This window comes from Bradyrhizobium sp. 62 (assembly GCF_023073035.1).
In the GTDB taxonomy this organism is placed as follows: domain Bacteria; phylum Pseudomonadota; class Alphaproteobacteria; order Rhizobiales; family Xanthobacteraceae; genus Bradyrhizobium.
This window is the reverse complement of the sequence record NZ_JADPIT010000002.1, coordinates 286,526-331,637: the sequence shown is the minus strand read 5'-3', so window position 1 is coordinate 331,637 and position 45,112 is coordinate 286,526. Positions and strand designations below refer to the sequence as shown.

The following is a 45,112-nucleotide window of genomic DNA, read 5'->3' as shown; positions in this document are numbered from 1 at the left end:
CGCCTTCGCTCTTCGAGCTACGGCGGACGAGTCGCCTTGCCCAGCCTACGAAACCTCCGTCGCGTCTTACTCCGCCGCCTCCGCGTAATCGCTCACCGGCGGGCACGAGCACACCAGATTGCGGTCGCCATAGACGTTGTCGACGCGCCCCACCGGGCTCCAGTATTTGTCGGTGCGCGAGGTGCCTGCGGGGAAGCAGCCCTCGGCGCGGGTGTAGGCGCGCTTCCAATCGTCGTCCGCGATGTCATGCACGGTGTGTGGGGCATGACGCAGCGGCGACGCCTCGATCTTGAAGCGGCCGGCCTCGACCTCGGCGATTTCCTTCCGGATCGCGATCATGGCATCGCAGAAGCGATCCAGCTCCGCCTTGGATTCCGACTCGGTCGGCTCGATCATCAGCGTGCCCGGCACCGGAAAACTCATGGTGGGCGCATGGAAGCCGTAATCGATCAGGCGCTTTGCGATGTCGTCGACGGTGACGCCGGACGTCGTCTTCAGCGCGCGGGGATCGACGATGCACTCATGCGCGACGCGGCCCTTTTCGTTCTTGTAGAGCACCGGGAAGTGCGCATCGAGCCTTGCTGCGACGTAGTTGGCGTTGAGGATCGCGATCTCGGTGGCGCGCTTGAGGCCTTCGCCGCCCATCATCAGAATGTAGATGTAGGAGATGGTGAGGATCGAAGCCGAGCCGAACGGCGCGGCCGAGACCGGCCCCACGGGCGCTTTCCCATCCGTCGCGGGATGACCGGGCAGGAACGGCTTAAGGTGCGCCTTGACGCCGATCGGGCCCATGCCCGGGCCGCCGCCGCCATGCGGGATGCAGAAGGTCTTGTGCAGGTTGAGATGGCTGACATCGGCGCCGTAGTCGCCGGGCCGGGATAAGCCGACCTGCGCGTTGAGGTTGGCGCCGTCGAGATAAACCTGACCGCCATGGCCATGCACGATCTCGCAGATCTCGCGGATATGCTCCTCGAACACGCCATGGGTCGAGGGATAGGTGATCATGACCGCGGCGAGGTCGTTCGAATGCTTCTCCGCCTTGGCGCGGAGATCGTTGACGTCGACGTCGCCGTTCTTCTCGCAGGCGACCACCACCACGTCCATGCCGACCATCGCGGCCGAGGCCGGGTTGGTGCCGTGGGCGGAGGAGGGGATCAGGCAGATCTTGCGATGCGTCTCGCCACGCGCCGCGTGATAGCCGCGGATGGCCAGAAGCCCGGCATATTCGCCTTGCGCGCCCGAGTTCGGCTGCAGCGAGATCGCGTCATAGCCGGTGATGTCGCACAGCCACTTCTCCAGGCGCGCGAACAGCGCGTGATAGCCGCGTGCCTGCTCGCGCGGGGCGAACGGATGCAGCGAGCCGAACTCGGGCCAGGTCAGCGGCATCATCTCGGTGGTCGCGTTCAGCTTCATGGTGCACGAGCCGAGCGGGATCATCGCGCGGTCGAGCGCGAGGTCGCGATCGCTGAGCTTGCGCATGTAGCGCAGCATCTCGGTTTCCGAGCGATGCGCGTGGAAGACGGGGTGGGTGAGGAAAGAGGTCGCGCGCTTGAGCGCCTCCGGCAGCGCCTCGCGCGTGGTGGCGTCAATCTCGGCATAGGCAAGCTGGCCGCCGAAGGCGCGCCAGACCGCTTCGACCGTTGCGGGCGTGGTGGTCTCGTCGAGCGCGATCCGCAATGCGGTTTCGCCGACGCCAAGGTTGATCTTGTCGGCAGCGGCGCGCGCGACGATCTCGGCGCGTTTGCCACCTGCATCCACGCTGAGCGTGTCGAAGAAATTGTCGGACTGAAGCGTAAAGCCGAGCTTGCGCAGGCCGGCCGCCAGCACGGCGGCGCGGCGATGCACGTTGCGCGCGATCTGCGCCAGCCCCTCGGGGCCGTGGTAGACCGCATACATCGAGGCGATCACGGCGAGCAGCACCTGCGCGGTGCAGATGTTGGAGGTCGCCTTCTCGCGGCGGATGTGCTGCTCGCGGGTCTGCAGCGCGAGGCGATAGGCCGGCATCCCGCGCGAGTCCACGGAGAGGCCGACGATGCGGCCGGGCAGCGAACGCTTCAGCGCGTCGCGCACCGCCATGTAGGCCGCGTGCGGCCCGCCATAACCCATCGGCACGCCAAAACGTTGCGCCGAGCCGATGGCGATGTCCGCGCCGAGCTCGCCGGGCGAGGCGAGCAGTGTCAGTGCCAGCAGATCGGCGGCGATGATCGCGAGTGCGCCCTTGGCCTTCAGGCTGGCGATCGCGGGCCTGAGGTCGCGCACAGCGCCTGAACTGCCCGGATATTGCAGCAGCGCGCCAAGCACGTCCGTCTTGTCGAGATCGGTGAGGGGATCGCCGACGACCAGGGTCCAGCCCAGGGGCTCCGCGCGGGTGCGCATCACCGCGAGCGTCTGCGGATGCACGTCCTTGTCGACGAAGAAGGCCTTTGCTTCGACCCGTGAGTGCCGCTCCGCGAGCGCCATCGCTTCGGCGGCAGCGGTGGCCTCGTCGAGCAGCGAGGCGTTGGCGACGTCGAGCCCGGTGAGGTCGCAGATCATGGTCTGGAAGTTGAGCAGCGCCTCGAGCCGGCCCTGGCTGATTTCGGGCTGGTAGGGCGTGTACGCCGTGTACCAGGCCGGGTTCTCCAAAATGTTGCGCTGGATCACCGCGGGCAGGATCGTGCCGGAATAGCCTTGGCCGATCAGCGAGGTGAAGACCTGGTTCTGGGCGGCGAGTTCGGCCATATGCGCGATCGCTTCGGTCTCGCTCAAGGGCTTGCCGAGATCGAGTGGGGCAGTCTGCCGGATCGAGGCCGGCAGCGTCTGCGCCATCAGCGTATCGACGCTGTTCGCGCCGACGGCCTCGAGCATCGCGGTGACGTCGCGCGCGGAGGGGCCGATGTGGCGGCGGACGAAGCTGGTGGTGTCGCCGTTGGATTTGCGGTGCGCGGTCATCATGGGTCCTCGCTTCAGATGTTCTTGTCGTCGTCATGCTCCGCGAAGGCGGAGCATCCAGTAAACGCAGCCGCTTCGGCTAGGGCCGATGGGCCGCGGCGTACTGGATCGTCCGCCCCAGTGCGCAGTGCGCACAAGGCGGACGATGACACCGAATATGAGGTCGGAGTTCGCATCATCTCACGCCGTGTGGGCCTTGTACGCCGCTTCGTCCATCAGACCGCCGAGCTCGCTCTTGTCGGCAATCCTGATCTTGAAGAACCAGGCCGCGCCTTGCGCATCCGAGTTCACCAGCGCGGGCTCGGCGGCGAGCGCAGCATTGGTCTCGAGCACTTCGCCCGTCACAGGCGCGTAGACGTCCGATGCGGCCTTCACGGATTCGACGACGGCGGCGGGTTCGGCCTTCTTCAGCGTGCGGCCGAGCTTGGGCAATTCGACGAACACGACGTCGCCGAGCTGCGACTGCGCGTAGTCGGTGATCCCGACGGTGGCGACATCGCCGTCGATCGCGAGCCATTCGTGGTCGGAGGTGTACAGCGTCGTGGTCATTTTCTCAGTCCTCAGCGTTTGTAGGTGTTTTTCACGAAGGGCATGGCGGCGATTTGCACGGCCAGGCGTTGGCCGCGCACTTCGGCGAAGAGTTTTGTGTCGATCGCGCTCGATGCCGTGGGCACATAGCCCATCGCGACCGGCGCATTCAGGCTCGGGCCGAAACCGCCCGAGGTGACCTTTCCGATCGGCTCGCCGGAGGTCGCGTCCGCAAACAGCAGCGCGCCCTCGCGCACCGGCGCGCGGCCCTCGGTGCGCAGGCCGACGCGGCGGCGGGATGCGCCGTGATCGAAGTGAGCGAGGATCTTCGCAGCGCCAGGAAAGCCGCCGGCGCGCGCGCCGCCGGTGCGGCGGCTCTTCTGCACCGACCATTCCAGCGCGGCCTCGACCGGCGTGGTCGCGGTATCGATGTCGTGGCCGTAGAGGCAGAGCCCGGCTTCGAGCCGCAGGCTGTCGCGGGCGCCGAGCCCGATCGGCATGACGTCGGGATTGTCGAGCAGCGCTTTGGCCAGCCGTTCGGCATCGCCGGCAGGAACCGAAATCTCGAACCCGTCCTCGCCGGTATAGCCGGAGCGCGAGACGAAGCAGTCGAGGCCGGCGACCTTGTGCGGGCCGGAATCCATGAATTTCATGTCGGGCGCCTCTGCACATAATTTCGCCAGCGCCGATTCCGCCTTCGGCCCCTGCAGCGCAATCAGCGCGCGGTCGGCCAGCTGCTCGATGACGCAGTCGTCCGAGAGATTCGCGCGCAGATGCGCCTCGTCCTCGGCCTTGCAGGCGGCATTGACCACCAGGAAGAGGTGATCGCCGAAATTGGCGACCATCAGATCATCCAGAATCCCGCCCTCGGCATTGGTGAATTGGGCGTAGCGCTGCCGGCCAGGCGCGATCGCCATGATATCCTGCGGCACCAGCCGTTCCAGCGCGCGGGCGGCGTCCTCGACCTTGCCCGATTTCGGCCGGAGCGCGATCTGGCCCATGTGGGAGACGTCGAACAGGCCGGCTGCGTTGCGGGTATGAAGGTGCTCCTTCAGGACTCCGGCCGGATATTGCACCGGCATGTCATAGCCCGCGAACGGCACCATCTTGCCGCCGAGCGAGACATGAAGATCGTAAAGGGGGGTACGTTTCAGGGAGTCTTTGTCGTCACGCGCAAGCATCGGGGGGCCCTCGGCGGTTCCCCGGGAACGATTTCCCGTGGACACCAGTCGAAGCCCCATCTGTCGCTGTGCCTGAGAGTATTATCCCGTCGGCGGACGCTGTCCGGACCTAAACCCGTCGGCGCCTCTTTCCAGATGCTGTCAAAGCCACGCGGTCCTTTTGCCTGAGAGTTTCCGGGGCGGTTGCTCCTTCGGCGCCGGCTACCAGTGCCGGTCTCTCCCGACGTGGCCGTACGATACAGATGGGTAAAGACCACAGGCCGGCCAAGCCTGTCAACGCGGCATCGGCGGCTTTCCAACGGATTACGCGACTGCGGCAACGCCTTGATCTGGCTGCACAGTTTCTGGACAGCGAAGCTGGCCTTGTCTAAAAGCGCTTTGACCCGCAGATATCAGCCCAAACTCGCGGTTTGGATGGCTGGAAGGCGGGTGCAAGCACACCCGATTGGATGAACATGAGCGGCGTCAACGAGATCAGGTCGACCTTTCTGAACTTCTTTGCCGAGAACGGCCACGAGATTGTGTCGTCCTCGCCATTGGTGCCGCGCAACGATCCGACGTTGATGTTCACCAATGCCGGCATGGTGCAGTTCAAGAACGTCTTCACCGGCGTCGAGAAGCGGCCCTATCAGCGCGCCACCACGTCGCAGAAATGCGTGCGCGCCGGCGGCAAGCACAACGACCTCGACAATGTCGGCTACACCGCGCGCCATCTCACCTTCTTCGAGATGCTCGGCAACTTCTCGTTCGGCGACTATTTCAAGGAGCGTGCGATCGAGCTGGCCTGGACGCTCATCACGAAGGAGTTCGGGCTCAAGAAGGACAAGCTGCTCGTCACGGTCTACCACACCGACGACGAGGCGGCCGGACTGTGGAAGAAGATCGCGGGCTTCTCCGAGGATCGCATCATCCGCATCCCGACCTCGGACAATTTCTGGGCGATGGGCGACACCGGCCCGTGCGGCCCGTGCTCGGAGATCTTCATCGATCGCGGCGAGCACATCTGGGGCGGGCCTCCCGGCTCCCCGGAGGAGGACGGCGATCGCTTCCTCGAATTCTGGAACCTGGTGTTCATGCAGTACGAGCAGGTGACGAAGGAGGAGCGCGTGGCGCTGCCGCGTCCTTCGATCGACACCGGCATGGGGCTGGAGCGCATGGCCTGCATCATGCAGGGCGTCGACAGCGTGTTTGAGACCGACCTGTTCCGTCATTTGATCGACGCGACGGCGTCTGCTCTCGGAAGCGGACCGGACGAGAAGACCGTGGCCTCGTTCCGCGTCATCGCCGACCATCTGCGTTCGTCGGCCTTCCTCGTCGCCGACGGCGTGCTGCCCTCGAACGAGGGCCGCGGCTATGTGTTGCGCCGGATCATGCGCCGCGCGATGCGCCATGCGCAGCTGCTCGGTGCGCAAGAGCCGCTGATGCATCGCCTGGTCTGGGCGCTGGTGCGCGAGATGGGCCAGGCCTATCCCGATCTGATGCGCGCGGAAAATTTGATCGAGGAAACGCTGCGGCTGGAAGAGACCCGCTTCCGCAAGACGCTGACGCGCGGCCTCGCCATCCTCGACGAGAAGAGCGCTTCCTTAAAGAAGGGCGATATGTTCGACGGCGACGTCGCCTTCACGCTGTACGACACCTATGGCTTCCCGCTCGATTTGACGCAGGACGCGCTGAAGTCGCGCGGCATCAGCGTCGACCAGGCTTCGTTCACCGATGCGATGGAGCGTCAGAAGGCCAAGGCGCGCGAATCCTGGAAGGGGTCTGGCGAAGCTGCTTCCGAGGCGATCTGGTTCCCGCTGCGTGAGAAGCTGGGCGCAACCGAATTCCTGGGTTACGAGACCGAGAGCGCTGAAGGCGTGGTGACCGCGCTGGTCAAGGACGGCAAGGAAGCCACGAGCCTCAAGGCCGGCGACACCGGCGCGATCGTGCTGAACCAGACGCCGTTCTACGCGGAGTCCGGCGGCCAGGTCGGCGACACCGGCGTATTGACCGGCGAGGGCGGCATCAAATTCCGCGTCACCGACACGCAGAAGAAGCTCGGCGATTTCTTCGTTCACGTCGGCACGGTCGAGAGCGGCGAGCTGAAGCTCGGCACCGCGCTGCAGCTCGAAGTCGATCACGGCAGGCGCTTTTCGATCCGCGCGCATCACTCGGCCACGCATCTCATCCACGAGGCGCTGCGCCAGGTGCTCGGCGACCACATCGCCCAGCGCGGCTCGATGGTCGCGCCGGATCGGCTGCGTTTCGACTTCGTGCATCCGAAGCCGATCACGGCGGAAGAGCTCGCGCGCGTCGAGGACATTGCGAACGAGGTGGTGCTGGAGAATGACGAGGTCTCGACCCGCGTCATGGGCGTGGACGAGGCCCGCGAGGCCGGCGCACGCGCGCTGTTCGGCGAAAAATATGGCGACGAGGTTCGCGTCGTCTCGATGGGCCGGACCGCGCGCGAGCGCGGCGCCAACGCACTCGGCTGGTCGGTCGAACTGTGCGGCGGCACGCATGTGAAGCGCACCGGCGACATCGGGCTGATCACGCTGACGGGTGAGAGCGCGGTCGCCTCCGGCGTGCGCCGCATCGAGGCGCTGACCGGCAACTACGCGCGAAAACACGCCAACGACACCATGGCGCTGGCGAAGACCGCGGCCCACGAGCTGCGCACCTCGATCGACGACGTCCCGGCGCGCATTGCCGCGCTGATGGAGGAGCGCAAGAAACTCGAGCGCGAACTCTCCGACGCCCGCAAGAAGCTGGCGATGGGCGGCGGTGCAGCTTCGAGCAACGGCGCGGCCTCAGGCGTGCGCGAAGTCGGCGACGTCAAGCTGATGGCGCGCGCGGTCGAGGGCATCGAGATGAAGGATCTCAAGAGCCTTGCCGACGACGGCAAGAAGCAGATCGGCTCCGGCGTCGTCGCCATCGTCGGCGTCACCGAGGACGGCAAGGCCGGCGTCGTGGTTGGCGTCACCGCGGACCTCACCTCGCGCTTCAATGCGGTCAATCTGGTGAAGGTCGCCTCCGAGGCGCTTGGCGGCAAGGGCGGTGGCGGCCGGCCCGACATGGCCCAGGCCGGCGGCCCCGATGGCGCCAATGCGGCCGCGGCGCTCACGGCGATCGAAAAAGCCATGATCGAACAAAAATCGGCCGGCGCGTAGGCAGGTGCGCCCCGTTCCGCGAGGACGTGGCTCAGCCGATCCCGATCTGAGGGATCGCCTCTACGAATTGCTGGAGCACGATCCGCTGGCCTACTCGGTCGGGTCGCGCTTCATCCAGTTGATCATCGGCGTCATCGTGCTCGACGTGGTCGCGATGATCCTTGCCTCGGTGCCGGAGCTGGACGCGGAATTCGGCGCGCTGTTTTCGGCGATCACCATCCTGTCCGTGATCGTGTTTGCGCTGGAATATGCCGCGCGGCTGTGGACGGTGGCGGGCCATACCCAGCGCGCGGCGTCCGCGTTGTCGGATCGGCTCAGTTATGTCTTCTCCGCACTCGGCATCATCGATCTGCTCGCGTTCCTGCCGGCCGCGATCGTGCTCGCCACGGGCCGGCATGCGACGCTGGCAGCCCTCGGCGTGCTGCCGTTCTTCAAGCTGGTGCGCTACTCGCCGGCGATGCGTTCGCTGCTCGCGGCCGTGCACGCGGAGCGACGGGCGCTGATCGGCTGCATCGTCATCCTGATCGGCGCGGTTCTGACGTTTGCCTCGCTGCTCTACGCCATCGAGCGCGACGTGCAGCCGGACAAGCTCGGCACCATTCCGCAGGCGATGTGGTGGGCGATCGTGACGCTCGGCACGGTCGGCTACGGCGACGTCGTGCCGGTGACGGCGCTCGGAAAGTTCATCTCCGTCTTCACCATCATCAGCGGATTTGCCATGATCGCGCTGCCGGTCGCGATCATCTCGACGGCCTTTGCGGAAGAGGTGAAGCGGCGCGACTTCGTGGTCACCTGGGGCATGCTGGCGCGGGTGCCGCTGTTTTCGCATCTCAGCGCATCCGAGATCGCCGACATCATGCGGCTGCTGCGGGCGCGCACGATCGAGCAGGGCGAGATATTGGTGCGGCGGGGCGATGCGGCTTCGTCGATGTATTTCATCACCGCCGGCGAGGTCGAGATCGCGCTGCCGAACCAGCAGGTGCGGCTCGCGGATGGCACTTTCTTCGGCGAGATCGCGCTGCTGCATAAGACAAAACGCAGCGGCACGGTGACGGCGACGCGCAAGACCCGGCTGCTCGTGCTCGACGCCCAGGACTTTCACGCCCTGATCGAACGCATGCCGACGCTCGCCGCGCATGTCCACAAGACGGCAAAGGCGCGGCTGGAGGGGAGCGGCGACCTTGCGGTGGCGGAGCTGGCGCAGGCGGAGCGCGAAGGCACCGACCGCTGAGGGCTCAGCCCTTCTTTAGAAAGACGTAGTCGGCCGAATAGGGCGCGCTCTTGAAATCGCCGGCCTTGTCGCAAGAACCCTCGAGCTTGCCGCCATGGGTGTTGATGCGCTGAACCGTCGTAACCGGCGTGAGGACGCCACTGCCCCGGTGGGTCGTCACTTCCAGCTTCAGCCAGGGAATGTCGGCCGCGGTGGTACCCGGGGCATTGCCGGCGGCCTTGGCGGCCACGGCGCTGCCGTCGGCATGCTCCCAGTTCGGTCCGGCATAGTGACGGCCGATCGTCTTGCCCTCAGACAGCAGGGTGGCGATCGGTTCGCGAAAACCCCAGGCGAGCTTGCCGTCGGTGCCGGCCTTGCACTCATAGACCTGCGCGCCCTCGGCGTGGACGCTGAGCACGACGCTCTCGCCGGGCGCCGCGATGGCGTCGGGGAGTGGGTCGGCGGCCAGAGCCGGTCCAGCGAGCAGCAACAGGCAGGGGACGGCAAGCTTGATCGACATGGTCGCATCTCCACGCAAAGGTCCAAATAAGCGAACGGGCCGCGCTTGCGACGCGGCCCGTGATGATGTCCGGCCCAGTCGGGCGAAATTGCGGACGGCTTACGCCGCCAGCGCCTTCCCGAGGTTCTCGGCGACCTTGTCGAGGAAGCCGGTGGTCGAGAGCCAGCGCTGGTCGGCGCCGACCAGGAGCGCGAGGTCCTTGGTCATGTAGCCTTCCTCGACGGTGTCGACGCAGACCTTCTCCAGGGTGTTGGCGAACTTGGCGAGCTCGGCATTGTTGTCGAGCTTGGCGCGGTGCGACAGGCCGCGGGTCCAGGCGAAGATCGACGCGATCGAGTTGGTCGAGGTCTCCTTGCCCTTCTGGTGCTCGCGATAGTGGCGGGTCACCGTGCCGTGGGCGGCTTCGGCTTCCACCGTCTTGCCGTCGGGGGTGAGGAGGACCGAGGTCATCAGGCCGAGCGAGCCGTAGCCCTGTGCCACGGTGTCCGACTGCACGTCGCCGTCGTAGTTCTTGCAGGCCCAGACATAACCGCCGGACCATTTCAGCGCGGAGGCGACCATGTCGTCGATCAGGCGGTGCTCGTAGGTCAGGCCCTTGGCGTCGAATTCCTTTTTGAACTCGCGCTCGTAGATGTCCTGGAAGATGTCCTTGAACCGACCGTCATAGATCTTCATGATCGTATTCTTGGTCGAGAGATAGACCGGGTAGTTGCGCAGCAGGCCGTAATTCAACGACGCGCGGGCGAAGTCGATGATGGAGTCGTCGAGATTGTACATCTGCATGGCGACGCCGGCGCCCGGGGTCTTGAACACTTCCTTCTCGATCACCGTGCCGTCCTCGCCGACGAACTTCATCGTCAGCGTGCCCTTGCCGGGGAACTTGATGTCGGTGGCGCGATACTGGTCGCCATAGGCGTGGCGGCCGATGATGATCGGCTTGGTCCAGCCGGGAACCAGGCGCGGCACGTTCTTGCAGATGATCGGCTCGCGGAAGATCACGCCGCCGAGGATGTTGCGGATGGTGCCGTTCGGCGACTTCCACATCTGCTTGAGGTTGAACTCCTTCACCCGCGCCTCGTCCGGAGTGATGGTGGCGCACTTGACGCCGACGCCGACCTTCTTGATGGCCTCGGCGGCGTCGATCGTCACCTGATCGTTGGTCTCGTCACGGTACTCCATGCCCAGGTCGAAATAGAGCAGCTCGACATCGAGGAACGGGTTGATCAGCTTGTCCTTGATGTACTGCCAGATGATCCGGGTCATCTCGTCGCCATCGAGTTCGACGACGGGGTTGGACACCTTGATTTTTGCCATGATCGGGGAAGCCTCTTCGGAACGGCGCTTGTGGCGCGCCACGGGAATATCCGCCGCCTCTTAGCACCTGATAGCAGCGGGCGAAAGCCAAGGGATTATGCACTTTTAGCTCATCCAGCCTCCGCAGATGGGGGGCGGGAGCAGCCCTGCCGCGGGGACCGGGCTGAGGTTTCAGGCGAGATTCAAAAGTCGAATCCAACCCATTATTTCCCTTGAGAATTTCGTCAGGACAGGCAAACGACAGGCGGACGGGCAGCCGGCCCAAGACTGGGTCAAATCCGGGTCGAGACCAGGTCAGGACCGGCCTTGAATCAATTCATGAAGAGCGCCTCTCCAAGGCCTTGAGAACCAGTGTGAAAGCGAAGCGAGATGTCGGGGACTGACAAGAGCAAGGCGGGCCTTTCCCTCGACGGTCCCATTGTCATCCTGGTCGAGCCGCAGCTTGGCGAAAACATCGGCATGGCCGCGCGCGCCATGGGCAACTTCGCGCTGAGCCGATTGCGCATCGTCAATCCTCGCGACGGCTGGCCCAACATCGCCGCCCAGCGCGCCGCGGCCGGGGCCGACTATATTCTGGACAATGTCGAATTGTTCGACACGGTCGGTGAGGCCGTCGCCGATCTCGACCTGCTGTTCGCCACCACCGCGCGCCCCCACGACCAGGCCAAGCCGGTGGTGGGGCCGGAAGCCGCAGCTAGCGAGATTTCCGGGCACGTCGCGGCGGGCGGCAAGGCCGGTATCCTGTTCGGCCGGGAGCGCTGGGGGCTGACTAACGAGGAGGTCGGGCTCGCCAACCGCATCATCACCTTCCCGGTCAATCCGGGCTTTGCCTCGCTCAACCTTGCCCAGGCCGTGCTGCTGGTCGGCTACGAATGGTTCAAGCGGGCGACCTCCGGCGAGCTGCCGCACGCGATGCCGGAGCGCTCCGAACGCGCCTCGCAACACCAGATGCAGGCCTTCTTCGACAATTTGATCCGCGAACTCGACCGGGTCGAATTTCTGCGCCCGGCCGAGAAGCGCGACACCATGCTGGTGAACCTGCGCAACATCTTCACCCGGATGGAGCCGACCAAGCAGGACATGCACACCCTGCACGGGGTGGTGATGGCGATCGCCGAAGGACGCAAGGGCCCGGCCAAGGGCGGTGTGCTCGACGGCGAGCAGGCAACGCGGCTGCGTGCGCTTTTGGCCGAGCACGGTCAGGGCGGCGGCGTTCCCGACAGCGGCTCCACCGTGCGCGGCCTCGCCCGCCTGCTCCGCCGCAACCCGACCGATGCCGAACGCCTGCTCTGGCAGGCCCTCACCCGCGACCGCCGCTTCGCAGGCGGGTTCAAGCGCCAGACCCCTGTGGGGCGGCACATCCCGGACTTCGTCTCGTTCCCGCATCGGATCGCGATCGAGCTGGTGAACACGGGTGAGAACGAGACGATCGTCGCGGATCGCGCGTCGCGGCGGGCGTGGCTCGAGGCAAGGGACTATCGGGTGATCGAGATGCGGGCGGCGGATGTCGAGCGGGATATCGAGGCGGAGCTGGTGCGGTTGCAGGGGATGATCGAGAAGGGCGTGTAGATTTTCGTCGGGAAGCAGAGCGAATTGTCGCTCTCGCTCACCTTGGCCGATCAGCGCCGGTTCAGCGCTGAAAGACAACCTTGCCGCCGACCAGGGTCAGGTCCGCCTTGATGTCCTTGATCTGCTCCTCGGGCACGGCCGCGTAGTCAGCGGAGAGCACCACGATGTCCGCCAGCTTTCCGGGCTCAATGGTCCCTTTGCGGGCTTCATCGAAGTTGTAGCGCGAAGCCGCGCTGCTGTAGAGCCGTAGGGCCTGCTCGCGCGTAATAGCTTCTGCCGAGCCGTAGATGTTTCCGTTGGGATCCTTCCTTGTCACCATGATGTACATGTTGAGGAAGGGGTTGATCGGGTTGACCGGAAAATCCGTCCCGGCGCCGAGGCTGTTGAGTCCCATTTTTTCGATCAACGTCCTGGTCGGCACGGCGCGGTCAGCGGTCGCTTTCCCGAGAAATCGTTCGACGGTCGCTCCCTTATCCCACATGAAAACATTCTGAAAATCGATGCGGACTCCTAGTCTTTGCGCACGCTCCATCTGTTCTGGCCGGATCAGGCTGGCGTGGATGAGGACGAAGCGACGGTCGCGGATCGATTTTTCTTTATCCGCTGCCTCGAAGGCATCGAGCACCTGGTCAACACCCAGGTCGCCCACGACGTGGACTCCGACACGCCAGTCATAACGGTTGCAGACGGAGATGAGTTGCTTCAGCCGCTCAGGTGTCTGCTGCGTGATGCCGTGATAGTTGTCGTGTGAATCGGGGTACACGTCACGCATGAGCGCCGTCTTCAGCGTCATGCCGCCGTCGTAAAAGATCTTGATGCCGGCGAACTTGAGCCAATCGTCACCGAACCCTGATGAGGCGCCATTGCCTGACATGATCGCTTCCCATGCGGTCAGATCGGCGGGGGGCTCCGGTCGAAACATCACGCCGGTGCGCAAAGTGGCTTTCCCCGCTGCGACAAGCTTCTGCAGCGTTCGGACATCACGTGGCTCTGTTGCGCCTTCGATCACACTGGTGATGCCGAAGCTGTTCAGCACACCTTCGGCAATGGTGAATTGCCGCATTTCGTCGTCTTCTGTCCAAGGTGGTACGGCCTTCTCGACTCGATCGATCGCCGTCTCCACGAGCACGCCGGTCAATTCACCGGCTGCGTCGCGTTCAAACTTTCCACCACTCGGGTCCGCGGTGGTCTTGTCGACACCGACCACTTGTAGAGCCATGGTGTTCGCCATCGAGAAATGCCCGACGGTGCGAAGATAGACCGGGTTGTTCGGAGCAACACTATCGATCTCCTGCCTCGTGAGATAGCGCTTCTCGGCCAATTGTGAGGGCGGATGCCACGCGCCACCTACAATCCACTCACCCGGCTTCTTCTTGGTGGCGAATGATTTGATGGCCTCGAGCGCGTCCGCGACGGTCTTGGCTCGGCCCAGGCTTACGACATAGTCGCCCAGACCAGCGGCCTTGAAGTGAGCGTGTGTATCGATCAATCCGGGGATGACGGTCTTGCCGGACACGTCGAGCACGCGGGTCCGGGCGCCTGCAAGCGCCTTGATCGAAGCACTGGTTCCGGTCGCGATGATCTTTCCATCCGCGACGGCGACTGCCTCCGTGACGGTCGATCGGTCGTCTAAGGTCAGAACCTTGCCATTAACGAGGACGAGGTCAGGCGCATTAAGCTCCGGCTGCTGTGCCTCGGCATTTGCGACGCCAGCGACGAACATGCCCGTAGCAAGTATTGCAAATGCCTTTAACTTGCGGACCATCGCGTACCCTCTTGGATCTTTTTTGCTTGGCGACAGCTGCAAGAGTATCTTTGATTAAACGTGGGTTCAACGCTTCTCGACGGTTGGCAGCGTCGCACGGATGGCAAAGTGGAGTGCTCCCGTGGTTAGCTGGAAAGCTGGCCGTCCCGGTACCGGGCGCCCATGTCCCCTCTACGAACGACGCCCGAGCTGCACCTCGCGCTCCACCGCAATCCATGTCGTGCGCGCCACCGCCAGCAACTTCCCGGCTCCACCATGCACAGCAGCCTCGGCCGTGCGCTTGCGGCCATCGCGGCCCGTCGGCCAGGCCGTGATGATGCAGGGCTCGCCGGGGTGCGGGCGGGCCTCGATCCGCGCCGACATCCGCCCCAGCAGCAACGGTGCCTTGTCGAAGCTGCCGGTCTGCTGATCGCAATTGCAGGCAAAGCCGGTGGGGCAGTCGAGCGCCGACCAGAGGAATTCCGGCGCGACGAGGCCGTCGTCGGCGGCAAGATTCTTATCCGGTGTCCAGCTCGCTGCCAGAACGGCGTTGTGACCACGGAGCGAGCCGGCAAAAATGCGCAGGCCGTCTCCCTTGGCCCTTGCGGGGCCGCACACGAAACATGTCGGCAGCGGATGCTCGTGCGGCTTCACCGGCGTCAACAATTCGGCCGCGCAGGCCTCCTCGAAGCTGGCTGTTTCCACGCGCGCAAGCTCGACGCTTGCCGGCCGCCCGGTCGCGACGATCTTGTCGCCATCGCGAAGCTGCCATGCGCCGTCGTCCGTTGCGACCGCATCGAGTGGCGTGTCCAGCGGCGGCGGTGCGCGCAGCGTGATCTCCGCGGCGCCGGGAATGTGGCGGGCCAACCGGCCGCAGACATAGCCGCCGTTGCCGGAGTTCGGAGGACCGCAAAAGCGTTTGTCGATGATGATCTGTGTCATCGGTTTTGTTCTCTCTTCCCCGTGCACTTTACCTGATCTTGAGGACAATTCGCCCCTGAACCGTTCGGTTGGCCACGGCACGCATGGCTTCGCCGGCCTCCTCCAAAGGGAGGATGCGATCGATGTGCGGGCGGATTTTTCCGCCGGCCAGCAATTGCATCAGCGTGGCGTTCATGCGCGCCGCTTCGAGCGAGAATTTCTCCGCCCAGGCGCCGACGAAGACCCCGAGGATGGAATAGTTCTTCAGCAGCGGAAGGTTCATTGGGAGCTGGGGAATCTCGCCGCTGGTGAAGCCGATCGGCATCAGCCTTCCGCCCCACTTCATCGACCGGGCCATCTGCTGGAATATCGCGCCGCCGACATTGTCGAAGCCGATATCGATCCCTTCGCCGCCGGTGATCGCCTTGATCCGGTCGCGCAGATCCTCGCTACGATAATTGACGATGTCGCTGGCTCCATAATTGCGAACCAGGGCGGCCTTGTCATCGGAGCCGATACCGGCGACGACGCGCAAGCCCAAATGGCGGCCGAGATCGACGGCGGCAAGGCCAACTCCGCCGGCAGCGCCGGTGACGAACAGCGTTTCGCCGCGCTGCGCCCTGGCCCGCTCGACCAGCGCATAATAGGCCGTGCCGTAATTGTGCAGGACCGTCGCCGCTGCCTCGAACGCGACGCCTTCCGGCAGAAGCACGCACTTCGAGTCCTTCGCTATCATCCGTTCGGCGTAGCCGCCGGTCCAAGCGCTGCATGCCACGCGGTCGCCGGGAGCGAATGCCGTGACCTCGCCGCCGACCGCGATGACGACACCGGATGCTTCCGTGCCGGGCACGAAGGGCGTCGGCGGCCGCATCTGGTAGAGTCCCGAGACCATCAACTGGTCCATGAAACTGACGGAGGCCGCATGGACGTCGATCAGGATCTCGTCGCCGGAGGGCTTCGGCTCGTCGATTTCACTGAGGCGCAAATCGGCGGGGCCAGTGAATGAGCTGCATAGAATTGCTCTCATCGTGTCGCTCCAACGGATTGTCTGCATTCGGCAGATTTGCGTAATGGCGTCGCATATCCCGCGACAAGCTTGACGAAATCTGCCTGTCGCGCTGCACCGGTCTTTTCAAACAGGCGCCGGACATGCGTCTTGATCGTCGTATTGGCGACGCCGAGCGCCGCCGCCACTTCGGGAACGCCGCCGAGTTCGACGATCGCGAGCATCACACGCAACTCGGTCGGCGTCAGTTTGAATGCCTTGCCAATCACTTCGGAACGAGGCGGTATCGTGAGCGCCGCCCTGCGGACGAACAACGCTGCGACGGCGCTGTAGGCGACGCCCCCAAGTCGGCGCGCGCCGGAAGTCAACGGCAGAGCATGGGCTACGTGGCGCTTCCCATCCCGCCCGATCATCGGCACCGCGATCCCGTCGGCGCCGAGGAACGCGTTTTCCTGCCCGGCGGCTGCGAAAAAATGCTGCAGGGTGCGGTTGACCGTCGGATCGCAAGCCGCGAGGTGCCCGCGGATTTCGTGCAGGATGTCGCGCGCTTCGATCATGTCCCGCCCGGCAGTATTGGCGTGAATGAGACGCGCCTCCGCGTCAACGAGACAAAGACCGACGTCGAGCCCATCCAGCGTATCGGCAAACGTGGCGGCCTCCGCCGACATCCGGGGGACAGGTGACATTGCGCTCATCGGGGTGCTCCAGCAGGCCGAGGCGGCTGGCGATCTTCCGTCCGACGACCGAAAAGACGCGGCAGCAGCATGGGAACGCGCCGGCGATAATCCTGGTAGGTCGCGCCGAACTCGGCGATCAGGTCGCGCTCCTCGAACTGAAGCGCGGCCAGGATGTAGGCGGTGTTTGCGAGCGCAAACAGAAGGTGGCCGACGGTCATCTCGGGCGTGGCCCAGAACGCGAGCAGAAAGCCGAGCATGATGGGATGGCGCACGATCTTGTAGAGCAGCGGTGTTCTGAACGATTGACCTGGTATCTCGCTCCCGCGGAACGCGACGAAGGCCTGGCGCAGGCCGAACAGATCGAAATGATCGATCATGTGGGTCGAGGCGAACGCGACAAGCCAGCCGAGCCAATGCACGCCGATCAGCAACCAGGCCGCTATTCCGCTCGCTTGCCAGACCGGCGTCGGGATCGGGCGCCACTGCCAGAACAGCAACAGCAGGATCAGGCTGGAGAGCAGCACATAGGTGCTGCGCTGGCAGGCGGGGGGAAGGAATTTGGCCGACCATCGCTTGAAGACCGGGCGCGCCATGACGCTGTGCTGGATCGCAAACAGGCCCATCAGCAGCAGGTTGACGACGATGGCCACGCTCAGGTCCGTCGGGCTGCCGACGCCGATCGGCATGTCGATCGACTTATCAATCGACTTGGGCACGACATAATTGCCGACGAAACCGAGCGCATAGAGAAATGAGACCGTGAAGATCACGTAGCTCACGATGGCGTAGAGCAGGATCAGGAGGCGCGAGATCATGTTTTTTCCTATTGTGCCTGATGGAGCCGTGCCGCATGCAGGAGCCTGAATTGCTCGCCCGCGAGCAGGCTCGATCTGCCCCGACTGCTATTGCTGGACCGTCCCCTGTGCGTCCCCCGGGGGCGCCGCAAGGGGAGGGAGGACTTTCATGACGGTTTTCTCGCTGGGGACGTTCGGGTTCCCTGAGGTCCACGCCGACGGCCGCCCGATCAAATTGGCCTTGCGCAAGGGCCTCGCGCTGCTGGTCTATCTCGCGGAGGCCAAGGGCGCCGTGGCCCGCGAAATCGTGGCGACGCTGCTGTGGCCTGAAACTGACCGCGAGACCGGGCTTGCGCGATTGCGGCGGCTGCTTCACCGCATCGAGCTGACGCTCGGTCAGCAGGTGTTCGAGACCGACCGGACCACCTGCGATGGTCTCCGGCAGTCGCGCTGCAGGTCGATGCACATCTGTTCGAGAGCGCCTGCGATCGCGGTGACTTTGACGAGGCCTGTCAGACTTATCGGGGAGATTTCCTCGCAGGCTTCTCGCCGGAGGATTGTCCGGAATTCGACGACTGGGCGTTCTTCCGCCGCGAGGCGCTGCGGGGACGGCTGATGCACGCGCTGGAGCGCCTGGTGCAGGACAAGACCGCCCCCGGCGACTACTTTTCCGCGGCCACGCATGCGACCCGTCTGGTCGAGCTCGATCCTTTGAGCGAGGTCTACGGCCGGCATCTGATCCGCAGTCTGCTGCTGGCGGGTGACCGCAGTGCGGCAGAGCGGCACCACGCGGCACTGAGGCAGCGGCTGCGTGACGAGCTTGGTGTTACGCCCGAAGCCGAGACCGAGGCGTTGATGAGTCCTGCGGCGGCAGCCGACGTTCCAGCGACGCGCTACGTCAAGGGCGCTGGTGTGCATCTGGCGTATCAGACCTACGGCAGCGGCCCGCTCGACATCCTGGTCATGCCCGGCTTCGTGTCGCATGTGGAGCGCGCTTGGGAGCACCCCGCGAGCCGGGCGTTTCTGGCCTCGCTGATGAAGCTTGGGCGCCTGATCGTGTTCGATCGTCGCGGCATCGGGTTGTCCGACCGGGTTGGATCGGCCCCCGGTATCGACGTCACCGCGGAGGATATCGGCACGGTGCTCCGCGCGACCGGCTCGCGCCGCGTCGTGCTGTTCGGCGCATCCGAGTGTGGACCAGCCTGCATCAAATTTGCGGTCGATGAACCGTATCTCGTGGCCGGACTCATCCTGTTCGGTGCATTGGCCAAGGGCTGCTGGTCGCAGGATTATCCGCACGCGCTGCGCGCCAGCCAGTACGACGCCTGGAGCAAGCACCTCATCGCGCAATGGGGAGGTCCGGTGGGGATTGAAACCTTTGCGCCCAGCCTTGCGAGCGATCCCCAGGCACGCGCCTGGTGGGCCGGGCTATTGCGCGCGGCCTCCAGTCCTGGCGGCATCTCGGCGGTGCTCGAGGCGTTTCGCGACGCCGACGTGCGGCAGCTTTTGCCGCAGATTGCCATGCCGACACTGGTGCTGCATCGTCGTGACGACAAGGCCGTACGGATCGCGGCCGGCCGCGATGTGGCGAGCCGGATCAAAGGTGCGCAATTCGTCGAGCTCGACGGCCATGATCACTGGTTCTTTGCAGGCGATCAGCAGCCGGTGCTCGATGCGATCAAGCGGTTCATCGATGCGCTACCGAGGGAGCGGCTGCGAGTGCTGTAGCCCGGATGAGCGAGCGGACATCCGGGGACGATCGTCCCGCATGTCGCAGCGCTCATGAGGCCACGGGATGGGAGCGATCACACCGCCTCGAGCTGATCCGCCGCGCGCTTCTTCTTTGCCTTGGGCTGGCTGAGCAGGGAACCTGCCGTCAGCGCCGCCGTATCGGCCACGCCCGGATCGCGCGACACCATCGCCGCGACGATGGCGCCGTCGATCAACAGCCCGAGCTGATGTGCGAGCACGAGGGGCTCGTTCGAACCGAGCTCGCCAGCGAGCTTCTCGATGTGGCCGAGCACGATCTTCTTGTGCTTCATCGCGATGTTGCGGAACTGCTTGGCGTCCTTGTCGTGCTCGCCGACCGCATTGATGAAGGGGCAGCCGTAGAAGCGCTCCTCCGCGAACCAGCTCTTCAGGGCCGGGAAGATGCGCGTGAGCTTGGCCTGCGCGTCGCCGCCGCCTTCTTCCATGGCGCCGATGAACCATTCGCGCCACTGCTTGCCTTCGCTCTCCAGCACCGCGTTGACGAGATTGGTCTTGGAGCCGAATAATTTATAGAGCGTGGTCTTCGCGGTGCCGGCTTCCGCGATGATCGCGTCGATGCCGGTGGCGTTGATGCCGTTCTTGCAGAACAGATGCGTCGCCGCGCTGAGCAGGCGTCCGCGCGCGGACTCGTCGTCACTGGCGCCGCCGTGCGGCGAATGAGACTTCTTCTTTGACGTCTTGTTCAGTGAGGGCTTGGCCATGAGTCCAAACTTACCCGCAGCCGCGCCGCATCAGCAAGCCGCATCTGTCCGCGCTGAAAAGATTCGCACGGGAAAGCCCGTCTGCATCGCCTTTGAGCAAACGGCGGCTGATCAATTCGCAGGCAGCGTTCGCTAAGCGGCTCCAATACTTCGCCTTTTGATTTTGGTCGGCTCTGGCACGCTCCATGCAAGGAAACAGACCGTTCGGTATCCTACCGATTTCCACTTCTGCCAGGGAGAAGATGATGACTGCCGTCGTTCAAAAGACAGTGCTGACGGGTTGCCTCGCGCCCATCGACAAGAATGGCCTCGAGCAACTGATCGCCAACGGCAAGGCCAATCCGAAGGTCATCAAGACCTTGAAGTGCAAGACGGTCGCGGAAGGAAAATTCCGCCACGCCAACTACATCCGCAATTTGCAGCCCTACATCGTCGACGAGCCGCCCGGTCTGCTCGGCGACGACACTGCGCCCAATCCGTCCGAAGCTTCGCTCGCCGCGCTGGGCTCCTGCCTCGCCGTCGGCCTGCACGCCAACGCCGTGCATCGCGGCTGGATCGTCAACAAGCTCGAGCTCGAGCTCGAGGGCGATCTCAACATTACCGCCGTCTGGGGCACCGGCGATGTCTCGGACAAGCCCGTTGGATTTACGGACGTGCGCGTCAAGGTCGACATGGAATGTGAGGGGATCTCGCCGGACGAAATCAATGCGCTGGTCGCCCATGTGAAGCAATGGTCGCCAGTCGCCAACACCTTCACCCGCCCGGTCAATCTCGAGGTCGGCATCTGAGCTGACGGCAACAGGACAAGGTGCGGGAGACGATCATGGGTTCACTGGCTTTATCACGGGCCGAAGTTTTGGATCAGCCCGCACCGTCCATTGCAGGCGAGGTGGCGCGGATCGCGCGGGAGCAGCTCGCGCCGCTCGCCGCCGGCATCGATGCCGGCACCATTTATCCGGCCGATGTGCTGCACAAGCTCGGCGAGGTCGGTGCCTGGGGCAGTCACGTGCCGCACGAAGGGCCTGCCGATCTGCGCTGTGCCATTCAGGCGATGGCTGAGATCGGTGAGGTCTGCGGCAGCACTGCTTTCATGGCGTGGTGCCAGAACACACTGGTCTGGTACGCGGCCAACTCGACCAACATGAAGCTGGCAAAGCGCTTCGGCGATGCGTTCTCGACCGGTCGCGTGCTCGGCGGCACCGGACTCTCCAATCCGATGAAGAGCTTTTTCGGCATCGAAAAGCTCAAGCTGAAGGGGCGCAAGGTCGAAGGCGGCTACATCGTGCGCGGCGCGCTGCCCTGGGTGTCCAATCTCGGACCGGATCATTATTTCGGCACCATCTTCGAACGCGAGGACGAGCCGGGCATCGCAAGTGGCGAGCCCGGCCAAGTGATGTTTTTGGCGGACTGCTCCGATCCCGCGATCACACTGACGCCATGCAAGCCGTTCCTCGCCATGGACGGCACCGGCACCTATGGCGTGCAGTTCCGGGACGCCTTCGTGCCTGACGAGCTGATCCTGGCCGATCCCGCCGCACCTTTCGTGAAGAAGATCCGCGCCGGCTTCATCCTGCTGCAGGCCGGCATGGCGCTCGGGCTCATCAAGGACTGCATCAACATCATGGACGAGGTCGACAATCCCCTCGGCCACATCAACCGCTATCTGCCGCAACAGCCGGTGCACTTCCGCGATCTCGCCGCCGAGCTCGAGGCCGAGACCATGGCGCTGGCGCGTGATCCCTACAACGAGGAGGAGACCTACTGGCGCAAGGTGATCGCGCTCAGGCTGCGCGCCGGTGAAGCCAGCGTCGCGGCGGCGCACGCGGCGATGCTGCATTGTGGTGCGCGCGGCTACCTCAAGAGCCACCGCGCGCAGCGCCGCCTGCGCGAGGCCTATTTCGTCGCGATCGTCACGCCTGCCACCAAGCAGCTGCGCAAGATGCTCGCCGATTCCTGAATTTTACGAGCCCACCCACCATCGAACCTCAACGGAGAGGCTGCCAATGACGGACGTTCTGATCTCTGCCAGCGAACTTGCCGATCTCTTGAAAACCGAGCCCTGTGTCGTGATCGACACCCGCAACCCCGACGCCTATGGCGCCGGGCACCTTCCCAACGCCGTGAACGTGCATGAGATCTTCACGTTTCTTGCGACCTCGACGCCGGAAGGCATGAGCGAGCTGAAGACCAAGTTCGCCGATGCCTTCGGCGGCGCGGGTCTGTCCGGCAAGGAGACGGCCGTGATCTACGAGCAGTCGATGAACTCAGGCTTCGGCCAGTCCTGCCGCGGCTACTACCTGCTCACCATGCTCGGCTATCCCAAGATCAAGGTGCTGCATGGCGGCTTCGATGCCTGGGCTGCCGCAGGTCTTCCGGTGACGAAAGATGTGCCGGCGCCGATGAAGGTGTCGTTCGGAATCGTGCCTGAAGCGGGCGAGATTCTGATCGACGCCAAGACCATGCTGGCGGCCGTCGGCAAGCCGGGCGTCGCCATTCTCGACGTACGCGACGTCGACGAATGGATCGGCGACAGCTCGTCGCCCTACGGGAAGGATTTCTGCCCGCGCAAGGGTCGCATCCCCGGTGCGGTGTGGCTGGAATGGTATCGCATGATGAAACCGACCGCCGAGGGATCGCGCTTCAAGTCCAAGGACGAGATCCTGGCGGAATGCGCCACGGTCGGCATCTCGCCGTCGACGCCGGTCTATCTCTACTGCTTCAAGGGCGCGCGCGCCTCGAACACGTTCCTGGCGCTCAAGAACGCCGGCGTGAAGGACGTGCGGATGTATTTCGGCTCCTGGAACGAATGGTCGCGCGATCCGTCACTGCCGATCGAGCAGGGACTGCCGATCGCATCGGAGGTCACGACCAAGGCGGCGTGATCGCCACTAACCGAGGGCTCGCGGACGGGGCGTAATCCCCAGCGCCTTGATCCGCGAGGCCAGCGTGGTCGGCTTGATATCCAGCATCTCGGCCGCGCCACCGGGGCCGAACACTTTTCCGGCGCAGCCCTCGAGCGCGGCCAGGATGTTGGCGCGCTCGTGGTCGCGCATTTCGGATGACGTCATCACAGCGGGCCGTGCGTCGGTCCTCTGCCGCGCGGCGCCGGCTGGGGCCTGCGCGCCGGAGGGGTCGGGCAGATCGATCCGCAAACGGCCGTTCTGCGACAGGATCGCGGCGCGCTCGATCACGTTCTGTAGTTCGCGGACATTGCCCGGCCAGTCATAGCGCGTCAGCCGCCGCGCATCGCCTTCCGACAAGCGCAGATTCGATTTCAGCGCCTTGCTCTCGCGGGTCAGAAAATGCTGGGCGAGCAGCGCAATGTCCTCGCGCCGTTCGCGCAGGGGCACCGTCTCGATCGGAAACACGTTGAGCCGGAAATAGAGGTCCTCGCGAAAACGCCCGCGCTGAACCTCCTGCTTGAGGTCGCGATTGGTCGCGGCGATGACGCGGACGTCGACCGCGCGCGTGCGCTCCTGGCCGACGCGCTCGAAATTGCCCTCCTGCAACACGCGCAGCAGCTTGCCTTGCAATTCGAGCGGGATCTCGCCGACCTCGTCGAGGAACAGCGTGCCGCCATCGGCGAGTTCGAACCGGCCGATGCGGTCGCGCGTCGCGCCGGTGAAGGCGCCGCGGACATGGCCGAAGAATTCGCTCTCGAACAATTCGCGCGGGATCGCGGCGCAGTTGACGCGGATCAGCGGCCGGTCGCTGCGGGTGGAATCCTCGTGGATGGCGCGCGCGATCAGCTCCTTGCCGGTGCCAGATTCCCCGGTGATCATCACCGCGGCGCTGGTCGGCGCCACCAACTTGACCTGGCGCAGCGTTGTCTGGATCGCCTCGCTTCCACCGATGATGCCGCGCGGATTGGTCTCGATGCGGATTTCTTCCTGGAGGTACGCGTTTTCGAGCTCGAGACGTTCGCGCAGGCGATCGACCTCGGCGAGCGCAGCGTGCAGCTTCTCGTCCGCTTCGCGCCGCTGGCTGACGTCGCGAAACACCACGACGGCACCGACCACCACGCCGCTCCGTGATCGCGGCGTGGAGGTGTATTCGACCCAGGCCGGCGAGCCGTCCTTGCGCCAGAACACCTCGCCGTCGACCTGGTGCACGGCGCCGTCGCGGAACGCCGCATAGATCGGGCAGTCATGGTTGTGATAGTGCCGCCCGTCATGGTGGGTGTGGTGCATGATGGGATGGATTTCCTTGCCGACCAGCTCCTCGGCAGTCCAGCCCAGCATCCGCTCGGCGGCGGGGTTCACGAAGGTGGTCTTTCCTTCCGCGTTGACGCCGTAAATGCCTTCGCCGGCGGCCCGCAGGATCAGCTGGTTCTCGCGCTCGATGTCCTGGAACACGCGCTCGACCCGCTGCCAGGTCGAGATGCCGCTGCGCATGTGGTCTTCGGCGGCGGCGTCGACATTGCGGCGGCGGCGCGCGTCGAGATCGGTTAGGGTGAGCTGGACCAGCGTGCGCCCGTCATGGGGCAGGACGCAGCCGGCATATTCGAGCCGGAGATTTTGCCCGGTGGCATGGCGTGGGTTGAGCGCCGTAGTCCAGTAGGCGCCCTTGTGCAGCACGGCCTGGGTGAACACGGTCAGCGCCGGAAGCTCGCCGGCATGCAGCGTGCTCGCCCTGGTCTGGCGCAGCAGCGCGCGGTCGTAGCCGAGCAGGGTGCAAGCAGCGGGATTGGCATCGACGATCTGGTCGCCGAAGGGATCGACCAGCAGCGTCGCTTCGACCGAGGATTCGAAGGCCGCGACGCGCGGATCGATGGTCGGGGCCACATCATCGTGGGCGAGTAGTGGCGTCGTTGCCATTACGAAATCTCGTTATTAAGCTACGAAATATCGTTTATCACGATTTTTCGTAACGACCAAGTGCGAGCGAAAGTGCCGCGTCATCAAGGCACTGGCCAGCCTGAAGGTGATGGCATGCTCCTTGCGTAATTCTCCTCGCAACGACGCGCAGGAGGTCCGATGTCCACTTTCGACAATCCGTTTGATCCCGATCGCAACCTGCGAGCCGGCTGTGCCTGCGGTCAGCATCAATCCGCGGCGGAGCATGAGCAGGCCACCGCGTTGCGCTGTGATCCCGTCGAGAGCGAGGAGAAGCGCTACGAGGGCGTCGTCGCCTCTGCCGTGATGCGCGCGATGTTTCCGCAGGATGTGGCGCGGCGCGCGTTTTTGAAATCGGTCGGTGCCTCCACCGCGCTGGCCGCTCTGTCGCAGTTCTTCCCGCTTCAGACCGCTACCGAAGTCTTTGCGCAGGCCGGCGCGCCGGAAAAGAAGGATCTCAAGGTCGGCTTCATCCCGATCACCTGCGCCACGCCGATCATCATGGCGGCGCCGCTGGGCTTCTATGCCAAGCACGGCCTCAACGTCGACGTAGTCAAGACCGCCGGCTGGGCCGTGATCCGCGACAAGACCATCAACAAGGAATACGACGCCGCGCACATGCTGGCGCCGATGCCGCTCGCGATTTCGCTTGGCTTAGGTGCCAACGCCATTCCGTTCGCCGTGCCCGCGATCGAGAACATCAACGGGCAGGGCATCGTGCTGGCGAGCAAGCACAAGGACAAGCGCGACCCGAAGGTCTGGAAGGGCATGAAATTCGCCATCCCCTTCGACTATTCCATGCACAATTATCTGCTGCGCTACTATCTCGCCGAACACGGGATCGACCCCGAAACCGACGTGCAGCTGCGTTCGGTGCCGCCGCCGGAAATGGTGGCAAACCTGCGCGCCGACAACATCGACGGTTTCCTCGCGCCCGACAACATCTGCCAGCGCGCGATCTATGACGGCGTCGGCTTCATGCATCTTTTGTCCAAGGAAATCTGGGACGGCCATCCCTGCTGCAGCTTCGCCGCCAGCCGCGAGTTCATCACCACGGCACCGAACAGCTTTGCCGCGCTGACGCGCGCGATCGTCGATGCCACGGCCTATGCGTCGAAGGCGGAGAATCGCAAGCAGATCGCCGAGGCGATCGCGCCGGCGAACTACATCAACGCGCCGGTCACGGTGCTGGAACAGGTCTTGACCGGCACCTATGCCGATGGCCTCGGCGGCGTGAAGACGGATGAAAAGCGCGTCGATTTCGACCCGTTCCCCTGGCAGTCCTTTGCGGTGTGGATGCTGACGCAGATGAAGCGCTGGGGCCAGATCAAGGGCGATGTCGACTACAAGGCGGTCGCCGAGCAGGTGTATCTCGCCACCGACACCAGGAAGCTGATGACCGAGATGGGCCTGGCGCCGCCGGCCAGCAGCTACAAATCGTTCGCGGTGATGGGCAAGACTTTCGATCCGGCCAAGCCCGAGGATTATTTGGCGGGCTTCAAGATCAGGAAGGCGTCGTGAGCGGCCGCGATGTGCCTCCGCTGTCGTCCCGGCCTAGTGCGCGCTGCGCACGGGGGCCGGGACCCATAACCTCAGGGGGGAGTTTGGCGAAGACACGCTGTTCGGTACCACGACCTTTCGGCTCCGATAGATCACGGGGTATGGGTCCCGGCCTTCGCCGGGACGACGTGTGGAGAGGTTTCGCGCGATGACCACCAGCTCCCTCCGTCTCCGCGCCGGCCTCGTCTCGATCGTGCTGCTCGTCGCGTTCCTCGGTGTCTGGCATCTCGCCGTGCGCTCGGCGGCACCGGTGGCCACGATGAGCCCGGAATACGCCAAGCTGATGGGCCTGACTGCGACGCAGGGCAAATCCGCCATGCCGGGGCCGGTCGATGTCGGCGCAAAACTCTGGGAGCATGTGAGGAGGCCGTTCTACGACAACGGGCCGAACGACAAGGGGCTCGGCATCCAGCTCGGCTACTCGATCGCGCGCGTCGGCACCGGCTATCTGCTCGCCGTGCTGGTCGCCATCCCGCTCGGCTTCCTGATCGGGATGTCGCCGCTGCTCAGCCAGGCGCTCGATCCCTTCATCCAGCTGCTGAAGCCGATCTCGCCGCTGGCGTGGATGCCGCTCGCGCTCTACACCATCAAGGATTCCTCGATCTCCGCGATCTTCGTCATCTTCATCTGCTCGATCTGGCCGATGCTGCTCAATACCGTGTTCGGGGTCGCGAGCGTACGCAAGGAATGGATCAACGTCGCGCGAACGCTCGAGGTCGGAACGATCAGGCGCGCCTTCACCGTGATCCTGCCGGCGGCGGCTCCGACGATCCTGACCGGCATGCGCATTTCGATCGGCATCGCCTGGCTCGTGATCGTCGCGGCAGAAATGCTCGTCGGAGGCACCGGCATCGGCTATTTCGTCTGGAACGAGTGGAACAACCTCTCGATCACCAACGTGATCATCGCGATCCTGCTGATCGGGGTTGTCGGCATGTTGCTCGACCAGATCCTCGCGCGCTTCACGCGCATGGTCACGTTTCCGGAGTAGGGCCGTGACCGAAAAATTCATCTCGATCGAAGCCATCGCAAAGCGCTATCCGGGCGCAGGCGGCGCGACAACGGCGGTCTTCGAGAATCTCTGGCTGTCGATGGCGCGCGGCGAGTTCTGCTGCGTGATCGGCCATTCCGGCTGCGGCAAGACCACGGTGCTCAACATCCTTGCCGGCCTCGATGCGCCGAGCGAGGGCGCGGTGATCGTCGACGGGCAGGCCATTTCAGGGACGAGCCTCGATCGCGCCGTGATCTTCCAGAGCCATGCGCTGCTGCCCTGGCGCACCGTGCTCGGTAACGTTGCCTACGCCGTCAGCTCGAAATGGCGGAACTGGGATCGCGCCAGGGTGAAGGCGCATGCGCAGAAATTTATCGATCTCGTCGGCCTGACGGGGTCGGAACACAAGCGACCTTCCGAGCTTTCCGGCGGCATGAAGCAGCGCGTGGGCATCGCGCGTGCGCTGTCGATCACGCCAAAGATGATGCTGATGGACGAGCCGTTCTCGGCACTCGATGCGCTGACGCGCGGCACGCTGCAGGACGAGGTGCGGCGCATCTGTCTGGAGACCGGGCAGACCGCGTTCATGATCACCCATGACGTCGACGAGGCGATCTACCTCGCCGACAAGATCTTCCTGATGACCAACGGTCCCGGCGCGGTGCTGGCCGAGGTCGTCGAGAACCCGCTGCCGCGGGATCGCGGCCGCACCGATTTGCACCGCCATCCGCTGTACTACGCGCTGCGCAACCACATGGTTGATTTCCTGGTAACGCGCAGCAAGACTTTCACGGCCGAGACGCCCGGTCACGATCCGCGGAATGTGCCGGTGGTGCATATCGGCAAGCCCGGACTGACGGTCGCCTCTGATGCCAAGTCGGAGCCACTCAACGAGACGTCATGGTCGGGCTTGGCCCGGCCATCCACGTCCTTCTAGTGCAGCCAGAACGTGGATGCCCGGGACAAGGCCCGGGCATGACGACAACCAAGGAGACCTTGACATGAAACGCGAAGACCTCACCGAGAAGCTGCTCGACATCAAGCGCGAGAAGGGCTGGAGCTGGAAACACATCTGCGAAAAGATCGGCGGCTATTCCGAGGTGCTGATAACAGGCGCGATCCTCGGCCAAATGAAACTGACCAAGCCGCAGGCCGCAAACGCCGCTGAACTTTTCGGCCTGACGAAGGCCGAGACCGCGATGCTGAACGAGACGCCGATGCGCGGCATGCCGATGCCGCCGACCGATCCCTTGATCTATCGTTTCTACGAGCTGGTCATGGTCAACGGTCCGGCGTGGAAGGCGCTGATCGAGGAGGAGTACGGCGACGGCATCATGTCGGCGATCGATTTCGACATGGTGATGGAGCGCCTGCCCAACCCGAAGGGCGACCGCGTCAAGATCACCATGAGCGGCAAATTCCTGCCGTACAAATATTACGGCGCCAGCGGCAATGTGCCGGAGTATGGGTTCAAGGAGGGATAGCTGGTTGGCATTCCGGGGTGCGTCGCAGACGTGCCCCGGAATGACGCTTCGCCTTACTTCCCGGCTTTCACCTCGGCCGCCGCCACCGCGATCAGCTCGTTCATCTTGGCGCGAATCACCTGTTCGGTGACGGCGACGTTCTTGGCGGCGAAATCGGCCATGACCTTGCGCAGGACGTCGGCGTCGCCGGCTTCCTCGAAATCGGCCGCGACCACCTCCTTGGCATAGGCCGTGGCGGCATCGCCGGTGATGCCGAGCTTTTCGGCCGCCCACAGACCGAGCAGCCGGTTGCGGCGGGCTTCCGCCTTGAATTTCTGCTCCTCGTCGAGGGCAAACTTCTTCTCGAAGCCTTCCTCGCGCTTGTCCAACGTGCTCATGCCTTTTCCAATTCCCTGCTGAATGGACCCGGCTGGCCCTCGTTGCGAGAGCCCCGGTGCATGCCTAGATAGGGGGCACGAATCGGCAAAACAACGAGCCGTTAAGCCGCAGGCAAGACGGTATAAGTTTGATGCCGGACGGCCGGATCGATTGTGCTGGGACGGCCAATCGGATAGGTTGCCTAAGGCTGGGTTCCCGTTCTGTTTCCAGGGGTTCCGGGCCGTTCACGGCAGCTCCGCTGTGGGTCGTAGTCTCGTCAACCGGAGCACACCAGATACATGGATTTCAACAAAACACGGTACATCCCCATGAGCCGTCGGCGTCGCATTTATGAAGGCAAGGCAAAGGTTCTTTACGAAGGCCCGGAGCCCGGTACCCTGATCCAGCACTTCAAGGATGACGCCACCGCGTTCAATGCGAAAAAGCATCAGGTGATCGAGGGCAAGGGTGTCCTCAACAACCGGATCTCGGAGTACCTGTTTCAGCACCTCAATGACATCGGGGTGCCGACCCATTTCATCCGCCGCCTCAACATGCGCGAGCAGTTGATTCGCGAAGTCGAGATCGTGCCGCTGGAAGTGGTGGTGCGGAACGTTGCCGCCGGCTCGTTGTCGCAGCGCCTCGGCATCGAGGAGGGTACGCAGCTGCCCCGCTCGATCATCGAGTTCTATTACAAGAACGACCAGCTCAACGACCCCATGGTGTCGGAAGAGCACATCACCGCTTTCGGCTGGGCAACGCCGCAGGAGATCGACGACATCATGGCGCTTGCCATCCGTGTCAACGACTTCCTCACCGGTCTCTTCCTCGGCATCGGCATCCGCCTCGTCGACTTCAAGATGGAGTGCGGCCGGCTGTTCGAAAACGACATGATGCGGATCATCGTCGCCGACGAGATCTCGCCGGATAGCTGCCGTCTATGGGACATCAAGTCGAACGAGAAGCTCGACAAGGACCGTTTCCGCAGGGATCTCGGTGGGCTGCTCGAGGCCTATACCGAAGTCGCCAAGCGTCTCGGCATTCTCATGGAGAACGAGCGTCCGGCCGGTTCCGGCCCGGTGCTGGTGAAGAGCTAAGAGGGATCTGACGTGAAGGCACGTGTCACCGTTACGTTGAAAACGGGCATCCTCGATCCGCAGGGTAAGGCGATCGAGGGTGCGTTGAAGTCGCTCGGCGTCGACGGCGTCGCCAGCGTTCGCCAAGGCAAGGTGTTCGACATCGAGCTCGCCGGCGCGGACAAGGCCAAGGCAGAGGCGGCGTTGAAGGACGCCGCCGACAAGCTCCTGGCAAACACCGTGATCGAGAATTATCGGGTTGAGCTGATCGGGTGAACAGGATGGCTCACAGCCATCCGACCCGACGAAAACGCCAGTACAGCGCGCCGCAGGCCGTCAGCATCACGCCGAGCAGCGTGTAATAGCCGTACTCCCAGTCCAGCTCCGGCATGTGCTTGAAGTTCATGCCGTAGATGCCGGCAAGCGCGGTCGGGATCGCGATGATCGCGAGCCAGGAGGCAAGTTTCTTGGAGACCGCCGTCTCCTGGGCCTGGCCGACCAGCAGGCTTGCTTCGAAGGCGAAGGCCAGCACCTCGCGCATTGAATCGATCCGCTCCTGGATGTTCCTGACGTGGTCGGTGACGTCGCGGAACAGCGGCTGCATCGTAGCGCGCACCATCGCCAGTTCGTCATGCTCGAGCCGGCGGCAGACCTCCACCAGCGGTCCGATGGCAGTCCTGAGCCGCAGCAGGTCGCGGCGCAGCATGTAGAGCCGCTCGATCTGCGCCTTGCTGATCGCCTTGGAGAGCACGTCGTCCTCGATGCTCTCGACCTCTTCGTGAATGCTCTCGAGCACGGGCGAGTAGTTGTCGACGATGAAATCGAGGATAGCGTAGAGGATGTAGTCCTCGCCGCGCGCGAGCGCGCGCGGGCAGCTTTCGCAGCGTTCGCGCACCGGCGTGTAGGACGTCGACGCGCCGTGGCGCACCGAGACCAGATAGCCTTCGCCGACGAAGATGTGCGTCTCGCCGAAGGCGATCCGGCCCTCGATCAGTTGCGCCGTGCGCGCCACGATGAACAGGGCCTCGCCATATTGCTCGATTTTCGGTCGCTGATGGGCGTGGTTGGCGTCCTCGATGGCGAGCTCGTGCAGGTCGAACTGCTTCTGCACCGCGCTGAGCAGCGCCATGTCGGGCTCGTGCAGCCCGATCCAGACCACGTGGCCGGGTTTCGCCCGCCAGCTCGAAGCCTCGCTGATGGCGATATTGGCGACGCGCCGGCCGTCGACATAGGCACCGGCGGCGATGACGCCCTCGGTGGACACCGGCTCGGAGAGGGATGCGGGCAGCGAGGGGACATTCATGGCTTTAATCCCGGGCGAATCGATCGGCCGAATGGCGGGCTATGGCCTGTGCACAACGCTCGCGGGCAAGGCTAGCACTGGTAAAATCCCCGTCAAATGGTTATGTCTGCTGCCGATTTGGCAGACGTGCCAGCCCCACTTTAATCCTCGTTCGGAACCTCTGCCATGAAAGCCGCCATCCTCGTCTTTCCCGGAATCAACCGCGAGCGCGACATGGCGCGTGCCTTGAGGCTGATCTCGGGCAGCGAGCCCGCGATGGTCTGGCATGCCGAGACGTCGCTACCTGATGGCACCGACCTCGTGGTCGTGCCCGGCGGGTTCTCCTACGGCGATTATCTGCGCTGCGGCGCGATTGCGGCGCGGGCGCCGGTGATGGACGCGGTGCGCGACTATGCGGTCAGGGGCGGCCTCGTGCTCGGCGTCTGCAACGGCTTTCAGATCCTCTGCGAATCCGGCCTCTTGCCGGGCGTCCTGATGCGCAATGCGCGGCTGAAATTCATCTGCCACGACGTGCATCTCCGCGTCGAGCGCTCCGACACGCCGTTTACCCGCGGCTACAATGCAGGCCAGGTGATCCGTGTGCCCATCGCGCATGGCGAGGGCAATTATGCGGCGGACGCGGAGACCATCAAGCGGCTCGAAGGCGAGGGTCGCGTGCTTTACCGCTATTGCTCGGCCGACGGCGCGATCGACGATATCAGCAACATCAATGGCGCCGCGCAATCCATTGCCGGCATCGTCAACGACAAGGGCAACGTGCTCGGCATGATGCCGCATCCGGAAAACCACGTCGAAGACATCATGGGCTGCACCGACGGCCGCGGCCTGTTCGCCGGCCTCACCGCGCATCTGGAAAAGGCCGCGTGATTGCGTTCGTGCTGAAGCGGCTGCCGGCCGCTGTCGCTGTCGCTGCATTCGCGACGGCCGCGTTCGCGCAGGACTTCCCCAAGCGTCCCGTCACCATGATCGTGCCGTTCGCGGCCGGCGGCACGTCCGACGTGATCGCGCGCACCGTTGCCGAGCAGATGGGCATCGCGCTCGGCCAGACCATCGTGATCGAGAACGTCGCCGGCGCCGGCGGCTCGACCGCACTGGCGCGCGCCTCCCGCGCCGAGCCCGACGGCTACACCATTGCGATCGGCAATGCCGGCACCAACGCCGCGACCTATACGATTTATCCAAAGCTGCCGTTCACGCCGGACTCCTTCGTACCGATCGCCATGGTGGCGAAAACGTTCGGCATCATCGCCGTGCGCAAGGATTTTCCGGCAAAGGACCTGAAAGAGTTCATCGCCTACGCCAAGGCTAATCCCGGCAAGATCAATCTCGGCCATGCCGGCGTCGGCTCTTCGAACTACCTGATCTGCAAGAGCTTCGTCACGGCCGCCGGGATCGACGCAACGCTGGTCGGCTATCGCGGCGCCGCGCCCGCGCTCACCGATGCCATCGGCGGCCAGATCGACGGCATCTGCGATGCGGCAGCCTCCGTCTCGCAGTCGATCAACGAGAAGCTGGCGCGCGGGCTCGTGGTCGGCTCGACCGTCCGGCTCGCCACAGTGCCCGACCTGCCGACGTCGGCCGAAGCCGGCCTGCCCGAATTCGAGGCGCAGGGCTGGAACGGCCTGTTCGCGCCCAAGGGGACCCCGCCGGCGGTCATCGCCAGGCTGAATGCAGCTGCACGCACGGCGGTCGAAACCGACGCGGTGAAGAAGCGGTTCGCCGACCTCTCGACCGTGGCACCCGATGCCGACGAGCACACGCCCGAGGTGCTGCAAAAGCTTGTGACTCGCGACGTCGAGAAGTACCGCAAGATGCTGGCTGACGACGCCAAGTAATAGCTAGCGTCGTTTCAGCCGCTCCGTCGGCACCGTCATCGCGGCAACGCCCGCCATGACCAGCACCAGGCCCAGCACCAGGTTCGACGGCACGCTCTCGCCGAGCAGCAGCACGGAGAGGCCGACGCCGATCGGGATGCGCAAATAGCCTTGCGCGTTCGTCGTCAGCGTGCCGAGCCGTCCCAGGCACATGTAGAACAGCATCAGCCCCAGGGCGCTGGAGACGATGCCCATGACGATGGTGGCTATGATCGCCGTCGGCGTCGGGTGCAGCGTCCAGGGCTGGTCGATGATCAGCGAAGGCGGCAGCAGCACGAGGCCGCCGAACAGCAGCGAACCGGCCGCCACCACCATCGGGTCGTATTCGGACAGCCGCAGGCCGAAGATCGTGGCACAGGCAAAGGAGATGGTGGCGAGCAGGATGGCGATCTCCGCCACGATCTCGCTACCGAAGCCGCGCAGCGCATCGAGGCCGACGATGACGATGGTGCCGGCAAGGCCGAGGAGCGCGCCCAAGAGCTTCAGCAGCGTTGCCGGCTCGTGGCGCGTGATCAACGAGGTGATCAGGAAGGCGAAGATCGGCGTGGTCGAGGCCAGCACCACCGTGTTCGAGGCCGGCACATAGAGCTGCGACCACGTGATGATCAGGAACGGGAAGGTCGAGTTGATCAATTGCTGGACCGCGAACAGCTTCCAGGCCTTCGCATCGGTCGGGATCCTGACGCCGCGCACCCACAGGATCGCGAACAGGAAGGCGGCCGCGATCAGCGAGCGCGCCGAGATGAAGGTCACGGGCGGAATCGTGTCCAGCGCGAGCTTGGCCAGCGGATAGGTTGAGCTCCAGCAGCAGGCGAGCGCGACCAGCAGCGCATAGTCGCGCCAGTTGCGCGCGCCTGTGGCGGGCATGGACGCCAATTGCGAGGCCGTGGCGCGAGCCGTCGGCGGTGTGCTCTGCGGCACCTTGATATTGCTCCCCGGCGCGACAGCGCTGGACACAAGTCTGGGCGAGGGGGCGCCAAAAGGGAAGGCGGCGAGCTATGCGTTTGGCTGCGGTGCCGGCTTCCGCTTCACCCGCTTGATCGTGCCGGAGAAGGTGAACAGCGGCCGCCCGCCCGATGTCAGCTTGCCGCGCAGGAAGATCAGCGAGCCGCCGGCGCGGGAGACCTCGCCGACGCATTCGATCAGCTCGCCTTCGCGCGCCGCGTCGAGGAAGTCGCAGGCGAAATTGGTGGTCACCGCCGGCCCATCCAGTTCGTGGGTGGCGATCGCGAACAGGCAGTAGTCGGAAAACGCCATGAAGCAGCCGCCATGGACGTTTCCCGAGCCGTTGAGGTGCTTTTTCTCGACCCGGAACGCCGAGCGGACGCTGCCGTCGTCCTCGATCTTGTGCCAGAACGGGCCGATATGGCTCTCAAAACTGTCGCGAATCCAGGTTCGCCAGCCCTGGAATTCCCCGTCGGTGGCGACGTGGAGGTCGGGGCGGCGAGGCGGGGGCGCTTTGGTCAATTCGTGCAAGGGAATGGGCCTTCAATTGCGGGTCGTTTGCCCTTAAATCCGATCTGTCCGCGCTGTGCAATTCCTGTTCCCGCAGCCCCCGGCCGCAAAACGTGGGACAGCGGGAAAATGCGCCATAAAGGGCTTTTCCAAGCCGTCCGATGTTCCTAAGAACGGCCCACCGCCGTCGAAAGCCTCGAATCCATGAAGAATGAACCCAAGATCACCCCCGAGCTGATTGCCGCCCACGGGCTCAAGCCCGACGAGTATGAGCGCATTCTGAAGCTGATCGGGCGGGAGCCGACCTTCACCGAGCTCGGCATCTTCTCGGCGATGTGGAACGAGCACTGCTCGTACAAATCCTCGCGCCTCCATTTGAAGGGTCTGCCGACCAAGGCGCCCTGGGTGATCCAGGGTCCTGGCGAGAACGCCGGCGTGATCGACATTGGCGACGGCCAGGCCGTGGTCTTCAAGATGGAGAGCCACAACCACCCGAGCTACATCGAGCCGTACCAGGGCGCCACCACCGGTGTCGGCGGCATCTTGCGCGACGTCTTCACCATGGGCGCTCGTCCGATCGCCTGCCTCAATGCGCTGAGCTTCGGCGCGCCTGAGCATGCCAGGACGCGCCATCTCGTCTCCGGCGTCGTCGCCGGGGTCGGCGGCTACGGCAATTCCTTCGGCGTTCCGACGGTCGGTGGCCAGGTCCGTTTCCACACCCGCTATGACGGCAACATTCTCGTCAATGCGATGGCGGTCGGCCTCGCCGATACCGACAAGATCTTCTATGCGGCCGCCTCCGGCGTGAATATGCCGATCGTCTATCTCGGCTCCAAGACCGGCCGCGACGGCATCCACGGCGCCTCGATGGCTTCGGCCGAGTTCGACGACAAGTCCGAAGAGAAGCGTCCGACCGTGCAGGTCGGCGATCCCTTCGCCGAAAAGCTGCTGTTAGAGGCTTGTCTCGAGATCATGGAGAAGGGCTGCGTCATCGCGATCCAGGACATGGGCGCGGCGGGTCTGACGTGTTCGGCGGTCGAGATGGGCGCCAAGGGCGATCTCGGCGTCGATCTCGATCTCGATGCGGTGCCGACGCGCGAGATCGGAATGAGCGCCTACGAGATGATGCTCTCGGAGAGCCAGGAGCGCATGCTCATGGTGCTCAAGCCCGAGAAGGAGAAAGAGGCCGAGGCGATCTTCAAGAAGTGGGGCCTTGATTTCGCCGTGGTCGGCTACACCACGCCGAGCAAGCGCTTTGTGGTCAAGCATGGCGGCGACGTCATGGCCGATTTGCCGATCAAGGAGCTCGGCGACGAGGCGCCGCTCTATGACCGCCCGCATGTCCCTTCCGCCGCTTTGCCGGTCGTGCATGCGCGCGAAGTGGCGGCCCCGATGGGGTTCGGTGCCGCGCTCGAAAAGCTGATCGGCACGCCCGATATGTGCAGCAAGCGCTGGGTCTGGGAGCAGTACGACCACGTCATTCTCGGCAACACCATGCAGCGTCCTGGCGGCGATGCCGCCGTGGTCCGCGTGCAGGACGGCCCGAAGGGCTTGGCGCTGACCGTCGACGTGACGCCGCGCTATTGCGAAGCCGATCCCTATCAGGGCGGCATGCAGGCCGTGGCGGAAGCCTGGCGCAACATCACTGCGGTCGGCGGCAAGCCGCTCGCGATCACCGACAATCTCAATTTCGGCAACCCCGAGCGGCCCGAGATCATGGGCCAGTTCGTCGGCTGCCTGAAGGGCATCTCGGAAGCCTGCCGCACGCTCGACTTCCCGGTCGTCTCAGGCAATGTCTCGCTCTACAACGAGACCAACGGCCGCGCGATCCTGCCGACGCCTTCGATCGGCGGCGTCGGTTTGCTCGATGACTTCACCAAATCAGCCTCGCTCGCGTTCAAGGCCGAAGGCGAGGCGATCCTCCTGATCGGCGAAACTCATGGCTGGCTCGGCCAGTCGGTTTACCTGCGCGACATCTGCGGTCGCGAGGAGGGCGCGCCGCCGCCGGTCGATCTCGCCGCCGAGAAGCGCAACGGCGACTGCGTGCGCGGCATGATCCATGCGGGCACCGCGACCGCCGTGCACGATCTCTCCGACGGCGGCCTGCTGATCGCGCTCGCCGAGATGGCGATGGCGAGCGGCATCGGTGCCAAACTGCTCGCGGCGCCAACCTCGTTGGTGCCTCAGGCCTATTGGTTCGGCGAGGACCAGGCGCGCTATCTCGTCATCGTGCCTGAAACCGAGGCCGGCCGCGTGCTCGCCAAGATGCGCGGCTGCGAGGTGCCCTGCGTGCGGATCGGCACCACCGGCGGCGACGCGATCGCGATCGCGGGCGAGGCGCCTGTGACGATAGAGGCGCTGCGGACCTCGTTCGAGCGCTGGCTGCCGGAGTATATGGGCGGCAAGGCGGCGTAGGACGCGCTTCCGCAATGCGCTGGTGGCGGAGTGATTGCCCCAGCTCGCATTGCGAGCGAAGCGAAGCAATCCAGGCTGCGAGCGCGAAGCGAAGCAATCCAGACTGCCTCCAAGGCAACACTCTGGGTTGCTTCGTCGCAAGAGCTCCTCGCAATGACGAATGGAAAGAGCTCGGCCTCACAACACGTGCGAGGCCCCCGGAATTTTCCGTAAGCCCGCCGTCAGTCCCCAGCTCAGGATCACCGTGAGCACGAAGCCGATCGCGGCTTTCACGATCGCAGGCCAGCTGTAATCGAACAGCGCGTACTGAATCCACAGCGCGATCGGGTAGTGCACCAGGAAGATGCCGTAGGCATCCGCCTGCATGCGGTCGAGCAGGTTCGGTCCCGGCGACTTCTGGTGCAGGAAGAAGGCGAGGATCGCGAGCAGGATCGAGCCTGAGAACAGCACGAAGAACGTGCCGTAGATCGCCTGGTACCAGTGCGGCTGTGGGTCGGGATTACCGAGAACTTCGCGCTTGATGTAGATCATGACCCACATCAGGCAGTAGGGGATCAGCGTGGCGATCACCCAGAGCCAGCGCTGTTTCGGCAACTGGCCGCCAGCGCTGAGGATACCGCGATCGAAATTCGCAGCTCCAACACTGACGCCGATGAAGAAATACGCGAAGTAGAGCAGGATGCGGCTGGCCTGCACCGAGAACGGCCCGAGCTCGAACCATTTGCTGCCGCCGAAATAGAGCAGCGCCGGCACGTAGGCGATTGTCGTGACGACGACGAGCAGCAGCCAGAATACGGCCGGCTGGTCGAATCCGCGCAGCGACACGCGGTTGCCCGAATCGACCAGATGCGCGGAGACCCGGTAGAGCAGGCTTGCGGTCAGGTCGAATGCCAGCAGCACCCACACGAACCAGATCGGGCCGCTCGGCCACGGGCCAACCGTGATCGTCTTCCACCAGAATGCCGTGAAGCTCAGCCCGGGATCGTGCCGCAGCGCGATCGCGTAATAGGCGAGCGGGATGACGGTGAACGCCGCGATCGCGAACGGCAGTCCGAGCCGCAACAGGCGGTCGCGGAGAAAGACCGACGGCGCCTTGCGCGCGATGCCGGGCCAGGTGAACAGTCCCGACAGAAAGAAGAACATCGCCATGAAGAAGCTGTCGGTGGCCAGCACGACCACGTCGAAACCGGCCCAGGACGCCGGATCGGTGTGCCCGAAATAGGTGTAGGGAATGACGGCGTGGTGCAGCAGCACCACCAGCGTGAGGAAGGTGCGGGCGCGATCGAGCGACAGATTGCGCGCCTTGGCCTTCGGCGCCGCATGCGCCTCTGCTCCGATCGTCGCTGAATGTGACATCGTCATCGTGGCCGCCCCGGTCGCGCTTTCCGTCCCTGCGGGACTTTGCCGCCGGGAACCGGATTCAGCAAGGGTCGTTTGGGACGCCCGCAGGGCCCGTTGCCGCTAGGAACCAGTTCCCTGCAACGCAGTTAGCGTTCGCCAAAAGGGCTTGAGGGCCGCGACAGGCGGTACAATTTCGGAGCTGGCGATGACGATCCTGAAATGGGCGCTGATCTTCTTACTTGTCTCCATCGTGGCCGGCGTGCTCGGCTTCACCGGCATCTCGGCCGCCTCCGCCGACATCGCCCGCTTCCTGTTCTACGTGTTCGTCGCGATTTTCCTGGTGCTGCTGATCCTGGGGCTCACGATATTCAGGGCGTAGCGGGGCTCGCGTCGGCATTCCCAGTCGTCATGCTCGGGCTTGCCCCGGGCATGCATCCACGTTCTTTGTATCCGCGGCAGCCAAAAGCGTGGATGGCCGGGACGAGCCCGGCCGTGACGGCAGGCCCTATGTGGGCTTACCCCACTTCCTCGATCTTCACCTTGTCCGGGTAGAAGGCGAGATGACCGGAAATCTCGGTCATCGCGGGGAAGGGCGCCTCATAAGTCCAGATCGCGTTGTCCAGCGTCTTGCCGTCGGCCTTGACGCTGTAGTAGCTCGCATCTCCCTTGTAGGGGCAGTGGGTGACGCGGTCGGTGCGCTCCAGCAGCGCCATGTTGGCGTCCTGTCGCGGCACATATTGCACCGCCGGATATTTCGCCTCTTTCAGCGTCAGCGCCTTGGTGGTCTCGGCGATCACGATATCGCCGGCCGTGACCCGGACGCGCCGGGGATTTGGGGTGATGGTGATGGGGTGGTCGGGCCCTGGAAGTTTCATGATTTCACGCCTTTTTCGATCACTCTGCCGCGCGCGGCACTTTGTCGTGGCTTTATCCAGATCGGATCACCGATATAGTGCCGGAAGGCGTGACGTAGAAGGCCGTTCACGCTAAGTTTGGCCCCGCCGGCAAGTTTGGCTTTGCAGATCCGGACCCCGGCAGCGATTCGACGACAAGGCTGATTGCAGCCGACACAGGAGCACGACCCGAATGCCAATGGACGCCCACGATATCGAGGCGATGATCAAGGCGGCGATCCCCGATGCCGAGGTGACCATCCGTGACCTCGCCGGGGACGGCGATCACTATGCCGCGACCGTGATCTCGGAGACCTTCCGCGGCAAGTCCCGCGTCCAGCAGCACCAGATCGTCTATCGGTCCCTGCGCGGCCAGATGGGTGGCGTGCTGCATGCGCTGGCGCTGCAAACCGGGGTGCCGGGCGCCTGATCGATCGTGACGGGGGCATGACGATGGCTGCGGACAATCCTCGCGGCGCGATGTTTCGCGTCATCCTGCCGAACCAGCACAGCCGCGTCACCAATGCCGAGCTGTTCTTCGACCTGGTCTTCGTTTTCGCGATCACGCAGGTCTCGCACACACTGCTGCACCATTTCACGCCGCTCGGTGCGGTGCACGTCGCGGTGCTGTTTCTCGCGGTATGGTGGGTGTGGGTCTACACCGCCTGGGTCACCAACTGGCTCGATCCCGAACTGACGCCGGTCCGGATCCTGATCTTCCTGATGATGCTGGGTGGCCTCGTGCTGTCCACGACGATCCCGACCGCGTTTGAGGGGCGGGGCCTGTGGTTCGCGATCGCCTACGCAACGATGCAGGTCGGGCGCACCGCCTTCTGGATGTTTGCGACTCCGCGCCACCGAACGGCCGTCCGGCACAATGCGATCCGCATCCTGACATGGCTCTCGGTTTCCGCGATCTTCTGGATCCTCGGCGGCCTCGCCCATGACGAGGTGCGGCTATGGTTCTGGATCGTGGCGCTGACGATCGAATACATCTCGCCGGCGGTGCGCTTCTGGGTCCCGAAACTGGGCTTCTCGTCGGTCGAGGCCTGGGCCGTCGAAGGCGGCCACATGGCCGAGCGCTGCTCGCTCTTCGTCATCATCGCGCTCGGCGAGGCCGTCGTCGTCAACGGCGCCACCTTTGCCGAGCTGGACTGGACCGCGGACAACATTTTGGCCTTCGTCTCCGCGCTGGTCGGCAGCATTGCGATGTGGTGGGTCTATTTCCACAAGGGCGCCGAGGCCGGCGCCGAACGCATCTCGAAATCCGCCGAATCCGGCCGGCTGGCGCGGCTCGCCTACACCTATCTGCACATGCCGATCGTCGCCGGCATCATCCTGACCGCGGTCTCCGACGAGCTGGTGCTGAAGCATCCGGTCGGCCATTCCGATATCAGGACCATCGTCAGCACGATCGGCGGTCCCTTGCTGTTCCTGGTCGGCACCATCCTGTTCAAGCATGCGATCCGCGGCTTCCTCCAGCTCTCGCACGGCATCGGCATCATTCTGCTTCTGGCGCTGTCGTGGTTCGCCGCCGAACTGTCCCCGCTATGGCTGTCGGTCGCCGCGACGGTGATCATGATCGTCGTTGCGGTCTGGGAGTCGGTCTCGCTGGGATCGACGCCGGAACAAGCCGAGGAGCATTGAGCCGGCGCCATTGGCCCCGGAGCGCTTACTCTGCCGCCTCCAGCGCATGCACCGAGAACATCTTGGCCGCATCCGTCCAGCTCTCGCGCACCCGCCACCCTGCGCCCTGCGCCAGCGCGGCGAAGCGCTCGATGCTGTATTTGTAGCTGTTCTCGGTGTGGATGCTCTCGCCCGCGCGGAACGAAAAGCTGGTGCCGAGCAGGCGCACGGTCTGGCTCTTCTTGCTGATCAGGTGCATCTCTATGCGGTGCCGCTCGCGATTGTAGATCGCGCGATGGGTGAAGGCGGAGAGATCGAAATTTCCGCCGAGTTCGCGATTGATCCGCACCAGCACATTGAGGTTGAAGCGCGCGGTGACACCGGCGGCATCGTTATAGGCGTCGTGGAGCAGGCGCTCCTCCTTCTCGAGGTCGGCGCCGATGATCATCTGCGCGCCGCGGCCCAGGATAGCGCGTGCGCTCTTCAGGAAGGCCTGCGCTTCATGCGGCTCGAAATTGCCGATGGTCGAGCCCGGGAAGAACCCGACCTTGGGCATGGTCGCCACTGCCTTGGGCAGCTCGAACGGCGTGGTGAAGTCGGCCGCCACCGGGTAGATGCCGAGTGACGGAAAATCCCGCTTCAGGCCGTTCGCCTGCGCCGTCAGGAAGTCGCCGGAGATGTCGACGGGCACATAGGCCGCAAACTTGCAGTGGTTGAGCAGCAGGCGAACCTTTGTGGTCGCGCCTGCGCCGAACTCGACCAGGGCCGCGTGCTCCGGAATGATCCTCGCGATTTCGCCGCCGCGCTCCTTCAGGATCGCCAGCTCCGTGCGCGTCGGGTAATATTCCGGCAGCCGTGTGATCGCTTCGAACAATTCCGATCCGGCCGCATCGTAGAAATATTTCGGCGACAGCTTTTTGGGCTGCTGCGAGAGGTCCTCGATGGCCTCGCGGGCAAAAGCGGTGGTTTGTTCGTCGGGAAGATGGGCTTCGGCCAAAGCGCTGGCGTGCACATTCATGATACTCTCCTGAACGCGCTGTCCGGCGCGCATTTGTCGTCGGATGAGAATTTTACTCGTAGTCGGCGAGCCGCAGTCCCGTGAATTGCCAGCGGTGGTGCGGATAAAAGAAGTTACGATAGGTGGTACGGCTGTGCCCCTCCGGGGTTGCAAGCGAAGAGCCGCGCAGCACCAGCTGGTTGACCATGAACTTGCCGTTGTATTCGCCGAGCGCGCCTTCGATGGCGCGATAGCCGGGGTACGGCGAGTAGGACGATCGCGTCCACTGCCAGACGATGCCGAACGCATCGTTGAACTGGCCCGCGCGGGCCGCGACCTCCCATTCCATCTCGGTGGGCAGATGTTTTCCGGCCCAGCGCGCAAAGGCGTCAGCCTCGTAATAGCTGACGTGGCAGACGGGCGCGTCGGGATCGACCGGCTTGAGGCCGGCCAGCGTCATGACGTGCCACTGGCCGTCGATCTCGCGCCAATGGCCGGGGGCGTCCCAGCCCTCGTTGTTCACGGCCGCAAAACCGTCCATCAGCCACAGCGTTGCGGTCCGGTAGCCACCGTCGCGCATGAAGGCGAGCCATTCGCCATTGGTGACGAGATTGCGTGCGAGCTTGACCGGGCCGACGAGGGCGCGATGCGCCGGCTTCTCGTTGTCGAAATGAAAACTCTCGTCGACATGACCGACGGTGTGGATGCCTTCGTTCAGCGTCAGCCAATCCTCGCTGGCCGGCGTTGCGGCCGGGAAGCGCCAGTCCGGATCATAGGCCGGCGGGATCGGGTTCTGCGCGAAGGCGTGCAGGATGTCGGTGAACATCAATTCCTGATGCTGCTGCTCGTGGTTGAGGCCGACTTCGACCAGCGGCGCGATCTCGCGAAGCTTGTCCTCGCCGGCGTCGCGGAAGAATGTCACGACGGCAGCGTCGACATGTTTTCGATAGGCGCCGACCTGATCGGCGCTCGGACGGGTGATATCGCCGCGGTGATTGCGGGAATGGCGTGGGCCGGCGCTGACGTAATAGGAATTGAACAGGAAGGCGAAGTCAGGGTGAAAGGGCCGGTAGCCCGCACAGTGCTCGCCGAGCACGAATTGCTCCCAGAACCAGGTGGTGTGCGCCCGGTGCCATTTCGTCGGGCTCGCGTCCGGCATGGACTGGATCTGCTGATCCTCCGGCGACAGCGGTGCGGCCCGGCGCTCGGTCTCGTCGCGGACGTTGAGAAACGCGTCTTCCAGCCTCTGGGCAAGGCCGCCCAAATCGGCCGACGGTGACGGGGCGGGGGCCGTAACGGAGGCTGGTTTTGTCACGTTTTTCTCCAGACAGGACAAGAGAACGTTGTTGGCGTTGTCGGGTTCCAAAACGCCGGGTTCGTCCTAGATAGGGGCTCCGTGACGGTATGAAAGTCCTCCCCGGCTATGATATTCGTGCCATCATGCAATGGGCCGCTGCTGCCGAGAACGGTCCGCCCAGGGGCCGCTCGCCGCCATTTTACTTTGGATGCACAACGGTTTGGGCTACATATATAGGCAGGGATCGGGTTAAATCGGCTGAGCCAGCCCGAAGCGATTGGAGTGGGCTCCGCCCCAGAAGGACACGGATATGAGCATCGAGGAATTCATCGCCAACGAAGTGAAGTCGAACGACGTGGTTCTGTTCATGAAGGGCACACCGCAATTTCCGCAGTGCGGCTTCTCCGGCCAGGTCGTCCAGATTCTCGACCACATCGGCGTCGGCTATAAGGGCCTCAACGTTCTCGAATCCGCCGAACTGCGCAACGGCATCAAGGACTTTTCGAACTGGCCGACCATCCCGCAGCTCTATGTGAAGGGCGAGTTCGTCGGCGGCTGCGACATTGTCCGCGAGATGTTCCAGGCCGGTGAATTGCAGCAGCTGTTCTCCGAAAAGGGCGTCGCTGTCGCGGCCTGATACGTGACCCAGCTGACGCGCCGGATCGGCGGCGCGGAGCTCAAGGTCATCGTCGCTGACATCACCACGCTGAGCGTTGACGCCATCGTCAACGCGGCCAACACGTCGCTGCTGGGTGGCGGCGGCGTCGATGGTGCCATCCATCTGGCGGCCGGGCCCGAGCTTCTGGCCGAGTGTCGGAAGCTCGGAGGATGCCCGACCGGCGATGCCAAGATCACGAAGGGTTACCTTCTCCCTGCGACCCATGTGATCCATGCGGTCGGCCCGGTCTGGCACGGCGGCACTCGCGGTGAGGCGCAGGCGCTGGGCTCATGCTATCGCCGTGCGCTTGAGCTCTGCGGGGCCAATCGGCTGACCTCCGTGGCGTTCTCCGCGATTTCGACCGGGGTTTACGGCTTTCCGGCCGACCAGGCGGCGAAGATTGCGGTCCATGCGACCATTGAAGCCCTTCCCGCCGCGCCGCTGGTCGTCGACGTCATATTTTGTTGTTTCTCGGAAAAGAGCGCGACTCTGCACGCGGACGTTTTGGCGCGGTACGGCGGCCCTTGTGCCTGATGACGCGGTCGGTACACTCCCCGGGGCATGTTCCGGGGAGGGGATATGATTTTACAGTCTGGACTGCGCGCGCTGGTCTGCGCCGCGCTTGTGTCGCTGGGTACGATGTCGCTTGCGCGGGCGGAGGGCACCTACGAGATTCCGGCCGGCGCGCATTTCAATCCGGACAAGCTCGCGAGGATCACCGAGTTCTTCAAGAACGAGGTCGCGACCGGCAAGATCGCTGGCGCAAACGTTCTCATCAAACAACATGGCAAGCCGGTCTACCACGAAGTCTTCGGCGTGCAGGACGCGGTCAGCAAGGCGCCGATCACGGACAAGACGATCTTCCGCCTGTTCTCGATGAGCAAGGCGATCACTTCCGTCGTCGCAGTGAAGTTGATCGAGGAAGGTACGATCAA

General features: G+C 64.3%; 41 protein-coding genes, 1 pseudogene and 1 riboswitch. Of the genes and pseudogenes, 22 read left to right on the top strand and 20 right to left on the bottom strand.

Features of this window, described 5'->3' with window-relative positions; all coding sequences use genetic code 11:
• Positions 1-66: 66 nt before the first annotated feature.
• The 3 genes from gcvP to gcvT form a co-directional block, all read right to left on the bottom strand.
• The gene (gcvP, locus tag IVB47_RS01680; protein ID WP_247459548.1) at positions 67-2,931 is read right to left on the bottom strand and encodes an aminomethyl-transferring glycine dehydrogenase; all 2,865 of its coding nucleotides are present in this window, start codon (positions 2,929-2,931) and stop codon (positions 67-69) included.
• A 180-nt stretch (positions 2,932-3,111) separates the two neighbouring features.
• On the bottom strand, positions 3,112-3,480 hold the full coding sequence (gcvH, locus tag IVB47_RS01675) for a glycine cleavage system protein GcvH (protein WP_247437404.1): 369 nt from the start codon (positions 3,478-3,480) through the stop codon (positions 3,112-3,114).
• Positions 3,481-3,491: 11 nt separating this feature from the next.
• Complete coding sequence (gcvT, locus tag IVB47_RS01670; protein WP_247459481.1) at positions 3,492-4,640, bottom strand: glycine cleavage system aminomethyltransferase GcvT; 1,149 nt, start codon at positions 4,638-4,640, stop codon at positions 3,492-3,494.
• 143 nt (positions 4,641-4,783) lie between these two features.
• Positions 4,784-4,873: riboswitch (glycine riboswitch) on the bottom strand.
• A gap of 222 nt (positions 4,874-5,095) precedes the next feature.
• On the opposite strand from gcvT, the gene alaS reads away from it, so the two are divergent.
• The gene (gene alaS / locus IVB47_RS01665) at positions 5,096-7,789 is read left to right on the top strand and encodes an alanine--tRNA ligase (RefSeq protein ID WP_247459480.1); all 2,694 of its coding nucleotides are present in this window, start codon (positions 5,096-5,098) and stop codon (positions 7,787-7,789) included.
• A 4-nt stretch (positions 7,790-7,793) separates the two neighbouring features.
• Entirely contained in the window at positions 7,794-9,020 is a 1,227-nt protein-coding gene (locus tag IVB47_RS01660) for a cyclic nucleotide-gated ion channel (protein ID WP_247459479.1), read from the top strand.
• 4 nt (positions 9,021-9,024) lie between these two features.
• On the opposite strand, the gene IVB47_RS01655 is transcribed toward IVB47_RS01660, so the two are convergent.
• Positions 9,025-9,519: a DUF3455 domain-containing protein gene (locus IVB47_RS01655; protein WP_027567646.1), complete on the bottom strand. Its 495-nt coding sequence runs from the start codon at positions 9,517-9,519 to the stop codon at positions 9,025-9,027.
• A gap of 99 nt (positions 9,520-9,618) precedes the next feature.
• A complete protein-coding gene (locus IVB47_RS01650) occupies positions 9,619-10,833 on the bottom strand; it encodes an NADP-dependent isocitrate dehydrogenase (protein WP_027518867.1) in 1,215 nt (404 codons plus the stop codon).
• A gap of 369 nt (positions 10,834-11,202) precedes the next feature.
• Here IVB47_RS01650 and IVB47_RS01645 point away from each other — a divergent pair, with 369 nt between their 5' ends.
• Positions 11,203-12,402: a TrmJ/YjtD family RNA methyltransferase gene (locus IVB47_RS01645; protein ID WP_247287302.1), complete on the top strand. Its 1,200-nt coding sequence runs from the start codon at positions 11,203-11,205 to the stop codon at positions 12,400-12,402.
• Positions 12,403-12,463: 61 nt separating this feature from the next.
• Here IVB47_RS01645 and IVB47_RS01640 read toward each other — a convergent pair whose 3' ends face one another.
• From IVB47_RS01640 to mddA, 5 genes are all read right to left on the bottom strand, one after another.
• On the bottom strand, positions 12,464-14,167 hold the full coding sequence (locus IVB47_RS01640; protein ID WP_247400402.1) for an amidohydrolase: 1,704 nt from the start codon (positions 14,165-14,167) through the stop codon (positions 12,464-12,466).
• Positions 14,168-14,338: 171 nt separating this feature from the next.
• Complete coding sequence (locus tag IVB47_RS01635) at positions 14,339-15,088, bottom strand: hypothetical protein (protein WP_247459477.1); 750 nt, start codon at positions 15,086-15,088, stop codon at positions 14,339-14,341.
• A gap of 28 nt (positions 15,089-15,116) precedes the next feature.
• Positions 15,117-16,094 carry an NADPH:quinone oxidoreductase family protein gene (locus tag IVB47_RS01630; RefSeq protein WP_247459475.1) on the bottom strand — a complete coding sequence of 326 codons (978 nt, stop codon included), beginning with the start codon at positions 16,092-16,094 and terminating at the stop codon, positions 15,117-15,119.
• Complete coding sequence (locus IVB47_RS01625; protein WP_247459473.1) at positions 16,091-16,768, bottom strand: helix-turn-helix transcriptional regulator; 678 nt, start codon at positions 16,766-16,768, stop codon at positions 16,091-16,093. Before IVB47_RS01625 ends, IVB47_RS01630 begins: the two co-directional genes overlap by 4 nt.
• On the bottom strand, positions 16,765-17,565 hold the full coding sequence (gene mddA, locus IVB47_RS01620) for a methanethiol S-methyltransferase (RefSeq protein WP_247459472.1): 801 nt from the start codon (positions 17,563-17,565) through the stop codon (positions 16,765-16,767). Before mddA ends, IVB47_RS01625 begins: the two co-directional genes overlap by 4 nt.
• 148 nt (positions 17,566-17,713) lie before the next feature.
• On the opposite strand from mddA, the pseudogene IVB47_RS01615 reads away from it, so the two are divergent.
• A pseudogene (locus IVB47_RS01615) lies at positions 17,714-19,272 on the top strand (alpha/beta fold hydrolase).
• A 77-nt stretch (positions 19,273-19,349) separates the two neighbouring features.
• Here IVB47_RS01615 and IVB47_RS01610 read toward each other — a convergent pair.
• Positions 19,350-20,015 carry a TetR/AcrR family transcriptional regulator gene (locus IVB47_RS01610; RefSeq protein WP_247459470.1) on the bottom strand — a complete coding sequence of 222 codons (666 nt, stop codon included), beginning with the start codon at positions 20,013-20,015 and terminating at the stop codon, positions 19,350-19,352.
• A 245-nt stretch (positions 20,016-20,260) separates the two neighbouring features.
• Here IVB47_RS01610 and IVB47_RS01605 point away from each other — a divergent pair, with 245 nt between their 5' ends.
• Genes IVB47_RS01605 through IVB47_RS01595 form a run of 3 tightly spaced genes read left to right on the top strand, consistent with a single transcriptional unit; the run spans position 20,261 to position 22,897 of the window.
• Entirely contained in the window at positions 20,261-20,803 is a 543-nt protein-coding gene (locus IVB47_RS01605; RefSeq protein ID WP_007612153.1) for an OsmC family protein, read from the top strand.
• Positions 20,804-20,838: 35 nt separating this feature from the next.
• Entirely contained in the window at positions 20,839-21,972 is a 1,134-nt protein-coding gene (locus tag IVB47_RS01600; protein ID WP_027567656.1) for an acyl-CoA dehydrogenase family protein, read from the top strand.
• A 46-nt stretch (positions 21,973-22,018) separates the two neighbouring features.
• A complete protein-coding gene (locus IVB47_RS01595) occupies positions 22,019-22,897 on the top strand; it encodes a sulfurtransferase (RefSeq protein ID WP_247459468.1) in 879 nt (292 codons plus the stop codon).
• Positions 22,898-22,903: 6 nt separating this feature from the next.
• Here the strand turns inward: IVB47_RS01595 and IVB47_RS01590 are convergent, their stop codons facing one another.
• Positions 22,904-24,832, bottom strand: a complete 1,929-nt coding sequence (locus tag IVB47_RS01590) for a sigma 54-interacting transcriptional regulator (RefSeq protein ID WP_247459466.1) — start codon at positions 24,830-24,832, stop codon at positions 22,904-22,906.
• Between the two features lie 159 nt (positions 24,833-24,991).
• On the opposite strand from IVB47_RS01590, the gene IVB47_RS01585 reads away from it, so the two are divergent.
• From IVB47_RS01585 to cynS, 4 genes are all read left to right on the top strand, one after another.
• Positions 24,992-26,371, top strand: a complete 1,380-nt coding sequence (locus IVB47_RS01585; protein ID WP_247459465.1) for a CmpA/NrtA family ABC transporter substrate-binding protein — start codon at positions 24,992-24,994, stop codon at positions 26,369-26,371.
• Between the two features lie 187 nt (positions 26,372-26,558).
• A complete protein-coding gene (gene ntrB, locus IVB47_RS01580; RefSeq protein ID WP_247437434.1) occupies positions 26,559-27,401 on the top strand; it encodes a nitrate ABC transporter permease in 843 nt (280 codons plus the stop codon).
• A 4-nt stretch (positions 27,402-27,405) separates the two neighbouring features.
• Positions 27,406-28,338, top strand: a complete 933-nt coding sequence (locus IVB47_RS01575; protein ID WP_247459463.1) for an ABC transporter ATP-binding protein — start codon at positions 27,406-27,408, stop codon at positions 28,336-28,338.
• A gap of 64 nt (positions 28,339-28,402) precedes the next feature.
• Positions 28,403-28,885 carry a cyanase gene (gene cynS / locus IVB47_RS01570; RefSeq protein ID WP_051462744.1) on the top strand — a complete coding sequence of 161 codons (483 nt, stop codon included), beginning with the start codon at positions 28,403-28,405 and terminating at the stop codon, positions 28,883-28,885.
• A 53-nt stretch (positions 28,886-28,938) separates the two neighbouring features.
• On the opposite strand, the gene IVB47_RS01565 is transcribed toward cynS, so the two are convergent.
• On the bottom strand, positions 28,939-29,262 hold the full coding sequence (locus tag IVB47_RS01565) for a DUF1476 domain-containing protein (protein ID WP_247362456.1): 324 nt from the start codon (positions 29,260-29,262) through the stop codon (positions 28,939-28,941).
• Between the two features lie 309 nt (positions 29,263-29,571).
• Between IVB47_RS01565 and purC the strand changes: the two genes are divergently transcribed.
• Both purC and purS read left to right on the top strand, forming a co-directional pair.
• Entirely contained in the window at positions 29,572-30,339 is a 768-nt protein-coding gene (gene purC / locus IVB47_RS01560; protein WP_171944915.1) for a phosphoribosylaminoimidazolesuccinocarboxamide synthase, read from the top strand.
• A 12-nt stretch (positions 30,340-30,351) separates the two neighbouring features.
• Positions 30,352-30,594, top strand: a complete 243-nt coding sequence (purS, locus tag IVB47_RS01555) for a phosphoribosylformylglycinamidine synthase subunit PurS (protein ID WP_007602264.1) — start codon at positions 30,352-30,354, stop codon at positions 30,592-30,594.
• A 10-nt stretch (positions 30,595-30,604) separates the two neighbouring features.
• Here purS and IVB47_RS01550 read toward each other — a convergent pair whose 3' ends face one another.
• A complete protein-coding gene (locus tag IVB47_RS01550; RefSeq protein WP_018455523.1) occupies positions 30,605-31,621 on the bottom strand; it encodes a magnesium and cobalt transport protein CorA in 1,017 nt (338 codons plus the stop codon).
• A 165-nt stretch (positions 31,622-31,786) separates the two neighbouring features.
• Here IVB47_RS01550 and purQ point away from each other — a divergent pair, with 165 nt between their 5' ends.
• The gene (purQ, locus tag IVB47_RS01545; RefSeq protein ID WP_247459461.1) at positions 31,787-32,488 is read left to right on the top strand and encodes a phosphoribosylformylglycinamidine synthase subunit PurQ; all 702 of its coding nucleotides are present in this window, start codon (positions 31,787-31,789) and stop codon (positions 32,486-32,488) included.
• Positions 32,485-33,456, top strand: coding sequence for a tripartite tricarboxylate transporter substrate binding protein BugD (locus IVB47_RS01540; protein WP_247459459.1), 972 nt, complete (start codon positions 32,485-32,487; stop codon positions 33,454-33,456). Before purQ ends, IVB47_RS01540 begins: the two co-directional genes overlap by 4 nt.
• A 3-nt stretch (positions 33,457-33,459) precedes the next feature.
• Here IVB47_RS01540 and IVB47_RS01535 read toward each other — a convergent pair whose 3' ends face one another.
• Positions 33,460-34,416 carry a DMT family transporter gene (locus tag IVB47_RS01535; RefSeq protein ID WP_247459457.1) on the bottom strand — a complete coding sequence of 319 codons (957 nt, stop codon included), beginning with the start codon at positions 34,414-34,416 and terminating at the stop codon, positions 33,460-33,462.
• Between the two features lie 75 nt (positions 34,417-34,491).
• Positions 34,492-34,971: a PaaI family thioesterase gene (locus IVB47_RS01530; RefSeq protein ID WP_247459456.1), complete on the bottom strand. Its 480-nt coding sequence runs from the start codon at positions 34,969-34,971 to the stop codon at positions 34,492-34,494.
• 183 nt (positions 34,972-35,154) lie between these two features.
• On the opposite strand from IVB47_RS01530, the gene purL reads away from it, so the two are divergent.
• Positions 35,155-37,365: a phosphoribosylformylglycinamidine synthase subunit PurL gene (gene purL / locus IVB47_RS01525; RefSeq protein ID WP_247459454.1), complete on the top strand. Its 2,211-nt coding sequence runs from the start codon at positions 35,155-35,157 to the stop codon at positions 37,363-37,365.
• A 177-nt stretch (positions 37,366-37,542) separates the two neighbouring features.
• Here the strand turns inward: purL and IVB47_RS01520 are convergent, their stop codons facing one another.
• Positions 37,543-38,721 (bottom strand): acyltransferase, encoded by a 1,179-nt coding sequence (locus IVB47_RS01520; RefSeq protein WP_247459546.1) that lies wholly within the window; start codon positions 38,719-38,721, stop codon positions 37,543-37,545.
• 190 nt (positions 38,722-38,911) lie between these two features.
• On the opposite strand from IVB47_RS01520, the gene IVB47_RS01515 reads away from it, so the two are divergent.
• On the top strand, positions 38,912-39,085 hold the full coding sequence (locus IVB47_RS01515; RefSeq protein WP_007602280.1) for a DUF1328 domain-containing protein: 174 nt from the start codon (positions 38,912-38,914) through the stop codon (positions 39,083-39,085).
• A 136-nt stretch (positions 39,086-39,221) separates the two neighbouring features.
• Here the strand turns inward: IVB47_RS01515 and IVB47_RS01510 are convergent, their stop codons facing one another.
• On the bottom strand, positions 39,222-39,581 hold the full coding sequence (locus IVB47_RS01510; RefSeq protein WP_027567668.1) for a DUF427 domain-containing protein: 360 nt from the start codon (positions 39,579-39,581) through the stop codon (positions 39,222-39,224).
• Between the two features lie 211 nt (positions 39,582-39,792).
• Between IVB47_RS01510 and IVB47_RS01505 the strand changes: the two genes are divergently transcribed.
• The gene (locus IVB47_RS01505) at positions 39,793-40,029 is read left to right on the top strand and encodes a BolA family transcriptional regulator (protein WP_247459452.1); all 237 of its coding nucleotides are present in this window, start codon (positions 39,793-39,795) and stop codon (positions 40,027-40,029) included.
• 23 nt (positions 40,030-40,052) lie between these two features.
• Positions 40,053-41,246: a low temperature requirement protein A gene (locus IVB47_RS01500; RefSeq protein ID WP_247459544.1), complete on the top strand. Its 1,194-nt coding sequence runs from the start codon at positions 40,053-40,055 to the stop codon at positions 41,244-41,246.
• 25 nt (positions 41,247-41,271) lie between these two features.
• Here the strand turns inward: IVB47_RS01500 and egtD are convergent, their stop codons facing one another.
• Complete coding sequence (egtD, locus tag IVB47_RS01495) at positions 41,272-42,243, bottom strand: L-histidine N(alpha)-methyltransferase (RefSeq protein WP_247459450.1); 972 nt, start codon at positions 42,241-42,243, stop codon at positions 41,272-41,274.
• A 52-nt stretch (positions 42,244-42,295) separates the two neighbouring features.
• A complete protein-coding gene (egtB, locus tag IVB47_RS01490) occupies positions 42,296-43,588 on the bottom strand; it encodes an ergothioneine biosynthesis protein EgtB (protein ID WP_247459448.1) in 1,293 nt (430 codons plus the stop codon).
• A 241-nt stretch (positions 43,589-43,829) separates the two neighbouring features.
• Here egtB and grxD point away from each other — a divergent pair, with 241 nt between their 5' ends.
• From grxD to IVB47_RS01475, 3 genes are all read left to right on the top strand, one after another.
• Positions 43,830-44,156: a Grx4 family monothiol glutaredoxin gene (grxD, locus tag IVB47_RS01485; protein WP_063995769.1), complete on the top strand. Its 327-nt coding sequence runs from the start codon at positions 43,830-43,832 to the stop codon at positions 44,154-44,156.
• 3 nt (positions 44,157-44,159) lie between these two features.
• A complete protein-coding gene (locus IVB47_RS01480) occupies positions 44,160-44,711 on the top strand; it encodes an O-acetyl-ADP-ribose deacetylase (RefSeq protein WP_247459446.1) in 552 nt (183 codons plus the stop codon).
• A 45-nt stretch (positions 44,712-44,756) separates the two neighbouring features.
• A partial coding sequence (locus IVB47_RS01475) for a serine hydrolase domain-containing protein (RefSeq protein ID WP_247459445.1) occupies positions 44,757-45,112 on the top strand: 356 nt, incomplete at its 3' end.

Bases quoted from the DNA above. Each gene is read 5' to 3' on its own strand.
- gcvP (WP_247459548.1), bottom strand. From the start codon at position 2,931: ATGACCGCGCACCGCAAATCCAACGGCGACACCACCAGCTTCGTCCGC.
- gcvH (WP_247437404.1), bottom strand. From the start codon at position 3,480: ATGACCACGACGCTGTACACCTCCGACCACGAATGGCTCGCGATCGAC.
- gcvT (WP_247459481.1), bottom strand. From the start codon at position 4,640: ATGCTTGCGCGTGACGACAAAGACTCCCTGAAACGTACCCCCCTTTAC.
- alaS (WP_247459480.1), top strand. From the start codon at position 5,096: ATGAGCGGCGTCAACGAGATCAGGTCGACCTTTCTGAACTTCTTTGCC.
- IVB47_RS01655 (WP_027567646.1), bottom strand. From the start codon at position 9,519: ATGTCGATCAAGCTTGCCGTCCCCTGCCTGTTGCTGCTCGCTGGACCG.
- IVB47_RS01650 (WP_027518867.1), bottom strand. From the start codon at position 10,833: ATGGCAAAAATCAAGGTGTCCAACCCCGTCGTCGAACTCGATGGCGAC.
- IVB47_RS01645 (WP_247287302.1), top strand. From the start codon at position 11,203: ATGTCGGGGACTGACAAGAGCAAGGCGGGCCTTTCCCTCGACGGTCCC.
- IVB47_RS01640 (WP_247400402.1), bottom strand. From the start codon at position 14,167: ATGGTCCGCAAGTTAAAGGCATTTGCAATACTTGCTACGGGCATGTTC.
- IVB47_RS01635 (WP_247459477.1), bottom strand. From the start codon at position 15,088: ATGACACAGATCATCATCGACAAACGCTTTTGCGGTCCTCCGAACTCC.
- IVB47_RS01630 (WP_247459475.1), bottom strand. From the start codon at position 16,094: ATGAGAGCAATTCTATGCAGCTCATTCACTGGCCCCGCCGATTTGCGC.
- IVB47_RS01625 (WP_247459473.1), bottom strand. From the start codon at position 16,768: ATGAGCGCAATGTCACCTGTCCCCCGGATGTCGGCGGAGGCCGCCACG.
- mddA (WP_247459472.1), bottom strand. From the start codon at position 17,565: ATGATCTCGCGCCTCCTGATCCTGCTCTACGCCATCGTGAGCTACGTG.
- IVB47_RS01610 (WP_247459470.1), bottom strand. From the start codon at position 20,015: ATGGCCAAGCCCTCACTGAACAAGACGTCAAAGAAGAAGTCTCATTCG.
- IVB47_RS01605 (WP_007612153.1), top strand. From the start codon at position 20,261: ATGACTGCCGTCGTTCAAAAGACAGTGCTGACGGGTTGCCTCGCGCCC.
- IVB47_RS01600 (WP_027567656.1), top strand. From the start codon at position 20,839: ATGGGTTCACTGGCTTTATCACGGGCCGAAGTTTTGGATCAGCCCGCA.
- IVB47_RS01595 (WP_247459468.1), top strand. From the start codon at position 22,019: ATGACGGACGTTCTGATCTCTGCCAGCGAACTTGCCGATCTCTTGAAA.
- IVB47_RS01590 (WP_247459466.1), bottom strand. From the start codon at position 24,832: ATGGCAACGACGCCACTACTCGCCCACGATGATGTGGCCCCGACCATC.
- IVB47_RS01585 (WP_247459465.1), top strand. From the start codon at position 24,992: ATGTCCACTTTCGACAATCCGTTTGATCCCGATCGCAACCTGCGAGCC.
- ntrB (WP_247437434.1), top strand. From the start codon at position 26,559: ATGACCACCAGCTCCCTCCGTCTCCGCGCCGGCCTCGTCTCGATCGTG.
- cynS (WP_051462744.1), top strand. From the start codon at position 28,403: ATGAAACGCGAAGACCTCACCGAGAAGCTGCTCGACATCAAGCGCGAG.
- IVB47_RS01565 (WP_247362456.1), bottom strand. From the start codon at position 29,262: ATGAGCACGTTGGACAAGCGCGAGGAAGGCTTCGAGAAGAAGTTTGCC.
- purC (WP_171944915.1), top strand. From the start codon at position 29,572: ATGAGCCGTCGGCGTCGCATTTATGAAGGCAAGGCAAAGGTTCTTTAC.
- IVB47_RS01550 (WP_018455523.1), bottom strand. From the start codon at position 31,621: ATGAATGTCCCCTCGCTGCCCGCATCCCTCTCCGAGCCGGTGTCCACC.
- purQ (WP_247459461.1), top strand. From the start codon at position 31,787: ATGAAAGCCGCCATCCTCGTCTTTCCCGGAATCAACCGCGAGCGCGAC.
- purL (WP_247459454.1), top strand. From the start codon at position 35,155: ATGAAGAATGAACCCAAGATCACCCCCGAGCTGATTGCCGCCCACGGG.
- IVB47_RS01520 (WP_247459546.1), bottom strand. From the start codon at position 38,721: ATGTCACATTCAGCGACGATCGGAGCAGAGGCGCATGCGGCGCCGAAG.
- IVB47_RS01515 (WP_007602280.1), top strand. From the start codon at position 38,912: ATGACGATCCTGAAATGGGCGCTGATCTTCTTACTTGTCTCCATCGTG.
- IVB47_RS01510 (WP_027567668.1), bottom strand. From the start codon at position 39,581: ATGAAACTTCCAGGGCCCGACCACCCCATCACCATCACCCCAAATCCC.
- IVB47_RS01505 (WP_247459452.1), top strand. From the start codon at position 39,793: ATGCCAATGGACGCCCACGATATCGAGGCGATGATCAAGGCGGCGATC.
- IVB47_RS01500 (WP_247459544.1), top strand. From the start codon at position 40,053: ATGGCTGCGGACAATCCTCGCGGCGCGATGTTTCGCGTCATCCTGCCG.
- egtD (WP_247459450.1), bottom strand. From the start codon at position 42,243: ATGAATGTGCACGCCAGCGCTTTGGCCGAAGCCCATCTTCCCGACGAA.
- grxD (WP_063995769.1), top strand. From the start codon at position 43,830: ATGAGCATCGAGGAATTCATCGCCAACGAAGTGAAGTCGAACGACGTG.